Annotated in this window: 50 protein-coding genes and 2 pseudogenes (1 of these 52 running past the window's edge); 17 read left to right on the top strand and 35 right to left on the bottom strand. The window is 63.0% G+C overall.

Going from position 1 to position 57671, the window contains the following annotated elements:
• Positions 1 to 246 carry the 5' portion of an ornithine cyclodeaminase family protein gene (locus AC0L28_RS23175; protein ID WP_473480409.1) on the bottom strand. 732 nt of this gene lie to the left of the window's left edge, so the window shows 246 of its 978 coding nt (coding positions 1-246); it begins with the start codon at positions 244 to 246; the stop codon falls past the left edge of the window.
• Positions 247 to 471: 225 nt separating this feature from the next.
• On the opposite strand from AC0L28_RS23175, the pseudogene AC0L28_RS23170 reads away from it, so the two are divergent.
• Positions 472 to 1496: pseudogene (locus AC0L28_RS23170) on the top strand (threo-3-hydroxy-L-aspartate ammonia-lyase).
• Between the two features lie 107 nt (positions 1497 to 1603).
• Here AC0L28_RS23170 and AC0L28_RS23165 read toward each other — a convergent pair.
• The 10 genes from AC0L28_RS23165 to AC0L28_RS23120 form a co-directional block, all read right to left on the bottom strand.
• The gene (locus tag AC0L28_RS23165; RefSeq protein WP_473480407.1) at positions 1604 to 2227 is read right to left on the bottom strand and encodes a hypothetical protein; all 624 of its coding nucleotides are present in this window, start codon (positions 2225 to 2227) and stop codon (positions 1604 to 1606) included.
• A complete protein-coding gene (locus AC0L28_RS23160) occupies positions 2214 to 3377 on the bottom strand; it encodes a hypothetical protein (RefSeq protein ID WP_473480405.1) in 1164 nt (387 codons plus the stop codon). The genes AC0L28_RS23165 and AC0L28_RS23160 overlap by 14 nt, the downstream gene beginning before the upstream one ends.
• 110 nt (positions 3378 to 3487) lie before the next feature.
• Complete coding sequence (locus AC0L28_RS23155) at positions 3488 to 5497, bottom strand: glycoside hydrolase family 127 protein (protein WP_473480403.1); 2010 nt, start codon at positions 5495 to 5497, stop codon at positions 3488 to 3490.
• A 27-nt stretch (positions 5498 to 5524) separates the two neighbouring features.
• Entirely contained in the window at positions 5525 to 6382 is an 858-nt protein-coding gene (locus tag AC0L28_RS23150; RefSeq protein WP_023802294.1) for a carbohydrate ABC transporter permease, read from the bottom strand.
• The gene (locus AC0L28_RS23145) at positions 6382 to 7308 is read right to left on the bottom strand and encodes a carbohydrate ABC transporter permease (protein WP_287055496.1); all 927 of its coding nucleotides are present in this window, start codon (positions 7306 to 7308) and stop codon (positions 6382 to 6384) included. Before AC0L28_RS23145 ends, AC0L28_RS23150 begins: the two co-directional genes overlap by 1 nt.
• Before the next feature lie 177 nt (positions 7309 to 7485).
• Complete coding sequence (locus AC0L28_RS23140; RefSeq protein ID WP_473480400.1) at positions 7486 to 8742, bottom strand: ABC transporter substrate-binding protein; 1257 nt, start codon at positions 8740 to 8742, stop codon at positions 7486 to 7488.
• Between the two features lie 124 nt (positions 8743 to 8866).
• Positions 8867 to 9928: a LacI family DNA-binding transcriptional regulator gene (locus AC0L28_RS23135; RefSeq protein WP_473480398.1), complete on the bottom strand. Its 1062-nt coding sequence runs from the start codon at positions 9926 to 9928 to the stop codon at positions 8867 to 8869.
• A 334-nt stretch (positions 9929 to 10262) separates the two neighbouring features.
• Positions 10263 to 11639 carry a dGTP triphosphohydrolase gene (gene dgt / locus AC0L28_RS23130; protein ID WP_473480396.1) on the bottom strand — a complete coding sequence of 459 codons (1377 nt, stop codon included), beginning with the start codon at positions 11637 to 11639 and terminating at the stop codon, positions 10263 to 10265.
• 4 nt (positions 11640 to 11643) lie between these two features.
• The gene (locus tag AC0L28_RS23125) at positions 11644 to 11871 is read right to left on the bottom strand and encodes a hypothetical protein (RefSeq protein WP_473480394.1); all 228 of its coding nucleotides are present in this window, start codon (positions 11869 to 11871) and stop codon (positions 11644 to 11646) included.
• Positions 11872 to 11896: 25 nt separating this feature from the next.
• The gene (locus AC0L28_RS23120; RefSeq protein WP_473480491.1) at positions 11897 to 13306 is read right to left on the bottom strand and encodes a hypothetical protein; all 1410 of its coding nucleotides are present in this window, start codon (positions 13304 to 13306) and stop codon (positions 11897 to 11899) included.
• 590 nt (positions 13307 to 13896) lie between these two features.
• On the opposite strand from AC0L28_RS23120, the gene AC0L28_RS23115 reads away from it, so the two are divergent.
• Positions 13897 to 14439, top strand: a complete 543-nt coding sequence (locus tag AC0L28_RS23115) for a dihydrofolate reductase family protein (protein WP_473480392.1) — start codon at positions 13897 to 13899, stop codon at positions 14437 to 14439.
• Positions 14440 to 14682: 243 nt separating this feature from the next.
• Positions 14683 to 14788 (top strand): annotated as a pseudogene (locus tag AC0L28_RS23110) (GntR family transcriptional regulator); the annotation flags it as partial.
• Between the two features lie 130 nt (positions 14789 to 14918).
• On the opposite strand, the gene AC0L28_RS23105 reads toward AC0L28_RS23110, so the two are convergent.
• From AC0L28_RS23105 to AC0L28_RS23075, 7 genes are all read right to left on the bottom strand, one after another.
• On the bottom strand, positions 14919 to 15632 hold the full coding sequence (locus AC0L28_RS23105; protein WP_027156099.1) for an ABC transporter ATP-binding protein: 714 nt from the start codon (positions 15630 to 15632) through the stop codon (positions 14919 to 14921).
• Entirely contained in the window at positions 15629 to 16369 is a 741-nt protein-coding gene (locus AC0L28_RS23100; protein WP_473480489.1) for an ABC transporter ATP-binding protein, read from the bottom strand. The genes AC0L28_RS23105 and AC0L28_RS23100 overlap by 4 nt, the downstream gene beginning before the upstream one ends.
• Positions 16370 to 16371: 2 nt before the next feature.
• Positions 16372 to 17346, bottom strand: coding sequence for a branched-chain amino acid ABC transporter permease (locus AC0L28_RS23095; RefSeq protein WP_473480390.1), 975 nt, complete (start codon positions 17344 to 17346; stop codon positions 16372 to 16374).
• A 13-nt stretch (positions 17347 to 17359) separates the two neighbouring features.
• Entirely contained in the window at positions 17360 to 18232 is an 873-nt protein-coding gene (locus tag AC0L28_RS23090) for a branched-chain amino acid ABC transporter permease (protein ID WP_128176818.1), read from the bottom strand.
• Between the two features lie 181 nt (positions 18233 to 18413).
• A complete protein-coding gene (locus tag AC0L28_RS23085; protein ID WP_128176816.1) occupies positions 18414 to 19685 on the bottom strand; it encodes an amino acid ABC transporter substrate-binding protein in 1272 nt (423 codons plus the stop codon).
• 457 nt (positions 19686 to 20142) lie between these two features.
• Positions 20143 to 21501 (bottom strand): phosphatase PAP2 family protein, encoded by a 1359-nt coding sequence (locus AC0L28_RS23080; RefSeq protein WP_245277790.1) that lies wholly within the window; start codon positions 21499 to 21501, stop codon positions 20143 to 20145.
• A 431-nt stretch (positions 21502 to 21932) separates the two neighbouring features.
• A complete protein-coding gene (locus AC0L28_RS23075; RefSeq protein ID WP_473480387.1) occupies positions 21933 to 22844 on the bottom strand; it encodes a LysR family transcriptional regulator in 912 nt (303 codons plus the stop codon).
• A gap of 165 nt (positions 22845 to 23009) precedes the next feature.
• Between AC0L28_RS23075 and AC0L28_RS23070 the strand changes: the two genes are divergently transcribed.
• Positions 23010 to 23906, top strand: coding sequence for an MBL fold metallo-hydrolase (locus AC0L28_RS23070; RefSeq protein ID WP_473480385.1), 897 nt, complete (start codon positions 23010 to 23012; stop codon positions 23904 to 23906).
• 301 nt (positions 23907 to 24207) lie between these two features.
• Positions 24208 to 25341, top strand: a complete 1134-nt coding sequence (locus tag AC0L28_RS23065; RefSeq protein WP_473480383.1) for a CapA family protein — start codon at positions 24208 to 24210, stop codon at positions 25339 to 25341.
• 32 nt (positions 25342 to 25373) lie between these two features.
• Here the strand turns inward: AC0L28_RS23065 and AC0L28_RS23060 are convergent, their stop codons facing one another.
• Both AC0L28_RS23060 and AC0L28_RS23055 read right to left on the bottom strand, forming a co-directional pair.
• Positions 25374 to 25799: a c-type cytochrome gene (locus AC0L28_RS23060; RefSeq protein ID WP_023802275.1), complete on the bottom strand. Its 426-nt coding sequence runs from the start codon at positions 25797 to 25799 to the stop codon at positions 25374 to 25376.
• Positions 25800 to 25864: 65 nt separating this feature from the next.
• On the bottom strand, positions 25865 to 26224 hold the full coding sequence (locus tag AC0L28_RS23055; protein ID WP_023802274.1) for a hypothetical protein: 360 nt from the start codon (positions 26222 to 26224) through the stop codon (positions 25865 to 25867).
• A gap of 358 nt (positions 26225 to 26582) precedes the next feature.
• On the opposite strand from AC0L28_RS23055, the gene AC0L28_RS23050 reads away from it, so the two are divergent.
• Positions 26583 to 27734 (top strand): helix-turn-helix transcriptional regulator, encoded by a 1152-nt coding sequence (locus tag AC0L28_RS23050; protein ID WP_473480381.1) that lies wholly within the window; start codon positions 26583 to 26585, stop codon positions 27732 to 27734.
• 128 nt (positions 27735 to 27862) lie between these two features.
• On the opposite strand, the gene AC0L28_RS23045 is transcribed toward AC0L28_RS23050, so the two are convergent.
• From AC0L28_RS23045 to AC0L28_RS23025, 5 genes are all read right to left on the bottom strand, one after another.
• Positions 27863 to 28747 carry a patatin-like phospholipase family protein gene (locus tag AC0L28_RS23045; protein ID WP_023802272.1) on the bottom strand — a complete coding sequence of 295 codons (885 nt, stop codon included), beginning with the start codon at positions 28745 to 28747 and terminating at the stop codon, positions 27863 to 27865.
• A 20-nt stretch (positions 28748 to 28767) separates the two neighbouring features.
• Positions 28768 to 30108, bottom strand: a complete 1341-nt coding sequence (locus AC0L28_RS23040; protein ID WP_245277792.1) for a M16 family metallopeptidase — start codon at positions 30106 to 30108, stop codon at positions 28768 to 28770.
• A 262-nt stretch (positions 30109 to 30370) separates the two neighbouring features.
• Positions 30371 to 31735 (bottom strand): M16 family metallopeptidase, encoded by a 1365-nt coding sequence (locus AC0L28_RS23035; RefSeq protein ID WP_473480379.1) that lies wholly within the window; start codon positions 31733 to 31735, stop codon positions 30371 to 30373.
• Between the two features lie 93 nt (positions 31736 to 31828).
• Positions 31829 to 32383 (bottom strand): 16S rRNA (guanine(966)-N(2))-methyltransferase RsmD, encoded by a 555-nt coding sequence (rsmD, locus tag AC0L28_RS23030; protein WP_023802269.1) that lies wholly within the window; start codon positions 32381 to 32383, stop codon positions 31829 to 31831.
• Entirely contained in the window at positions 32364 to 34463 is a 2100-nt protein-coding gene (locus AC0L28_RS23025) for a pseudouridine synthase (protein WP_473480377.1), read from the bottom strand. The genes rsmD and AC0L28_RS23025 overlap by 20 nt, the downstream gene beginning before the upstream one ends.
• 176 nt (positions 34464 to 34639) lie before the next feature.
• On the opposite strand from AC0L28_RS23025, the gene AC0L28_RS23020 reads away from it, so the two are divergent.
• Complete coding sequence (locus AC0L28_RS23020) at positions 34640 to 35092, top strand: nucleoside deaminase (RefSeq protein ID WP_023802268.1); 453 nt, start codon at positions 34640 to 34642, stop codon at positions 35090 to 35092.
• 28 nt (positions 35093 to 35120) lie between these two features.
• On the opposite strand, the gene AC0L28_RS23015 is transcribed toward AC0L28_RS23020, so the two are convergent.
• Positions 35121 to 35795 carry a hypothetical protein gene (locus tag AC0L28_RS23015; RefSeq protein ID WP_023802267.1) on the bottom strand — a complete coding sequence of 225 codons (675 nt, stop codon included), beginning with the start codon at positions 35793 to 35795 and terminating at the stop codon, positions 35121 to 35123.
• 272 nt (positions 35796 to 36067) lie between these two features.
• Entirely contained in the window at positions 36068 to 39052 is a 2985-nt protein-coding gene (gene ileS, locus AC0L28_RS23010; RefSeq protein WP_473480375.1) for an isoleucine--tRNA ligase, read from the bottom strand.
• A gap of 54 nt (positions 39053 to 39106) precedes the next feature.
• On the opposite strand from ileS, the gene AC0L28_RS23005 reads away from it, so the two are divergent.
• Together AC0L28_RS23005 and AC0L28_RS23000 are read left to right on the top strand one after the other, a co-directional pair.
• Positions 39107 to 39292, top strand: a complete 186-nt coding sequence (locus AC0L28_RS23005) for a hypothetical protein (RefSeq protein ID WP_023802265.1) — start codon at positions 39107 to 39109, stop codon at positions 39290 to 39292.
• Positions 39273 to 39623 carry an antitoxin Xre/MbcA/ParS toxin-binding domain-containing protein gene (locus AC0L28_RS23000; RefSeq protein ID WP_051407930.1) on the top strand — a complete coding sequence of 117 codons (351 nt, stop codon included), beginning with the start codon at positions 39273 to 39275 and terminating at the stop codon, positions 39621 to 39623. The genes AC0L28_RS23005 and AC0L28_RS23000 overlap by 20 nt, the downstream gene beginning before the upstream one ends.
• A 35-nt stretch (positions 39624 to 39658) precedes the next feature.
• Here AC0L28_RS23000 and AC0L28_RS22995 read toward each other — a convergent pair whose 3' ends face one another.
• The 3 genes from AC0L28_RS22995 to AC0L28_RS22985 form a co-directional block, all read right to left on the bottom strand.
• Entirely contained in the window at positions 39659 to 40471 is an 813-nt protein-coding gene (locus tag AC0L28_RS22995; protein ID WP_473480372.1) for a MipA/OmpV family protein, read from the bottom strand.
• Between the two features lie 230 nt (positions 40472 to 40701).
• Positions 40702 to 41685 carry a bifunctional riboflavin kinase/FAD synthetase gene (locus AC0L28_RS22990; protein WP_128176964.1) on the bottom strand — a complete coding sequence of 328 codons (984 nt, stop codon included), beginning with the start codon at positions 41683 to 41685 and terminating at the stop codon, positions 40702 to 40704.
• Between the two features lie 43 nt (positions 41686 to 41728).
• A complete protein-coding gene (locus AC0L28_RS22985; protein WP_023802261.1) occupies positions 41729 to 42589 on the bottom strand; it encodes a TIGR01459 family HAD-type hydrolase in 861 nt (286 codons plus the stop codon).
• A 370-nt stretch (positions 42590 to 42959) separates the two neighbouring features.
• Here AC0L28_RS22985 and AC0L28_RS22980 point away from each other — a divergent pair, with 370 nt between their 5' ends.
• A complete protein-coding gene (locus AC0L28_RS22980) occupies positions 42960 to 43976 on the top strand; it encodes a TadE/TadG family type IV pilus assembly protein (RefSeq protein ID WP_287181076.1) in 1017 nt (338 codons plus the stop codon).
• On the top strand, positions 43951 to 44922 hold the full coding sequence (locus AC0L28_RS22975) for a hypothetical protein (protein ID WP_473480370.1): 972 nt from the start codon (positions 43951 to 43953) through the stop codon (positions 44920 to 44922). The genes AC0L28_RS22980 and AC0L28_RS22975 overlap by 26 nt, the downstream gene beginning before the upstream one ends.
• Before the next feature lie 294 nt (positions 44923 to 45216).
• On the opposite strand, the gene AC0L28_RS22970 is transcribed toward AC0L28_RS22975, so the two are convergent.
• Positions 45217 to 46044 (bottom strand): DUF2189 domain-containing protein, encoded by an 828-nt coding sequence (locus AC0L28_RS22970; RefSeq protein WP_419696669.1) that lies wholly within the window; start codon positions 46042 to 46044, stop codon positions 45217 to 45219.
• A 170-nt stretch (positions 46045 to 46214) separates the two neighbouring features.
• Positions 46215 to 46919: a glutathione S-transferase family protein gene (locus AC0L28_RS22965; RefSeq protein WP_023802258.1), complete on the bottom strand. Its 705-nt coding sequence runs from the start codon at positions 46917 to 46919 to the stop codon at positions 46215 to 46217.
• 106 nt (positions 46920 to 47025) lie between these two features.
• On the opposite strand from AC0L28_RS22965, the gene AC0L28_RS22960 reads away from it, so the two are divergent.
• The 4 genes from AC0L28_RS22960 (at position 47026) to AC0L28_RS22945 (ending at position 51119) form a co-directional block, all read left to right on the top strand.
• Positions 47026 to 47382: a winged helix-turn-helix transcriptional regulator gene (locus AC0L28_RS22960; protein WP_473480368.1), complete on the top strand. Its 357-nt coding sequence runs from the start codon at positions 47026 to 47028 to the stop codon at positions 47380 to 47382.
• 234 nt (positions 47383 to 47616) lie between these two features.
• Positions 47617 to 48738: a PspA/IM30 family protein gene (locus tag AC0L28_RS22955; protein WP_473480366.1), complete on the top strand. Its 1122-nt coding sequence runs from the start codon at positions 47617 to 47619 to the stop codon at positions 48736 to 48738.
• Between the two features lie 5 nt (positions 48739 to 48743).
• Complete coding sequence (locus tag AC0L28_RS22950; RefSeq protein ID WP_473480364.1) at positions 48744 to 49364, top strand: OB-fold-containig protein; 621 nt, start codon at positions 48744 to 48746, stop codon at positions 49362 to 49364.
• A gap of 54 nt (positions 49365 to 49418) precedes the next feature.
• A complete protein-coding gene (locus AC0L28_RS22945) occupies positions 49419 to 51119 on the top strand; it encodes a flotillin family protein (protein ID WP_473480362.1) in 1701 nt (566 codons plus the stop codon).
• A 175-nt stretch (positions 51120 to 51294) separates the two neighbouring features.
• Here the strand turns inward: AC0L28_RS22945 and AC0L28_RS22940 are convergent, their stop codons facing one another.
• On the bottom strand, positions 51295 to 52389 hold the full coding sequence (locus AC0L28_RS22940; protein ID WP_023802253.1) for an alkene reductase: 1095 nt from the start codon (positions 52387 to 52389) through the stop codon (positions 51295 to 51297).
• Positions 52390 to 52449: 60 nt separating this feature from the next.
• Complete coding sequence (locus AC0L28_RS22935) at positions 52450 to 53235, bottom strand: SDR family NAD(P)-dependent oxidoreductase (protein ID WP_023802252.1); 786 nt, start codon at positions 53233 to 53235, stop codon at positions 52450 to 52452.
• Positions 53236 to 53345: 110 nt separating this feature from the next.
• On the opposite strand from AC0L28_RS22935, the gene AC0L28_RS22930 reads away from it, so the two are divergent.
• A complete protein-coding gene (locus AC0L28_RS22930) occupies positions 53346 to 53909 on the top strand; it encodes a TetR/AcrR family transcriptional regulator (RefSeq protein ID WP_287298297.1) in 564 nt (187 codons plus the stop codon).
• Between the two features lie 227 nt (positions 53910 to 54136).
• Complete coding sequence (locus tag AC0L28_RS22925; RefSeq protein WP_473480487.1) at positions 54137 to 54622, top strand: CAP domain-containing protein; 486 nt, start codon at positions 54137 to 54139, stop codon at positions 54620 to 54622.
• Between the two features lie 69 nt (positions 54623 to 54691).
• Here AC0L28_RS22925 and AC0L28_RS22920 read toward each other — a convergent pair whose 3' ends face one another.
• Positions 54692 to 57379: an EAL domain-containing protein gene (locus AC0L28_RS22920; RefSeq protein WP_023802249.1), complete on the bottom strand. Its 2688-nt coding sequence runs from the start codon at positions 57377 to 57379 to the stop codon at positions 54692 to 54694.
• Between the last annotated feature and the right edge of the window lie 292 nt (positions 57380 to 57671).

Genomic DNA, 57671 nt, shown 5'->3' with positions numbered 1-57671 from the left:
GGCTGGCCAGAAGCCCGCTGCCTTGAAGCCCAGAAGATCGGCTTTCGGCACGTCGCCCGACTTGATACCGAAAATGCCGCCGGTATGCAGCTTCTCGCGCACAAGCGGAAAGACCCTGCCTTCGCGCGCACTGTGAAGCTCGAAGGACCGCCGCACGGCATCGAGGACGGCATCCGGCTCCAACAGCGGCGCGACCTGATCGCCTGCAAGCAGCAGCAGCTGCGACTCGTCTGCGGTGACGGACATGACATCTCCCCGGCTTTCCCTCATTCTAGCGAGCGGTTCTCAGGGGAAGACAGCGGTGTTGGCTAACCAGCGGCATTTCCTACGGTTTGTCGCCCGCCATTCGGGCGAATGTTGCGCCAACCTTCCCATCGAATGCGATCGCCGGTTCGCGCAAACACGTATCGTCGCAAACAAGCCAGCCCATCGGCCGGCCCACCATCGGCAAAGTGAAGAAGGCGACCCGCAATGCCCCTCAATATCCCGACATTCGATGATGTTCTGACCGCCGCGGCGCGCCTCGCCGGATTGGCCCACCGGACGCCGGTGCTGACCTCGCGCACCTTCAACGAGCTCACCGGCGCCGAGGTGTTCTTCAAGTGCGAGAACTTCCAGCGTAGCGGCGCGTTCAAGTTCCGCGGCGCCATGAACGCGCTTCTGGCCTTGGATATTTCGGCGCGGGCGCGCGGAGTGGTGGCCTATTCTTCGGGCAATCATGCGCAGGCGCTGGCCCATGCGGCCGCGATCAAGGGCGTGAAGGCAGTCATCATCATGCCCAGGGATGCGCCCGAGCTGAAGGTGCGTGCCACCCGCGGCTATGGCGCCGAAGTGATATTCTACGACCGCTACACGGAGAATCGCGAAGAGATTGGCGGCAGGATCGCCGCCGAGCGGGGAGCCGCCCTCATTCCACCCTATGACCACCTCGATGTGATTGCCGGGCAAGGCACGGCGACACTTGAACTTATCCAGGAGGCCGGCTCACTCGATGCCCTTTATGTCTGCCTTGGCGGTGGCGGCCTGCTCGCCGGCGCCGCACTGGCGGCGGCGGAATGCGCGCCCGCCTGCCGGGTCGTCGGGGTTGAACCGGAGGCCGGCAATGATGGTCAGCAATCCCTCGCCCGGGGTGAGGTCGTCACCATCGAAGTGCCGAAATCCATCGCCGATGGCGCGGTCGTCACCCATCTGGGCGCGCATAATTTTCCTGTCATCCGCGACAAGGTTGCCGCTATCACCACGGTCAGCGACGACGCGCTCATCGAAATGATGCATTTTTCGCCGAGCGCATGAAAATCGTGGTCGAACCCACCGGTTGCCTTGCAGCGGCGGCGGTTCGCAGTGAATCGCAAAGCCTGCGAGGCCAGCGCATCGGTGTCATCGTCAGTGGCGGCAATGTGGATCTCACGCGCTTCGCCAGCTTGATCATGGCGGCCGCAGACAAAACACCTCGAGAGCAGGCCATGGCGCGCCCCGGGCCGGAGACCTTTCGCTAAGGCGCGCTCGGGCGCAGCTGGTACCGTGCGGCCCTGTATCGGTCGCCAGCGCACGGCAATGCTCGCGCGTCATGAGACGCATGGACTGCAGGCCGTTGAGCGTGATCTCAAATCGCATCCAGCCGCAACGACACCAGCTTGATGGAACGCTTGTAGATGTTGCTGGCGGCCGGAGTCGGCGGAATGCCGTCGAGATAGTCGAAGGCGATTTCGAGTGTATCGGCCTTGCCGAGAGCCGCCGGTGGAACGACGAACGAGACCGTTCGTGGTTCTTTGCCAGACAGCGTCTCCGCATGCACCCGAACACCGTTTACCGAGATCACCACCCTTTGCGTGATCTGCGGTGGACGAATGACGGCGGCCATTTGCAGCGTGGCCATCAGGCTGTCGCGGAGCGGCGGTATCTTCACGCGAAGCCGCGAGGTCTCGCCTAGCGAATGGGTGCCGTCGCCTGCCGACCCCGACCAGCCGCAGACCTTTATGCTGGCTGCCCGTTTGGCGCCGTCGCTCCGGAACGACACCGTCTGGCCAAGTGTGTAGCTGCCGGTCGCATCGCGATTGAGGCAGGTCGTCGTCTGATCGATGTAAAAGGCGCGGTAATCGGCGTTGACGTTCGGATTGAGAGCAAGCGCTAGGATGACGATCTCGGACCCGGCCAGAACTGCCGCAAGCGGGTAGCCGCCAAGCGAGGCGGCGCGCCGATACGGGGCCGGAATGTCAGACCAGGGCAAGATAGCCTCCGATCCACGCCACAGTCATCAAATAACAGGCGCCAAGGAAGAGAACCAAAGCCGCGAGCCAAATGAGCCTCGACGCCGACAACAGGACGACGAGCAACATTGTCAGAGGCGCAAGCCCAATCACATATCTGACCATCGAGGCCAGGTTGGTGATCAGCGGCAGGATGATGCAGAGCGCGCAGAAGAGTGCCGCGCCATATTGCCTGCGAGCCGCCAGACCGGCCGACAGCGCCAGCCCGGCGATCGCGGAGAGCGCGCTCCATTGCGGCGCCGTGGGCAGCCATCCGGTGGTCGGAACAGCTGACAGCCCGTCCCACAGGAAGACCAGCGGATTACCGGCCACCCGTCCGAACGCGCGCTGGATGTGCAGGAATGCAAAGCCGTCTCCGACGGTGAGGTACAGGAACAGGATGTAAGCGAACAAACCGGCAGGCGAGATGAGGACAGCGACCAGCAGATCCGGTCGGCCAAGTACCCAGCGCGGGAAAGACGGCGCCGATCCGCCCTGCTCGCGGTGCTCCCTGAACATCTGAATGACGGTCGCAAATACGACGAAGACCCCGACCAGCCTGGTCGCCGACAGCAGCGCGGATGAAACGCCCGCGGCGAGATAGCTGGAGCGCTTGAGCGCCAGAAAAACGCACGAGGTCAGCAGCACGAAAAGAGGTTCGCTGAGGAAGGTTGTGAAGTGAAAGGAGAACGGGCCGCTGAGCAGAAACGCGCAATACAGCACATAGGCCCGCATGTTGTTCTCGAGCAGCGGCCACGCCACCAGACAGGCGGCGTAGCTGCACGCAATCGAGGTGATCGTCGCGATCAGTATCGTAGGGTATGGGAAAACAAACCGGATCGCCGCCACCAGCATCGGATAGAGCGGGAAGAAGCCCCAGCGACCGACATTGCTGTGGTTTGGAATGGGAAAACGCTCATAGCCCTGTTCGCTGATGCCAACGTACCAGGCGCAATCCCACCGGCACAGCGCACGGGCATAAGCCGCAAAACCTGTTTCCTCCGACACCGAAGCAAAAGCCGCATAGCGGATGGCCAGTCCACCGATCACGAACAGCAACGGCACCGCCGCGACGGTCATGACCATGGCGCGAGCACCAGCGCTCGGACGCGCGACGTCTTCGAGCGCCAACTCTGCCTCCACCCATTCGAGTGGCTAGCGCCACTCTCCCCTCTAAATTAGCGCCGCCGGGCCAAATTCAAGATATCCCTGTCGTCGGCGGCATCATCTTCGTCCACGGATCACGAGTCTCTCAGCCAGACCAGCATCTCGCCTGGTTCGCGGTTGTCCCAGGCAAAATACGGCACGGCGGTGATTTTTGCTTCCTCAACCGCCGGCGGTTCGGTGCGATAGAGGCCGTTGTCCCAGTCTTCAAACGCCTCTTTCCTGGCAACAGCCGAAAGCGTCACGACGCCGCCCAAAAGGTTCGGCTGCTGATGCGCCTCGATCTCGGCTGCCGGCGGCAAGGCGATGCGGTGCAGCTGGCCGGCATTGTCGGTCTCCTCGACGCAATAGATCAGCGGGCCGCGGGCAAGCGCGACGCGGCCGATATCCTGCCGCACCTGCGGGTGGGCATAGAGCCGGTCGATGGCCATTTCGAGGTCGAGCTCGACCTGGTCGCCCTTGCGCCATTCGCGCCGGATCGCGGCATAGCCGTCGCTGGTGACCGCCTGCAGATCGACCGCCTCCCCGTTCACCTTGAGCGCCGCCTTGCGGCACCAGGCCGGCAGGCGCAGGTGCAAGGTAAATGTCGTCGGCGCCTCGGCCTCGATCGTGATCGAGACCGCGCCGTCCCATGGATAGTTGCTGGTCTGGCGCAGCTCCATTTGCGTTCCTGCGATATCGAAACGAGCCGTGCTGTTTCCATAGAGATGGACGGCAAGGGCATCGCCGGACAGGCCGTAGAAATAACTGCCGATCGAGGCGACCATGCGGCCGATATTGGGTGGGCAGCACGGGCAGCGATGCCATTTCCAGCGGTTGTGCTTGCCCCGGCTTTCCAGCGGATTTTCATAGAAGAACAGCGAGCCGTCGAGCGACAGGCCCGAAATCGAGCCGTTGTAGAGCGCCCGCTCCATCATGTCGGCGTAACGCGCATTGGGGCCCATGCCGAGCATGCGGCTCGCCCAGAACACCAATCCGACCGAAGCGCAGGTCTCGGCATAGGCGGTTTCGTTGGGCAGGTCGTAGTCTGATGTAAAGCCCTCATTTTGCGACGACGGTCCAAGGCCGCCAGTGATGTAGAGGTTCTTGGTGGTGAGGTCGTCCCACAGCCGGTCGAGCGCCAGCCGCAGCGTGTCGTCGCCATATTCGGTCGCGATATCGGCCATCCCGGAATAGAGATACATCGCCCTCACCGCATGGCCGACGACCTTGTCCTGCTCGCGCACCGGCTTGTGCGACTGGCTGTATTCGTAGGTCTTGAAATGATAGGCTTTTGGGTCGGCGCCGCGGGCACGCGCCTCCTCGTCGAAATAATGCGGCTCAAGGCCGCGCTGGTCGATGAAGTATTTGGCCAGGTCCATGTACTTCTGCTCGCCGGTGACCCGCGCGAGCTTGACCAGCGCCAGCTCGATCTCCTCATGGCCGCAATAGCCTTTCTTCTTGCCGGGCTCGGGGCCGAAGGTCTCGGCGATATGGTCGGCATAGCGGCACATGATGTCGAGCAGTTTGCGTTTTCCCGTCGCCTGGTAGTACGCGACCGCGCCCTCGATCAGATGGCCGGCGCAATAGAGCTCGTGGCAATCGCGCAGATTGGTCCAGCGCAGGCCGGGCTGGATGCGCTGGTACCAGCTCGACAGATAACCGTCCGGCTGCTGCAGTCTGCCGTACATGTCGATGACGGCGTCGATCTTCTTCTCCAGCGCTTCGTTGCGGCGGCGGTACAGCGAGTAGGCGGCGGTCTCGATGGTCTTGCCCCAGTCGGAGTCCCAGAACATCTGGGTCGTCACCGTCGATCCTGTGAATTCGTTGCCGGCGGTGGCTGCTTCGTCCGGCGAAGGTGAGTGGAACGGAATGACGACGCCCGGCGATGGCCGATCCGGATCGATCTGCTCGAGCATGCGCGCCTCGACACAGCGGTCATAGAGGATGCCGGCGGTCGTGGTGGCGACGGCATCGGCACGGTCGCCCCAGAAGCCGCGCACATCGACCTGCGGCACCGGCAGCGGGCGGAAGGCGCGTTTTGGCCTGCCCGACTTGCCGGTTTGGTCCAGCTCGGCAGCCGGCTTGGCGGATTGCGATGCGGTCATCAATTTACTCCGATTCGGTTCGATTGGTCACTTCACGGCCCCTGCCATGAGGCCGCGGATGTAGAAGCGCTGCAGCAGCAGGAACAGCACCAGGCATGGCACCATCATCACGGTGACCCCGGCCTGCACCGCGCCCCAGTCGATGGCGCCGAAGCGGCCCGACTGCAGTGCCGTCATCATGATCGGCAGCGTGAATTTGGACTGGTCGGTCATCAGCACCAGCGCCGCCAGAAACTCGTTCCAGGCGCCGAGGAACGCGAACAGCGCGATGGTGACGATGCCCGGCCAGACCAGCGGCAGCATCACTCGCAGCAGCATGGTGACATTGTTGGCGCCGTCCATGCGCGCCGCCTCCTCGATCTCGCGCGGCACCGCATCGAAAGCGTTGCGCATCATGAAGATCGAGAACGGCAGCTGCAGCGTGACATAGACGCAAACCAGCCCGGTCAGCGTGTTGTGCAGGCCGATCTTGGTCAGCACCAGGAAGATCGGCGTCAGGATCGACTGGAACGGGATCATGATCGTCGACAGGATAAGGACGAAGAGCAGGTTCTTCAGCGGAAAGCGGAAGCGCGAAAAACCGTAGCCGGCCAGCACGCTGACGATCACCGACAAAACCACGGTCATGACCGAGACATAGATGCTGTTTTGCGCCGGCAGCCAGAGGCCGTCGCCGAAGGTGTTGAGCGTGGCGTAGTTCTCGACCGAAAAACCCGTCGTCGGCCAGGGCGGCAGCGGCGGCTGGCGCGATTCCTGTGCCGGCTTGAAGGCCGAAAGCACGGTCCAGACGATCGGCGCCAGAAACAGCAGCGAGGCGATGATGCCCGTCGCGTGCTCGGCGATCTGCATGCCGATGCGGCGTTTGCGGCTTCGTGCCTGCGCCATCAGTCAACGCCCTCCGGTTGGCGCAGCAACCGCAGCTGGATCAGGCTGAGCGCGACCAGGATGACCAGCAGGACCATCGACAGGGCGGCGCCGTAGCCGAGCTTGAACGACACGAACGACTGGTTGAAAATCCAGTAGACGGCGGTCAGCGTCTGGTTGCGCGGTCCGCCGCGCAGGATGATGTAGAACTGGTCGAAGGCGAGCACCGAGCCGGCAACCGACAGGATCAGCGCCAGCGCCAGCGTGCGGCGCATCAGCGGCAGGGTGATGGCGCGAAACCGCGCCAGCGGCCCTGCCCCGTCGATCATCGCCGCCTCCTGCAGATCCGGCGGGATCGATTGCAGGCCGGTCATCAGGATGATCATGGTAAAACCCGCCACCTTCCAGACGACCATGGCGATGATCGACCAGAACGCCGGCTGGAACGTCGCCAGCAGGTTGACCTTCTTCTCGGTCAGGCCGAGCTCGAAGGCGGCCGGGCTGAACAGGCCGGAATCGACATTGAGCAGCCACGACCACAGCAGGCTGGCCGAGGCGAAACCGATGACGGCCGGCATGAAGAACGACGTCCGGTAGAAGCCGGTCAGCGGCCGTGGCCTTTCGATGAACAGTGCCAGCGGAAAGGCGACGACGAAGATCGCGATGGTGACGATCACCGTATAGTAGCCGGTGAATTTGAGCGCGTTCCAGAACCTGGTGTCGCGCAGGATCGCCCAGTAATTGTCGAGGCCAATGAACGAGTGCGCGCCCATCAGCGGCCAGTTGTGCAGCGACATCCACGCCGTCATGCCAAGCGGAATGATGAAGAAGACGACGACCAGCGCGACGGCCGGCGCGACATAGAGCAGGCCGACCCACTGCCGGCGGCCGGCGCCGACCAGTTTTCTGGGGCGGGCTGGGGTGGAGATGGCTGCGATGGAGGTCATGCCTGCTCTCTCGTTAGCGCTACGTCCCCCTCCCCCTTGAGGGGAGGGTCCGGCCGAAGGCCGGGGGTGGGGTCGCCTGTGCACCGCGCCGACGCAAAGAGAACGTCGAGCACTGCCGCGACGACCCCACCCGGACCTGCGGTCCGACCTCCCCTCATGGGGGAGGTAAGCCGACGCTTACTGCTGCGGCGCCGAATCGATGATCGACTGCATGGTTTCTTGCGCATTGGCGATGGCGCCATTGACGTCCTCGCCGAAGAAGACCTCGTTGACCATCTGGTTCCACGGACCGTTGGCGGAGTTGATCAGGTCGTTGAACACCACCGAATAGGGCGTGCGGCCCTTGGCCATGGCCTCGGCGGCGATCTTGTAGCGCGGGTCAAGGTCTTTCAGCGCCTCGTTGGCGATGTCGCCGCGCACCGGCAGGCTGCCGTATTTCGCCAGGATGGTCTGGCCCTCGAGCGAATAGGCGAAGTCGAGGAACTCCTTGACCACCGCGATTTTCGTGGTGCCCTTGGTGACGACGAAATTGTCGCCGCCGGCAAAGGACGACCAGCCGCCATCCTTGCCCGGCAGGAAGGTGACGCCGTAGTCGATGTCCGGGTATTGCGTGTTCAGCGCGCCGATGGCGAAGGCGCCGGACGGCGAGATGCCGATATTGCCGGCGGCAAACGCCGCAAAGAAGTTGGAGCCGGTATCGGTCTGCGCGCCTGCCGGCACCAGGTCCTTCTTGACCATCGACCGATAAAGATCGATGGCGCCGCGCAGCTGCGGGCTGTCGAGCGTCGCCTTCGAGCCGTCCTCGGTGAGGATGTCGCCGCCCGAGGCCCAGATCAGCGGCGTGAAGGTGAAGATGTTGCAGCCGCCGCAATTGCCGGAGAAATAGAAGCCTTTGATATCGCCGCCGAGCGCGTTGACCTTTTCGGCATAGGCTTCGATCTCGGCCCAGTTGGTCGGGCCCTTTTCGGGGTCGAGGCCGGCCTGCTTGAACAGTTTTTTGTTCCAGATCAGCACCGAGCTATCGGCGGAGAACGGCAGCCCGTAGATGCGGTCCTTATAGGTACCGGTTTTGACGTGCGCCGGCGACAGGCTGTTGAAATAGGGCAGCGATTTCGCCCAGTCGGTGATGTCCTCCAACTGGCCGGCGGCGGCGAAGGACGGCGTGTAGATCAGGTCGAGCGACAGCGCATCGGGCGCCGTGCCGCCGGCGGCGGCAGCGCCGTATTTCGGGATGATCTCGGCATTGGGGATGATGTCCAGCTTGATCTGGTTCTCATGTCCCTTGTTGAAGGCATCGACGATGCGCGGCATGAAGTTCGAGCCGTCGGCGCGAACCCAGATGTTCGCGGTCTCGGCGGCGGCGGACGGCCCGACCGCTGCCAGCGTGGAAAAAATGCTCGCGGCAAAAGCGAGCCTGGCAATCGTAGTTTTCATGGTTCTCCTCCTCATTTTTTTCTCCTCATTCGGCAGCGCTGCCCTGCAGGCGCGCGCGACCTTTTGCCTTGATGCATGTCGTGATCCCAAAACCGCTGCGCACTTTTGGGCGACATGCATAGTCTCAGCCGCCCAGTGGACGGCCGCATGACTGACGCACCACCAGCCGGCACGGCAGTTTTCTTATGCCCGGCTCGGCGGGTTCGCCGCCGACGAGCGAAAGCAAGGTAAGACCGGCCTCGCGCCCGAGTGCCGCCAGGTTCATGTCGACGGAGGTCAGCGGCGGGCGGGTTGCCTCGGCGACGATCTGCCAATTGTCGAAACCGATGACGCCGACATCGTCCGGCACATCCAGCCCGCGCTCGCGCAGCGCGTCGATGACGCCGCGCGCGATCTGGTCGTTGCCGCAAAACACGGCATCGGGCTTTTCGCCCCCGCGCTTCGACAGCTTACCGTCGAAAAGCGTCTTCACCGCCTCGTGACCCCACGCTTCCGACCACGATCCGAGCAATGGTTCCATGACCGGCAAGCCTTTCTCGGTCAGCACGTCACGATAGGCCTGTGCCCGCGCGTGCACCACCGCAAAACTCGCCGGCCCGCTGACATGGGCGATGCGGCGCCGCCCGAGCCGGCAAAAATGCTCGACCGCTAGCCGCGCACCGCCGGCGTCGTCAGAGACAAAGGCGATGGCGCCCGGATCGGGCTGGGTGAAGGCGTAAATCACGGGAACGCCGAGATTGGAGAGGTCAACCGGCAGATGACGGTCGATGCGCTTGCCGGTGGCGATGATGCCGTCGACGCGCTTGTCGAGCATGGCATCGACATGCAGCTGGCTGAGGCGCTGATCATCCTCGACATTGCACAAAAACACCGAGACGCCCTTGTCGACCAGCGCATCCGAAATGCCCGACATGACCGGCAGCGAAAAGCGGCCATAAGTATCGTTGGTCAACAGGCCGACGGTAAAGGAACGCCGGCGCAACAGGCTCTGCGCCAGGCTGTTCGGGCGAAAGCCCAGCCGCTGCGCCGTCGCGCGAATGCGCTCGCGCGTCTCGGCGGTCATCCGCCCCTGCCCGTTGAGCGCTTTTGAGGCGGTGGCGACGCTGACGCCGGCAAGTGCGGCCACCTCACGCAGGGTGACGGGGGTCTTGGCGGAGACAGGCGTTGGCTGGGTGTCGGATGGCATGTTGAGTGGTGAATTCCTTAGTTGGGAAAAGGTTTTCTCTTTTCGCCCTGCGAGGCGCCGGCTGGTGAGGTCAGCGAGCGCGGGGGCGATTTGGGAAAAGGTTTTCTCAGAGAAGATTAGGGGAAGGATGGGGGAATGGCAAGAGGGATAGATTGGTTTTGGGCGTGTCTGCTAGGTGCCGTGATCTACAACCGCGTTGCGCCCATAATAAACGTTCCGGTTGTTACGGCGAATTCACAAAAGCCGACATCTGGAGCAATGGCCAAACGACGCCTTTGTCGAGCTAGCGCCGACATTTCCGCGCTGCTAGCCCGGCGTGCCCCCACTGCGCGCCTCAGATCGGCTTAAACATGCTTTCAGCCGCATCTGACTTCAGCCTGGCCCAGAACTCCATGGCATACCGATCGGTCATGCCGGCGACATAGTCGCACACCGTGCGCGCCCGGCGCGGATCGTCAATGTCGAACTGTGAGAATTGATGGCGCACATCTTCCGGCATCAACAGCTCACCTCGGTCACCCATCAGAGCCTGGAAGATGTCGTCGACCAACTGAAAGCCGCGGTACTCGCCAAGCTTCACCCTGGCGCTGAAGATCGTCGAAAGAAAAGTGTACTGTTTGAGAACCTCGACCTTTACGGCCAGATCTCCTTCGATCCATGCACGTGACAGTGCCGGCTGCTGCTCGTTGTATTCGAAATTTACCCCCGCGATCATCTCATGGACAAGCTGGCTTGAAAGCTTTGTACGGCGGCGGCTATCCTCAGCTATCGCCTTAGAGGTAGCATATGTGCGGGCGAAAGCGGTGACAGGATCACTCTTTTCCTCTTCGCCGCCGCCCTCCAAGTCTTCAAAGACTTTCGCGAAGACGCCGTAGATATCTACAGCTGTTACCTCGCACCCGAGTTCCTCCGTGACCTTCTCCGCGACTTTTTCCAGCAGCGCTTCGTTCGACGCCAAAATGCCTGCCGGCGTAAGGAAGCCTGCCTTTAAGCTGTCTTCCAAGTCGTATACGGAATACGCGAAGTCATCCGCCAGATCCATGATCTGGCATTCGATCGTCTTGAACTTCTCTTCAGCCCCCAACACACCGCCGCGCAGCACCGCGCACTTCACCGCGTCTACGATCGGCCTTTCTGAACCGTAATACCCCTTCTTGACCTTGGTACCTTCATCGCGTTCCAGAGGGATTTCGTTGTCGTATTTCAGGATCGCTGCCAGAGTGCGGTTGCATAGGTTCATACCCGCCCGCACATCGCCCCCGACCGGCCCCGCATACAATGTCTTCTTTTCCAAGCGAGCCAGAATTCGGAGGGTTTGGGCATTCCCTTCAAATCCCCCCCATCGGAGCATGGCGGCATCCAGCGCCCTCTCGCCGTTGTGGCCGAATGGAGGATGCCCAATGTCGTGGACCAACCCTGCGATCATGCATATTCGGCTGTTGATCTCTCGATCTTTGTCGAGATTCCAATCCACGTTGATACGGTCAGCAATGCCTTCCGCGATTTGCGCAACCTCTAGCGAATGCGTAAGGCGATTTCTGAAGAAATCAGACTCGTGACCAGGAAAGACTTGGGTCTTACCCTGTTGCCGCCTAAAGCTCGCACTATGAATAACCCGCCCGTAGTCCCGCATGACTTCCGGTCGGTATTTGGTCGCCTGACTATCGATCCCCGGCACCTGCCGATCATAGTCAGCATCGACATACATCATAGCACTATCTCCCCTGGTGCTGGCCAGTGGCTTTCTGTTTCTCTTCTTCTTTTCTCTTTTCTGCTTCTTGGCGGTCTTTTTCTCGTTTGATCTTGAGAGCCTGCTCCAACGCTTGGAATCGGCCTTCCGCTTCGCGCCTTGCTTCGACTACTGCTGCATATGCCATTTTATGACCTTCCTCAGAAAAGCTTGCTTGGCCCACTTGAGAACCGAGATCCTCAAGATAACACACTTCGTTCTCGTTTCGTTCGAGAATCTCACGTTTGGTCCGGAGTTTGCCTGGATCGTATGCGCGTCGGAATCGCGGCCTTGCGGACGACATCCGCAATATGACTCGTCAGTCCCACGTCACCATCAAGGATGATCCCGCAATTTCCACGCATGTTTGAGACCAGTTCGCGCAACAATTCCAATCCATTCGAAACGCGGAAGGTGACCCATTCCTCCGGGTCGCCGGGCACAATGACCACACCACTGCTGGTGCTGGCTCCGCGGTGAAGTTGGAGCACCCATAGTTTCGCACCGTCATAGGCCCACTCGAAGCGGACCGCTCCCAATGCCGAGTGAAGCCGAGCGTGCGCCGTGGAAACGGCTTGAGTCACGCTTAACGGCAATTTCTGCGGAGACACTGAACCCGACATGAAAACGTCACCGAACCCTGCGATCCCTTCAGTGACCAACTCGCCGTCGACGCGTTCTATCGAAGCCCCGGACCATAGGGCTGGGACTGACTGCTGGCTCAATACAGATGCAAGAGCAGAATGGTCGGGATCTTCTTGGCGCAACAGCCGGAAGGGGTCGATCCAACCGTACGCCGTTGTGAATTTTCCCGGCACCTGTTCTGATGGACTAGTCCTTATCCAGCGCTCTCCCGAGCCGGTGTCAATTCCGAAAGTGAAGGGTGCTACACGGCGCGCAATTACGGTAGTCGCCGGCACCGGCAAACCGATGGTGTGCGCGACCAGCAGACCATACACCTTGTCCCCAACCATCCTGCTGAAGTTGTTGGGCCAAGTAGGTCCAGATGGCGGGGAAATATCCGAAAGCTCGCCATACTCCCAATGGACAACATGCTGTTGCCGCCAACCGCGCCTTTTTGGATGCAGACTGAACTCGAGGCGCCCATGCAGACCTGCATCAATCATAGGGTCAAATCCATAGACGGTCTGCAGAATCGACTTGGCCCAAGCATGCGGTAGCGAGGCGAAACCGGCTTTCTCGACGCCGCGAGGCGTGACATCCGGACCGAACTCGACCAAATCTCCCATGGCGACGCCGGACACCCCACCATCCGAGACATCGATAGTCTCATTCAGGATGGTGAATTCTCCCTCAGCCGACAACCGACGCAGAGCGGCCGAGACCTCATCCCGGGAGCGTAGTCCATACAGGAACTGGCGGCTTTGAGACTGAGATTCGTTGTAGCTGCGGATGTTCAGTGAGCCTTCACCTGAGTGAAGGAACATGGCATCGACAGCCTCGCCCAGAGTGGCGAATTCGGTATTGGGACCATAGCCTATCACGCGGCTGTACTGCTGCTTAGGCGCACCCGCTGAAGGGGCAAAACTCACGAACTGCGCTACATTGAAACTCTGCGCCAAGCGGTCAAGCGTCGCGTCCTTGCGGAAGTCAGAGGCGTAGCCAGTATTCTTCTCTTTTGATCTCATCAGCAACCGGTTGGACCTCCTAGAATCGGAGGGCGGTAGGAGGCAGGATAAGCGTTGACCCTATATAGTTCGTTGAAATCAACAAAGGAAGGAAACGCGATTTACGTGTGAACAAGCCTGCGAAGCAGCAAGCGGGACGCCGGAGCCACACCGGCCTTGTACTTCAGCTGGCAAATGGCTGAATTCCGACGACGGTAGGAAGCGCATGTGCGACTCGGAAGCATGGTAGGCGATTTCCTGCCAGCACTAGCATATTGAGGCACGCTGCTCCGTTCGAAAGTGATGATGGTTTTCGATTCCATCTGACATTGTTGTGGCAGAGGAGACCGGAGACGACAGCTTCTCACGACTTGAGCCGAAAGCTACCAGTCCGCTTCCGGGTCAAAGCGGCCATCGCGGACAAACAAGCACCGACCGCCCACCACCTCTTCGCGCTTCTCCTGCCGGTTGGGTTCGCACCGGGCACCAGGTCGACTGAGATTGACGCTCGTGTCTGACATCGACCAAAAAACAACAAAGCTCCGCGCTATTTTTACCAAGCTGTCGCAAAAGGCCCGTGCGGTCCGTCCTCGAACAGAAGGGAGAGCGCCATGCGAAAACTCATCGTCACCGAATTCATCAGCGTCGATGGCATCGCCGAGGTCGAGAGGCTGCCTGGCGTGACCTGGAACGATGAAATGCAAAGGTTCAAGGAGGATGAGCTTGCCGACAGCGGCGCCATGCTTTTGGGGCGCACGACCTATGAGATTTTTGCCGGCTCATGGCCCAAGGAAACCGGAGATTTCGCCGACCGGTTCAACGCGCTGCCGAAATATGTCGCGTCGACGAGCTTGAAGGCGCTCGACTGGAAACCGGCCGAGCTGCTGAAGGGCGCATTGCCGCAAGCGGTCAGGCAACTGAAGCAAGGCAGCGGCGGCAACATCTATGTGCATGGCAGCCTCAGCGTCGCGCAGGAATTGCTGCGCCATAACCTGGTCGACCGCGTCAGGTTGCTCAGCTACCCCAGCGCCGTCGGCCAGGGCAAGCCGCTGTTCCCGTCCGGCGAGCAGGTGCCGCTCGAGCTGATCTCGGCCACGCAATTCAGCAACGGCGTGGTGGCGCTCGAGTATGCGGCTGTGGTTGCGAAGTCGTGATGAGCGAGCGCCGATGTCGGCCAATCTCCCCACTCGTGGGGAACTCGTGGGGGAGATGCCCGGCAGGGCAGAGGGGGCGCGAAAGAACGCAAGCATTTGAGTTTTAGCTGCCGTAACGGCGCAGTTGCGATTTAGGTTGGCGGGACAGAGCCCCCTCTGGCCTGCCGGCCATCTCCCCCACAAGGGGGAGATCGGCAGCTTCAGCCTACGACGCGCTACTGGACGGCTCGCTGAAGCCCGGCGGAGCGCGAGCTTTCGCTGCGGCTAGGCGTGTCGCGACCGCTACTGCGAGAGGCGCTGCGCTCGCTTGCCATGCTCGGCTTTCCTGGACATCCGCCACGGCAGGGGCCGCCGCCGTCGCGCTCGCGCGCGCCATCAGGGCCTGCCACAGCCTCGGTAGGCTACCGCGAGACTGTGACAGCGGCTCGGTTGGACAATTCACGACACAGTTTGCAGTACCTATAAAGTGCCAAGCGGCATCAGGCGCCGCCCATATAGATGTCCATGATCTGTCGGTCGTTGCGGACATCTCCGGGCGTGCCTTCGAAGCGCTTTTCTCCGGCGGCCAGGATATAGAGCCGGTCGGCGATCGGCATGGCCTCGCGAATATTCTGCTCGACCATGAGAATGCCGATGCCACGCGCGGTCAGCACCTTGATGCGCTCCAGCGTCTCGCTCACCATGGCCGGCGAAAGGCCGGCGGACGGTTCGTCGAGCAGAATGAAACGCGGTTCCGACACCAGCGCGCGCGCCAGCGCCAGCATCGCCTGTTCGCCGCCTGAAAGGGCTCCGGCCGTGGTCTTGCGCCGCCGCGCCAGCGATGGATATTGGTCGACCAGAGCCTCAATGCGCCTGTCCACCAGCTTCCGGTCGGCAATGGCGTAGCCGCCCATGCGCAGATTTTCCATCACCGTCAGCCGTGGAAACACGCCGCCGCCCTGCGGCATCAGCACCAGGCCCTGGCGCACGACTTCATGAACCGGCAAATTGCCGATCGTTTCGCCGCCAAGCCCGATTGTGCCGCCCCATACCGGCAGCGCGCCGGCGATCGCTTTCAGCAAGGTCGACTTCCCGCAGCCATTGGGGCCGAAGATGCAGGTGATCTTGCCGGCTTCCGCGACAAGGGAGACGCCATGGACGATCTCCTGCTTGCCGTAGCCCGCAACGACGCTGTCTGCGACCAACGTGCTCATTGCGGACGCCCTAGATAGGTCTGCATGACTTCGGAATTTTGCACGATGTCCTCGAACGCGCCGCTGGTCACCACCCGCCCTGAATCCATGACGATGATGCGGTCGCAGACATTGCGCACCATTTCCATGTCATGCTCGATGACGAAGAAGCTGGTTCCCTGCTCGCGCAGCCTGGCGATCGCTTCCAGGATGATCTTGCGGATGTTGGGGTGGACGCCGGCCGTCACCTCGTCGAGCAGGATGAGGGACGCCTGGCGCATGATCACGCGGCCGAATTCGAGCAGTTTCTGCTGGCCGCCGGACAAGTCGGACGCGCGGTTGTTGGCGACCGGTTCGAGATGCAACAGCGCCAGCGTCTCGTCCGCCCGCTGGTGCGCGCCATGCCAATTACCCTCAGCAGCCGCGGCCAGAAGGTTCCCACTGACTGTCATGTTCTCGAACAACGCCGGGATCTGAAAGGTGCGCGCGAGGCCGAGGCGGGCTATCGTATAGGCCTTTTTGCCACCGATCTCATGGCCGTCGAACAGGATCTGCCCGCGATCGGGCGTCTCCATGCCAGCCACGAGGTTGAACAGGGTCGATTTGCCCGAGCCGTTGGGGCCGATGAGGCCGGCGATCTCGCCGCGTCCGACCTCCAGGTCGACGCCGGCGGCTGCCTGGATGCCGCCGAAATGCTTGTGCACGTCGCGAACGAAGAGGATGGGCTGGTCGCCTGGCGCGGGCGCTTGCGCCGTCATGCTCACGAGCGTCCTCCCTGGCGGGAGCCGAGCACCGTGTCGAGCACGCTGCCTGATTTCCCGCTTCGCCGCGCAAACAGGCCGACGATGCCGTTGGGCAGGAACAGCACCACCAGGATGATGGCGGCGCCGAGAATGGCGATATAGAAGGCGGTATCGCCATAGTACATCCAGATAAGCCGGTTGACGAAGAACAGCGCGACGCCGCCGATGGCCGGCCCCCACAGGCTGCCGAGCCCGCCGAGCAGGACCATGACGACCATCTGGTCGGTGATGTCGCCGCCGAACACGCTCTTTGGATTGATGAAGGTCACCCAGTAGGCGAAAATACTGCCGAACACGGAGGCGACGACGGCGCTGAGCATGAAGGTCTGCAACTTGACCAGCGAGGTGTTGATGCCCATGGCTTCGGCCGCCGGTTCGTGATCCCGTAAGGCCTTGACCTTCAAGCCGAAGCGGGAGCGCTCGAACAGCGACCAGGTGAGGAAATAGGTCAGGACGGCGGCCGCGAACATGGCGAAGTAGAAGAAGCGCTCGTTGAGGAAGGGAGGCAGGCCGATACCGCCGGTTCCGCCGGTGAAATCGACGACGGTGGCGAACTGCATGAGCACTTCGGCGAAGGCCCAGGTGGCGATGGCGAAATAAGCGCCGCGCAGCCGCAATGTCGGCGCGCCGATGACGACCGCAAACAGGGCTGTGACGATCATGCCGATGGGAATGGTTGCGAGGAACGGCACAGCGAAATCCGCGCCCATCAGGATGGCGGTGGCGTAGGCGCCGATGCCGAAGAAGGCCGAATGGCCGAAATTGATGTAGCCGGCATAGCCGCCTAGCATGTTCCAGGAACAGGCGAGCCCCGCCCACATCAGCGCGCCGGTGGCGATGCGCAGCCAGTAATTGTTGACCAGCACCGGCAGCAACGCCAGCACGACGAGGATGACGACGAGGAGAAGCGGGCCGGCCCAACGATTTTTCATGATCTGGGCCATCTCACAGTCCGCGCCGCAGGATGCCGCGCGGGGAAATCAACAGGACAAGGAAGAGCGTTGCGAAGATCGCGAGATGCGAGTAGCTGGCTCCGCCATAAGTCGCGACAAAGGCTTCGATGACGCCCAGAAGCAGGGCCGCCACAAGCGCGCCGCCCAGCGAGCCCAGCCCTGCCAGCACGGCGACGAAGAAGGCGAACAGCGTATAGCGCAGGCCGATCTCCGGATTGACCGAATAGATGCCTCCCATCAGAACGCCCGACATCGCCGTGATCCCCGCGTAGAGCCCGTAAACATTGGCGCTGAGACGCCGGATGTTGACCCCCATCAAGGCGGCGTTCTGGCGATTTTCGGCCGTCGCCCGGATCGCCAGCCCGTAGCGCGTGCGAAAGAGAAAGAAAAACAGCCCGCCGGCGATGAGTACCGCGAACGCCGCCGCCGCCACCCGGATCAGGGGCACCGTGACCGGGCCGATCATGATGCTGTGACCGCTAAGCGCCGTCGGCACGCTATGCGTATTGAAACCCCAGACGGTCAGCATTCCGCCGCGCAGCAAGGTGAAGATGCCGAAGGTCAGCGCAAGCGCCATCAGTTCGGGTCGCGCCGTGCGGCTGTTTCGAACATTGTAGATCATCGGCCCCATGAGATAGCCGATCGCGCCGAACAGGACGAAGGCCATCGGCATGGCGAGGAACCCGTCTATGCCGAGAAAGGCCGCCATGTAGTAGGCGAAGTAGCCGCCGAGCACGACCCACGCGCCGACCGCAAAGTCGATGACATGGAGCACGCCGAAGGTCAGTTGGAAGGCGATCGAAAACGTGGCGATGACACCGCCTATCAGTAGGCCGTTGAGCAGGGTTTGAAGAAAAAGATCCAATGGCAAACCTGTCCGTCAGTCCAAAAAGTCCGCAACATGCTTTTGGCGCGAGTGTGAATAGACGCCCGCAGTATAAAGCCCAACCTACATCCTGGCCTTTGGAAGAGCCGGCCGTCATCATGCTGCCCGCTGGCGTAGCAGGCGACGGCGAATAGCGACTCCGCCCGGCCTCAAATCGCGATTATTTCCAGGCCGGCAACGGGTAGATGAACTCGGCCGCGGCCGCTTCCTTCGGGCCGACAGCGACGGTCTTTCCATCCTGGATCTGGATCATGACTGGCACCGGCTGGATGTTGTCGTGATAGTGGTCGCCTTCCTTCTCGAACTTGATCGGTCCGTAGAAAGTCGTGATGTCGGTGTCGGCGATGGCGTCCTTGAGGGCGACGCGGTCCTCGGGGGTGAGCGAAGGCTTCTTGCCCAGTCGCTTGGCGGCGTCGGCGAAGACGAGGCCGCTGGCCGAGCAGGCGGCTTCCGTGTAGTCGGGCTCATGGCCGAACTTTGCCTGGGCCCGCGCGACATAGTCCTGTGCGGTGCCGAACAGGTCGTCCTTGTAGGGTACCGTAGGCAGCCATACGGCGACGCCGGAGGTGCCGTTCGCATCGGCGCCGAGCGCTTCGGCGAAGGCCGGATTGGTCACGCCGTAATGCATGATCAAGGCCTTCGGCCGATAATTCAGCGATTTCGACGTCTTGATCACATTTATCAGCGGCTCTTCATGCCCGCCCACCGCGACGATGTCAGGGTTGAGGGCGGCGATTTTGGACATTACGGGGGTGAGATCGCCGGAAGCTGGAACGAGCTCGTAGGCGACGACTTCGAGCCCCGCTTCCTTGGCGCCCCGCTGGAAGCCTTCGCCGGTCTCCTTCGAAAAGGGTTCGTTGACGCCGATCACCGCGATCGTCTTCGCCTTCGGGTTTGACAGCGCCACCAGCACGCCCAGCGACTGGCCGGATGTCGTGTCGACGGAAGGGATGATGCCGAAATTGAATTCGGGCTTGGCCAACCAGACATTGGGCGACTCGGCCGAGCCCGAAATCATCGGCACCTGGTATTTCTGGCAGATCGGCTGAACGGCGATTGTCGAGCCACTGGTGTAGGGGCCGAGCAGGAAATCAACCTCGTTCTGCACGATCAGCCGTTCGGCGGCGTCGGCGCCGGTGGCCGGATTGCTCTGGTCGTCGCCATAGAACATCTCGACCATGAAACGCTCGCCGCCGACCTCGACGCCGCCCTTCTCGTTGGCCGCTTCGGCCCAGAGATCGTAACCGTTCTTGGTCAAATTGCCGCCCGAAATATTCTCGCCCGACAGAGACGTGATGACGCCGGCCTTGAAAGTCGCCGCCTGGGCGCGCGCGGTCCGCACGAACGGCATCGATATCGTGCCGCTGGCAAGCGCCAGGGCGCTGCCGCCGAGAAACGTGCGTCGAGAAAAGCTTACGTCCTTCTTTGGCATGATGGTCCTCCCGCATTCGTTCCTAAAGTTGCAGGATATGTCCGCACACCGCACAAATCTACTGCAAACGCTCGCTGCAGCTCTCTGAAAATCCATAGTTGCAGCGCACCACAGCACTTCGTGCTGGTCGTCCATGTGGCGACCCGCGCGACAGAAGCCATGTTCGGCCCTCCCTTTCCAATGCCGCTGAGCTTTTCGCCCGTCCGGTCATGGATTTCCGTGACCTCCGGCGTCAGAGTGTCATTGCAAATCAGCCATCTCGTACAGCGGCCGGATTTCGATCTTGCTCGGTCCCGGCATGGGATTGGGGCAGCGCTTCACCCAGGCGACCGCCCCGTCCATGTCCTTAAAATCCCAGAGTCAGAAGCCGGCGACAACTCGCGGGTCTCGGCCAACTGCCGTCTCAACCATTTGCGAATAGCACCCATGGCATCAAAAGAGGGCCTCCTTCCTTCCCCTAGTCCGCCCCGTCGGTTTTTGCCCGCTCGATAAATTTCCCCGCGACCGCTTTACCGAGCGCGGCGCCGGCCCGGTTGTCCATTTCATAGTGGATGCCTGCCCAGACGCGGGAATCACCCGCCTCTTTGCCAACCGCGCGGATGAACTCTGCATGGCCGGGAAACAGGTACGCCAGGACCTCGCATCGGGCAGTCGAGAGCGCGGAGTGGTTCGACGGATAACTGGGATGAGCTGGCACCGCGAACAGGGGGGTGATGCTCGCGTCAAGCATGTTGGGCCGCAGATACCAATAGGCGTACTTCCCGTCGTTGCTTGCAATGAAGGCGTCGTAATAGACCGTTGCGAGCATAGCGTAAGCCCGCGCGGCACGCGGCGGGTTCGTATCCGTCTTGTCCTCGAACATCCACTTGCTAGCATAGTCATACCAGTCGGTGAACAGGCCGGATGGGCTTTGCCAGTAGAACGCTTTGTAGCTGTTAGGGAATTTTCGTTCAGACTGTCGGATTGCATCCATCTCGGCCTTTACGGCCGGGGACTGGCAGTCGGGCGGCGCCGGCGGCCTGAATTCATCGGGTGCAGCCAGCACGATCGGCTTCCAGTTTGGCATGTTTGCATTGGCGGGTTTGGTCCCGACCCACATGCACGGCCCGGTCGGAACAGTGCCGCTCCACGCTGCATCGGAGCCATCGGCCTTTGCCCGCGCAATCACCTGCTCTGCGACCCTGCGCCCCAACTCCAGGCCGGCGGAAGAATCGCTTGGGAACTGGACACCGGCAAGGACACGCGACTGTGCCGCTTCTTCGGCCATTGCCTTGAACGACGATGTCTCTTCGGGAAAGAAATAAGCAAGAACGGTCGCGGCAGCTCCGGCGGCTGCGGCATGCTCGGATGGATAGGAGGGACTCCGCGGCGGCGGCAGCGCAGTCGCCAGTGTCGCGTCCGCCTCGCTCGGGCGCGGCCGATTGTAGAAGTACTTCGCGTCCCAGGCAGCAATGGTGGCGTCGTACATCGCCATCGTCAAATAGGAGTAGACGCGGTGCGCATTTGGAATCTGCTGGTTTTCGAGAAGGCGATTGTTGACCAGATCGATCCATCGGTACCCAGGCGAGCCGGCGTCCCAGAAGGTGATTTTGTCGGCGGCAGCCGGATCCTTTTGCGCCAAGAGATCCCGCATCTGTGCCAATTCGGCTGCTGCGGCGGAGGCGTCAGGCGGCGGCGGGACTCGGAAGTCCTCGCCAGACGTGATTACCCACGTCTTCCACGTTCCAGCCTCTGGTTCTATCAAATCTGATTGGGCGAAAGCGCAGTTCCCTGAAAAAAGGATTACCGCACAGGCCTTGCCAAAACCGCTAAGCATGCGAGCCTCCCATAGGTTGCCCCGCCAAAGACGGAGGGTTTTCCGTTTTCACGGCTCTTCCTTTATTTTAGCGAAAACTAATTATACCGCGAGGCGCTGCCGGGTAAAAGGATAAAAGTTAGAGAGCACGTCCGAAGTACACTGTCTTCCTGATTTGCACCCACTTCCTATCCTACCGATCACATTGACTGGCACTTTGACCAAGGCGCAAGTCAGCACCGGGATCGTCTTCGCGAAGTCAGCGTTCAAGCTGCAGTAGGGCAAACTGTGATGGGCTGGGAACTTGCGCGGTTGCGCTATGCAATTCGCTGATAGGTTGGCGGGACAGCGCCCCCCTCTGGCCTGCCGGCCATCTCCCCCTCAAGGGGGGAGATCGGAAGCTTCAGCCTCGGCGCTTCAAGCGTTTCGGTCATCAGCGCCTCGCTCCGACCTTACGGCGCCCGCCCCTCCCCGCTTGCCCCCATCTCCTGCTCAGCCGCAATCAGCATCTCGACAAACCTGGTCACCTTGGGCGGCCGGAACCTCGCGGCGGGGTAGACTGTGTAGATGCCTCCGGAGGGCAGCCGCCATTCGGGCAGGATCTGGACGAGCCGCCCTGCGGCCAACTCATCCCGCACCAAAAAATCCGGCAGCACCGACAGGCCGGCGCCGGCGCGGACGGCCGCCAGCACTGCCGGCGTCGCGTCGATGGCGATCGTTGCCTGCATGCGCACAGCCTCATGCTCATCGTCGCCGCGCGAAAATTGCCATAGCAGCGGTTCGCGCAGCGCCATGTTGGCGACGAAGGGCAGCCCGGCCAAGTCTTGCGGTTCGCCGGCCCTGAAGCGCCCGGCGAACTCGGCGCCGCACACCATGAATTGCCCAAATGTGCCGATCCGCCGCGCCTGCAGGTTGGAATCGGCCAGCCAGCCGACGCGGATCGCCACGTCCATTCCACCGGACGCCAGGTCGATGGTCTCGTCGCCCAGCGTCAGCTCCACCCGGCAGGCGGGGTAGCGCGCGCTGAAGGCGGCGACCACCGGCACCACCGCCGAGGTGCCGTAATCGTTGGACGCGGCGATGCGCAGCGTGCCGGTCGGCTCGGCGGCCGCCTGCGCGAGCTCGTCGAAGGCATCCTCGGCCTGCTGCAGAACCTGCAGGCAGCGGGCATGGAATGTCCGGCCGGCCTCGGTCGGATGGACGCGCCGCGTCGTGCGGATCAGCAGCGTCGTTCCGACATCACGCTCCAGCCGCGCCACCTGCTGGCTGACGACCGCCTTGGTTATGCCCAGCCGCTCGGCGGCCCGCGTGAACGAGCCGGCGTCGACCACCGCAGCGAAATAGGCCAGCCGGTTCAGGTTCATGCGCGGCTCATGGCTAATGCGACCTCATTGTCAGGCAATAGCATACATTACGTCTATTTTGTTGGCCTTCAATACGCATTCCGCCTCTGCCATCTTCCCGGCATCGAGGCTGCGCCGGAAGATGCGCCCGCCCGAATTCCGCATTCTCAAGCCCAGGAGAGATCCATGTTCACACGGAGAGCCATCATGAAAACCACTTTCGCCGCCGGCGCCGCTGCCATCTTCGCTCCCGCCGGACTTGGCCGTGCAGCCGCAGGGCTTTCCTGGAAACATTTTCCGGCTGGCGAAGACGGCTTCTTTCGCGCCCCGGTGCTGATCACCGGCGCCTCCGAGGCGCTGCTGATCGACGGCGGTTTCACCTATTCCGACGGCCAGGCCGTGGCCGAGGCGATCAAGGCGACCGGCAAGACGCTCACCACCATCTATGTCAGCCAGTCCGACCCGGACTATTATTTCGGCCTCAAGCCGATCAAGCAGGTTTTTCCGCAGGCACGGGTGATCGCCGCTGCCGAGACGGTGGCCGCCATCAATGGCAGCGTCGACAAGAAAATCGCCGTCTGGGGGCCGCAGCTCAAGGAGAATAGCCCGCAGGCGCTCGCCGATGTTGTCATCCCCGAAGTCTTCGACGGCAAGACGCTCACCGTCGATGGCGAGACCATCGAGATCGTCGACGCCGAAGGCCTTGCCAACCGGCGCTATCTCTCGGTGCCGTCGCTGAATGCCGTGTTCGGCGGGGTGATGATTTCTTCGGGCGTGCATGTCTGGACCGCCGACACGTCGAGCAAGGAACAGCGCGCCGCCTGGCTCGCCAATCTCGGAAAGATCGCGGCCAGCAAGCCTGAAATCGTCGTGCCCGGCCACATGACGCCGCAGGCCGCCACCGACCTTTCGGGCGTCGAGCACACCAAGACCTATCTCATCGCCTTCGAGGAAGAACTGGCCAAGGCCAAGGACGCGGCCGCGCTCAAGACCGCCATGGAAGCCCGCTTCCCCGGCCTAGGCATGGGCGTGGCGCTCGACATCGGCTCCAAGGTCGCCACCGGCGAGATGAAGTGGGGCTGAGAGCGCCTCGATCTGATCCGGGCGAGCGGCCTCAGCGCCTCATCCTGCAACGCTGGTGATTGGCGAAAGCGCCGATGACGGCCAATCTCCCCCCTTGAGGGGGAGATGCCCGGCAGGGTAGAGGGGGTCGGTTCGACCGGGCGCGCCCCCCTCTCTTGCGACAGTGGAGGTTGGCGCATTACGTGAGACGACCCCCTCTGGCCTGCCGGCCATCTCCCCCTCAAGGGGGGAGATTGGCAGCTTCGGCCCTCGGCGCTCATCTGCCTCACTGGAGGTTGGCGAGGAAGGAGATCCAGGTCCAATGCCGCAGATCGCCAACAATGCCGCCGTCCGAAGCCGCGCAAAGCTGTTCCTGTGCGGCGACGTGATGCTCGGGCGCGGCATCGACCAGGTCCTCGCCAGTCCGGGCGATCCGCACCTTGGCGAGCGCTTTGTCAAATCGGCGACGACCTATGTCGAGCTTGCCGAACGCGTCAATGGCCCGATCCCGAGAAAGGTCGACGAGGCGTATGTCTGGGGCGATGCGCTTAACGAATTGGGTCGTGAAGCGCCCGATGCGCGGATCATCAATCTCGAGACCAGCATCACCACCAGCCTGTCCTTGGCGCCCAAGGGGATCAATTACAAGATGAACCCGGCAAACATCGGCTGCCTGGCGGCGGCACGGATAAACTGCTGCGTGCTCGCCAACAACCATGTGCTCGACTGGGATGAGCCTGGCCTCGTCGAGACCCTCGATACGCTGCGGCTTGCCGGCCTCGCCTATGCCGGGGCAGGGCTTGACGCCGACGAGGCGGCGGCGCCTGCCGTCATTGAACCGGCCGGCGGGGGCCGCGTGCTGGTCTTCGGCTTCGCGCTCGAGTCGAGCGGCGTTCCAACTTCATGGGCAGCCGGAGCTTACAAGCCAGGCATCAATTTGCTGGCGGATCTCTCGGCCCGGTCGCTCGAGCAGATCGCCCGATCCGTGCAAGCCATAAAACAGCCTGGCGACCTCGCGGTGGCCTCGATCCACTGGGGCGGCAACTGGGGCTACCAGGTCCCGGCGGAAGACCGCGCACTTGCCCATGCTCTCATCGATGTTGCAGGTTTCGATGTCGTGCATGGGCACTCCTCCCACCATCCCAAGCCGATCGAAATCCATCACGGCCGGTTGATCCTCTACGGATGCGGCGACTTCCTCACCGACTATGAGGGAATCACCGGCAATGAAACGTTTCGTGGTGAGCTTGCGCTGATGTACCTGCCGCGGCTCGCCATACCGGACGGTACGCTTGTTTCGCTCGAGCTGGTGCCGTTCCAGCTCGCCAGGTTCCGGCTAAACCGCGCCCTGCGCGAAGATGCCGCCTGGCTCGCAGCCATGCTTGAGCGCGAGTGCTCATCTTTCGGCACGCATGTGGCGCTCGCGGACGACAATCGTCTCACCGTCGTCTGGTGAAGCCGGCAACCTGCGATCAGCAGCCAGCCGCTCTAGCGTTCAAGCCGCTCAGGCCGTCCTCGGCCAAGCGCACCGTCGGCGCGGGCCTGCAGGTAGGCGTAGATGTCGTCGATGTAAGGAGCGACGTTGGGGTCGTCGGCGAAGCCCTTCATCACCGAAGGGCCGCTGCGCACACCGTCGCGAACGTTGCGCCGAAAGACCTCGAGATCGGGCAGCCGGTCGACAAGGGCCGAGGCGAAGGTCGAGCCCATGCCGTCGGGACCATGGCAGTGATTGCAACTGCCATGATAGCGACGGAAGCCGTTATAGGTCCGCGCATCGACCTTGCCGCCGACAATTTCGTAGAACTTGCCCGGGGCCAGCTCAGCCTGGGCGCCGAAGCCGGCGCCGACGGTAAAGACGACAACACACAGGACGAGCCATGCAGACGTCGTCTGTCGCCGACGTTGCAGGCTCATCCAGCGCCGCCGCAAGGCACCCGCCTCTGAATCACCAACCTTGGATCGCCTCACTCGACCTTGGATCAGTCAACGGCGAGCTTCGGGGAAGATACCACGATTCCGTCTATAGCCTGCGGACTGACGACGAGCTTGCCGCCGACACGCGATATCTCGATGATCTGGTCCGACTCTCCCAGCTTGCCCGGCACGGAGACCGCGACTATCTGGTTCTCGGTCAGTGTCGCCACGAAACGCACGGGCAAGCCAGCCTCGCCCTGCGCGATCGTGGTGACCACCCGATAGCCGTCCTCCTGCGGCGTGTAATAGACGACACCAAGGAAACCGGCGAGATCGATGCTTTCGGCCTTCATGGCTCCAAGCTCGCCGGCATGCGCGGGCATCGCCGCGATGCAAAGTGCTGCAAAAGCAATGTACTTGTACATAATGCTGCTCCATTCCGAATTGTCCGGGTCGAGCCCGGCTCAAGGTTTCAGCAATAGACGGTCGCGCCGTGATAATCGGCGCACGCAGGCAGAATTCTGGATTAGTCCCCCCGGCTGCATCACAGTGGCGAAGGTCCGCGAGCCGAGAACGCGCTGAACCCACTGGTTGTCACAGTTAAGTGTGACCTTATCTTCTGGGGCGAGAGTATTTCACCGCCCGGGTGCTTGCGCATCCCCTGTTTGGGGGAGATAATCGGAATTTAAGCGATCGCTAAAGTTGGAGAAGCGAGAGCACCTGTGAGAGGGCGCGGCTTTCCGCCCGCATCGGACGCGCTGTCGACATGCGAGGGGGCCGTCGATGGCCAAGGCATTGTCGCATCATGAGCTGTCGAAGCTGATCGGCTCGATCTACGATTGCGCACTCGACCCGGAGCGATGGGAGCACGCGCTTGCCGGAATCAGGGATGCGCTCGACGCCCAGACTGCGGTCCTGCAGCTTGACGACCTCGCCAACGACCGGCTGCTGATCTACAGGACCGTGGGCATAGAGCCGTACTGGCTGGAGCAACAGGCGAAATATATCCCCGAGATCCACGCCCGGCTGCTCGAGGATCTCTCGACATGGCCTTCGCTCGATATGCCGCATGTGGTCTCACGCCATATCCCTCAAACCTACCTGGAGACCTCCCGGTATTTTCAGGAGTGCCTGAAGCCGCAAGGCCTGGTCGACGTCATGTCGTTCTTCCTGATCCACACCCCTACCCGCCTTGCCGGCTTCGCCGTTGCTCGGCATAAGCGGCAAGGCATTATCACCGAGCGCGAAATCAAGCTTGGCAGACTGTTGCAGCCGCATGTGCGCCGTTCGGTGATAATCAGCAACATGCTGGACATCGGCACTGTCGAGCGCGCAGGAATGGCCGAGGCACTCGATGCGCTCACATGCGCCGTGGTCCTCACCAATGAACGTGGCGCCGTCCTGCACGCCAACCGCTCGGCCAAGCACATGCTGCGGAGCGGCGGCCCGATCCAGGATGTCCGGGGCATTCTGCAAGCGAAGATCCCGTCGGCTTCCAGGGAACTTCACAGCGCCATCATGCTTGCGGCTCAGGATGAGGTCAGCATCGGCAAGACAGGGCTTGCCGTCCTCCTCAGCGAATCCGGCCTGCCGCCCGTCTTCGCCCGCGTGCTGCCGATGGCCGGCGGCGACCTGCGCGCCGACATGGAACCCGCGGCGGTAGCCGCGGTGTTCATCGGCAATGCACCGGACGAGCATGACGCCGCCGGAATGCTGGCGAGAGCCTTTGGGCTTACGCTGGCCGAAACCCGCGTGCTCGCCAGCCTTGTCGCCGGGCACACCTTGGCCGAGACCGCCGCCAGCCTTCACATTGCCAACGCGACCGCCAAGACGCATCTCGACAATATCTTCCAGAAGACCGGCGCCTCCCGCCAGGCCGATCTGATGCGCCTCGTCATGCAGATCGTTCCGCCCGCCGGGCAGCCTGGTCCCTGAACCACACTCGTTCACCGCTTTGGATACAGGTATCCAACGCCGCGGATGGTCTTGATCAGTTCCGGCTTGGCAGTCAGTGCGTTTCAAATGTTCAGCGCTTGCGCTTGTTTCGATGAGGCAACCGAGCATCAGGCTTTCCGCGCCACGCCCCCCACCTGCTTGGTGCGCCTGCTCGTGTCGACCTTGGCCCGCATCTCCACCGCCTTCTCGATCTCCCGCTTCAGCTCGTCTTTGATATCAGCCGTTTCGGCCATCAAGGCGTCGATTTTCATGAAATCGAGCACGCGGTATTTCGACACCGCCGGCCTGACCAGTATGTCCGGCTGGCATTGCCTCAGCTTGGCGGCGATGATCGACTGCATCATCAATTGCGTGGCACCGAACATCAGGTCGACGGAGGTCGGGTATTTGCGCCCGCCTTTGGCCGGCGCGCCAACGACGTCGACGGCGATGATGATGTCGGCGTCGTCCTCGATCAGGTCGAACGGCACCGGATTGTAGATGCCGCCGTCGATCAGCAGCCTGCCGTCGCGCATCACCGGGCGAAATACCGCGGGAATAGCCGCCGAGGCGGCAAGCGCTGAATGCAGGTCGCCGTCGCTCAGCACGGCGAGCTTATGGCCGAAGAAATCCGTGGCCGTCACCTTCAGCGGTATTTTCAGATCGGCGAAGCTTTCGGGTATGGCGTCGGGCATGAATGCCTTGAGGATGCGCTCGACATTGAACTGGGTGACACCCAGCCCGCCCTGCAGCGCCTCGGCAAAGGTGCCTGGCCGCGCCCGCCACATGCGCGCCGCCACCTCGGCGCGGCGGCCGAGGATCGAGCGCATGTAGTGGTGAATGTCACTGCCGGCCATGCCCGAAGCCATGCCGGCGCCCATGATGGCGCCGATCGATGAGCCTGATATGGCGACCGGCCTTATACCCAGCTCGTCCAGCACCTCGATGACATGGATATGCGCCAGCCCGCGCGCGCCGCCGCCGCCGAAGGCGATGCCGAAGCTCGGGCTCATCCCCTGCCCCCCATTTGGGCTCATTCCTCCTTGGCCTCGCCGTGCTTCGGCCCGACGACCATGATGGCCGGCTCGGCGGAAAGCAGCTTTTTCGCCGCCGCCTTGACCTGATCCAGCGTCACCGCGTCGATGAGGGCGGCGCGGCGCTGCATATAGTCGCTGCCGAGCTTGTCGAGCTGCAGCTCGAGCAGCGTCGCGGCGATGGCGCCGGAGGAGTTCAGATTGTTGATGGCGTAGGCGCCGATCAAGTATTTCTTGGTCGCCGCCAGTTCCGCTTCGGTCGGCCCTTCCTGGGCCATGCGCTTCACCACCTCGCGCACCACAGCCAAAGTCTCGGCCGCCCGGTCCGCGCGGGTCGCCGTGGTGATGGCCAGGGCGTCGGCGTGCTGGTGGTCGACCAGGTCGGAACTGACGCTGTAGGCCAGGCCGCGTTTTTCACGTACCTCTTCGAACAGCCGCGAGGTGAAGGCGCTGCCGCCGAGGATCTCGTTCATCAGAACCGCGGCGAAGAAATCCGGCGCACTCCGCTCGACGCCGGGATAGGCGAGTTGCAGCGACGTCTGGGGCTGGTCGTAATTGACCTCGAGCTGCTGGTTGAGTTTCGGATCGACATCGGCGACGGGCGCGAGCGCCTGATGCTGCGGCAGGCCGCCGAAGACCATATCGAGCTTTTTCTTCAACGTCTCGGCATCGATGGCACCGACCACCGCCACATGCAGGCCATCACGAGCGAAATTCGCCTTGTGAAAGGCGATGAGATTGTCCGGCGTGATGGTGGCGATGCTTTGCCTGGTGCCCTCTTCGGGCCGCGCATAGGGATGGGTGCCGTATAGTGCCTCCAGCCATTTGCGCTGGGCGAGTGTGTCCGGGTCAAGCTCGTTGGCGATGATGCCGGACAGCACTTGCGCGCGAATGCGGTCGATTGGCGCCTGGTCGAAACGCGGCTCGGTGACCGCCAGCCGCAACAGGTCGAACGCCGCGTCGCGCTGCTCGGCAAGCATGCGCATCGAGCCATAGATGCCGTCGCGCGCCGCTTCGAAGCTCATCTCGGCGCCGACGTCGTCGAGCTTGATCTGGAAGGACTCGCTGTCGAGATTGCCGGCGCCCTCGTCGAACAGGCCGCTCATCAGATTGGCAAGGCCCACCTTTCCAGCGGGATCCTGCGTCGTGCCGCCGTCGAAGGCGAAGCGGATGGCGACGAGCGGCACGGAATAGTCCTCCACCAGCCAGGCGGTGATGCCCTTTGACGACGTCACCTCCTGGATGCTCATGGCCGCACGAGCGGAAAGCGCCGGCAGGACGAGGAAGACGAGGGAGAGGAGCAGGGTGACTAAAGGGATGGCAATACGCTTCGGCGCAATCGCTTCGGATAAATGGTAGCTTCCGACTGATTTTCGAGACGAATAGCTGTCGGAGTCAGCGCCGCCCCTCATCGCCCTGCCGGGCACTTCTCCCCGTATAGTGACGGGGAGAAGGGGCTGGCCGCAATGCCCGCGCCCTTCTTCCGAACGCTGGTGATTGGCGAAACCGTCGATGACAGCGCCCCTCTCCCCGTCACTATACGGGGAGAGGATGCCGGCAGGCAGGTGAGGGGCAGCGCAAACGCTCAAGCTCGTCATCACATCAATTCCCTGCCTGTGTCTGCGGCAAGAGATAGCCTGATGTCGAATGGTTGAGATTGAGATAGCGCGCCGCAACCTGCCTGACTTCGTCGGCGGTGACCTTGCGGATGCGGCCCGGCCATTCCTCTACATCCCTGACGTTGCCGCCGGTGGCGAGCGTCGCGCCGTAGATGTTGGCCATCGAATCCTGCTTGTCGCGGGCAAAGATCATCGAGCGGACGAAACGATCCTTGGCCTTCTCCAGCTCGCCCGATGTGACGCCCTCGCTGGCGATGCGGGCGACCTCGGCCTCGACCGCCGCCTGGACATCGGCCAGCTTGGCGTCGCCGCGCGGCGCGCCATAGACGGTGAAGGTGGTAGCATCGAGCATGGTGCCCTGGAAAAAGGCGCCGGCCTCGGCGGCAATGCCTTGCTTGACGACAAGCTGCTGGTACAGCCGGCTGCGGCTGCCGCCGCCGAGGATCTCCGCCAGCAGGTCCAGCGCTTCCGCTTCGCCCGGCTTCGCAGTGTGATAGGAGGGAACCACCCATTGCGTCGAAAAATTCGGCACGCTGACACGCGCGTCAGCGAGCGTCACCGTGCGCCTGGTGTTCTGTTCGGGTTCGACCGGACGGATGCGCGGCGGCAGGTCTGGACCACGCGCGACCTTGCCATAGGTCTTTTCGGCCAGCGCCTTGACCGCCTGCGGCTCGACGTCGCCGGCCACCACCAGCACGGCGTTGTTGGGCGTATAATATTTGTCGTAGAAAGCCTTGGCGTCGGCGCGGTTCAGCTTTTCCATCTCCTGCATCCAGCCGATCACCGGAATGCGATAGGGCTGGTTCTGCCAGAGCGTGGCGTCGACCTCCTCGCCGAGCACTGCCTGCGGATTGCTGTCGATGCGCGAGCGGCGTTCCTCGAGGATGACGTCGCGCTCGGTGGCGATGACGTCGTCGTTGAGGATGAGGTTGCGCATGCGATCGGCCTCGAAATCCATCATCTGCTCGAGCGCCTGCGGCACCACCGTCTCGTAAAAGGCGGTGTAGTCATAGGAGGTGAAAGCGTTGTTCGAACCGCCGATGGCGGAGACGGCGCGGTCGAACGCGCCGGCCGCATGGTTGGTCGTCGCCTTGAACATCAGATGCTCGAAGAAATGGGCGATGCCGGACTTGCCCGGCGGCTCATCGGCGCTGCCGAACTTGTACCACACCATATGAGTGACGATCGGCGCGCGGCGATCGGCGATGACAACGACCTCCATGCCGTTGTCGAGCAGGAAATTCGTCACCTTACCGTCGTCCGGCTTGTTGTCGGCCAGAACCGGCCCGGTCATCACAAGAGCCAGCGCAAAAAGCGTACCGCGCAGCCAATCAGCCTGAGATGTCATCAATGACTCCGGTGTCATGGGGTGGGACGATAGGCGGGGGTGTTGCCACAGGCAAATTGATTTGTTCGTCATTTTGAAGGCGCTGCGCTCCCTTCATCCAACCTCGATAAAGCGGATAACCGTCTCGCCATAGCTGCGCTCGTCGACAACCGAAAAGCCCGGCCCTGCCTCGAACGGCGCCGCTGCCGCCTCCTCGACGACGCAGAGCGCGCCGGGGGCGAGCCAGCCGCCGGCCTTGGCCGAGCGCAAGGCACGCTCGCCCAGGCCCTTGCCATAGGGCGGGTCGGCGAACACCAGGCCGAACGCGGCCATCGTGCCCGCCTCGCCCAGAGCCGTAGCGTCGCGACGGAATATCTTGGTACGCCCGGTGAGGCTGAAGGCCTCGACATTGGTGCGGATCAGGCCGCGCCCTTCCGCCGATTCTTCGATGAAGACGCCATAAGATGCGCCGCGCGACAGCGCCTCGAGGCCGAACGCGCCGGTGCCGGCGAACAGGTCGAGCACCCGCGCGCCGACCAGCCTATCGGGGAAACGATGCGCCAGCACGTTGAAGACAGCCTCGCGGGTGCGGTCGGTGGTCGGGCGGATGGCGCTTGAGCGGGGCGTGGCCAGCGGACGCCCGCGAAACTCACCGCCGACGATCCGCATTGCCTCCCCTGGATCCCTTGGGGCCGCTGCGCGGCCGGTCGCCGCCTTTGCCGCCATCATTTGGGCGTTCGCCACGCGGCTTGCCGAACGGCTTTGCGCCTCCGGGCTTGGCGGGCTTGCCATAAGACGGCTTGAACGAGGCCTTGCGTTCCTTGGCTTCGGCCGCCCTGGCGGCATCGGCGTCCGCCCTGCCCTTGCCGATCGGCCGCGCGCCGGGCGCCATCCAGACATTGGCCTTGCGCTGGCCCGGCGGCTCGATCGGGCGCTGCTCGCGTTCGGACTTTTTCCCGCCGCCCGGTTTGCCGCCGAAGCCGCCCGGCCCGCTACGTTCAGATTTGGGGCCGCGATCGGCAAAGCCGCCGCGTTCGGGTCCGCTGCGTTCAGATTTGGGGCCACGCTCAGCAAAGCTCTTTTCCGGCCCGAAGCTTCTGCCGGGACTTGTCGACAGCTTGCCCAACGCCTCGTCGCGGCTGCCTTCGCGGCGCTTGCGGTTCTTGATCAATCCGCCTTCGCCGATCGGACGGCGTTCGCCATCGCGGGTGAATTTCGGCCGCTCAGGTTCCTCTTCCCGCACCGCTTCGCGCCGCACCGGCCTGTTGGAAAACGGCTTGGTGATGTCAGCGTCGAAATTGGCGCCGGACTCCTCGACCAGGCGTTCGCCGAGCTGGTCGCGCAGCACCCGGCCCTTGATCTCCAGCACATGGCCCTCGGGCAGGTCGTCGAGCTGGAACGGTCCGTAGGAAATGCGGATCAGTCGCGTTACGTCGAGACCAAGCGAGCCCAGTATGTTCCTGACCTCGCGGTTCTTGCCTTCGCGCAGCCCAAGCGTCAGCCAGGCGTTAGTGCCTTGCTCACGGTCGAGCGTCGCCTCGATGGCGCCATAGAAGACGCCGTCGACGGCGATGCCTTCGCGCAAGCCGGCGAGCGCACTTTCCTCGACCTTGCCGTGGACGCGCACGCGGTAGCGCCTGAGCCAGCCGGTCGCCGGCAGTTCGAGCACGCGCGCCAGCCCGCCGTCATTGGTGAGCAGCAGCAGGCCTTCGGTGTTGATATCGAGCCGGCCGATGGTCATCAGCCGCGGCAGGTCGGCCGGCAGCACGTCGAAGACGGTCTTGCGGCCCTCGGGATCACGATTGGTGGTGACGACGCCGGCCGGCTTGTGGAACAGGAACAGCCGGGTGCGCTCGATCGGCGGGATCTCCATGCCGTCGAGATGGATGATGTCGCCAGGCATCACATTGAAGGCCGGCGAGGACAGCACCCTTCCATTGACCTTGACGCGGCCGGCCGCGATCAGCTCCTCGGCATCGCGACGCGAGGCAAGACCGGCGCGGGCCAGCCGCTTGGCAATGCGCTCACCAGCCTCTTCCGTCGCTTCGGCGGGACGCGGGCGCGGTTTGAAGCCGCCCGATGCCCCTTTGGGCCGATCACCGGCAAAATCGCGCTTGGGCCGATCGCCGAAGTCGCGTTTTGGGCGATCGCTGAAGTCTCCCTTGGGAGGGTCGAAGCGCCTTTCGCTGCGCTCGCCTTCGGCAGCCGCCGGCCGGTCGCCGCGCGGCGCGTATGGCTTGCGCGGCCCCTCGCGCTTTTCATAAGGCTTGCCTTCCGGACGCGGCCCCTTGCTGAACGGCCGGTCGCCGCTTTTGAAGTCGCGCTTCGGCCGGTCGCCGCGCGGCGCGTACGGTTTTCGCGGCCCTTCGCGCTTCTCGTAAGGCTTGCCTTCCGGACGCGGCCCCTTGCTGAACGGCCGGTCGCCAGCCTTGAAATCGCGCTTCGGCCGCTCGCTGTCAGCCGCCAGCGGGCGGTCGCCACGCGGGGCGTATGGCTTGCGCGGCCCCTCGCGCTTCTCGTAAGGCTTGCCATCAGGGCGCGGCCCCTTGCTGAACGGCCGGTCGCCGCTTTTGAAGTCGCGCTTCGGCCGCTCGCCGTCAGCTGCCGGCGGGCGGTCGCCGCGCGGCGCGTAAGGTTTTTTCACGCCGAAGGACGGCTTGCCGCCCTTGCCGGCAGCGACATCGCGACCACGCGGGCCCGACGGTTTCGAGCCGTTCTTGCGCGGGAATTTCTTGTTTTTGTCGTCCATGTAGCTTTGCTCGTTTGCACTACAGCGCCGCGCGTCCGTACGGACGCGCAAAGGACGCTGTAGGACTTTGATTTGGTGCATGATCCCTTCCGAAAACCGATTCCGGTTTTCGGGATCATGCGCTAGATAACAGGATCACGCCGGAGTAGCGAGGAGATAATCGGAATGGAAACCGCTTGAAGCGGCCGGATTTCATGGCGCTGGCACTGAAGGAGGCCGAAGCCGCCGTCCTGCGCGGCGAAGTGCCGGTCGGCGCGGTCATCGCCAGCGGCGATACGGTCGTTGCCAGTGCCGGCAACCGCACCCGCGAGCTTGCCGACCCTACCGCCCATGCCGAGATGCTGGCGATCCGCGAAGCCTGCCGCAAGCTGTCAAGCGAGCGGCTCACCGGCCACGATCTCTATGTGACGCTGGAGCCCTGCGCCATGTGCGCCGGCGCCATTTCCTTCGCCAGGCTGCGCCGGCTTTATTTCGGCGCCGCCGACGAGAAGGGCGGCGCTGTGGTCAACGGCGTGCGCTTCTTCGCCTCACCGACCTGCCACCATGCACCGGACATCTATCCAGGCATGGCCGAGAGCGACGCAGCCCTGCTGCTGAAGGATTTTTTCAGGGAGCGACGCGAACCCTAACGTCGCAGGATTTCTTAGCGCCGGCAGCTTACCACGGCAGCCAGTCGAACATGCCGCCGCTCTTGTTCTTGGCGGCCGCTTCCCGCTTGAGGCGGCGTGCTTTCTTGTACTCGTCCTCGCCGAGGTCATCGACCGGCGCGGTGGCGGAAGCGGCGCGATACTGCACCGGCGGCTCGCTCAGATATCGGCGGGTGTTCGGGTCGCCCTGCTTTTGTTCGGCAAGGCGGCGCTTGACTTCGGCGGCGCGGCCCTTGTCCGAATCCGCCGGCTTCCAGGCCGGCGGATGACTGGAACCCGAGTCCTTCATCGCAGCCTTGATCGCGGTTGGATCCGTCTGGACGTCATCGACGATCTGCGCCTGGTAGGACGGATCGTCCTGGTTGAGCGTGGCCTCGGCGCGCAGGCGAGCGCGGCGCTGCTCGGGCGATTCCGGCCAATCGGCGCTTGCCGTGGCGCTGTCCTGCGGCGGCGGCAGTTGCTTCTGGCCCGGCGCCGGCTTCACCAATTCGGGGCGCGGCTTGTAGTCGATCTTTTCCTTGTTCTTCGGCATGACTGAAAAAGCGCTGGTGAGATCGCCGGCAAGCTGGGCGGAGGCGGTCTTGTCGGTCCCGTAGGTCGGCGAGCCCATGCAGCCGGACAGGGCCAGGCCGGACACGACAAGCGGCGCCAGCAGCGCAACGCGCGCGCAAGTTCTTTCGGTCATGCCAAAAAGTCCCACTCTAGACAGCCTCTCGATCGCCACCGGCCAAAGGTCCGGTCCCCATCGCCCATGCTCTTCCGACGGAAATCCGGCGACAATTTGTCGTCCGGAGTTTCGCGTGTTTATCTCAACCACTCGTTAAGGGCAACGAGTGGGGGCCGATCAATCGCCTGCCGTGGCATTTGTGCACCGATATGGTCTTGTGCCTGTAGTTATCCCAAAACCGCTACACACCCCCGGGTCAGGCCCGGGGGCATGCATTTGGGCGACATGCATTAAAGTCGACCAAGCGCCTTCAATTCATGCAGCACCGCTGCGTCCCGCGCCGAAACGTCGGGGAATTCCTTGTCCTGCCCGACATCGGCCGTGTAGCGCCATGAGCGCGCGCATTTGAGAAGGCCCCGGTCCTCGGCCTTCTCGACCACCACGGCGACGCCCTTGACGTCGTCCAGCGTGAAGGCGCCAGAAGGCGCGTTGCCATGCGCAATGACCAGATCGCTGGTGATCGCCATTTCGGCCATGTCGACATCTGATATCGCCGCTTCGAGCGCCGCATCATCGAGCGTGACGACCGGCACCGCTTCCAGCGACGAGCCGATGACCTTCTGGGCGCGCGCAATCTCCAGCGCGCCGGTGACGACACGGCGAACCTGCCGCACCTTGCGCCATTTTTCCGCCAGCGCCTCGTTCTTCCAGTCGGCCGGGATTGGCGGAAACTGGTCGAGATGCACCGAGACGGCGTCCGGATGACGGTCGAGCCAGGCCTCCTCCATGGTGAAGGGCAGCATCGGCGCCAGCCATTTCACCAGGCAGTCGAACAGATGGCGCACCACCTGCACGGACGCCTTGCGCTTCACGCTGGACGGCGCCTCGCAGTAGAGCGCGTCCTTGCGGATGTCGAAATAGAAGGCCGACAGCTCGACCACCATGAAGTCGAGCAGCGTGCGGGTGATGCGCTTGAACTCGAAGGCGTCGTAGCCCGCCCGCACGACTTCATCGAGTTCGGCGAGCCGGTGCAGCATCAGCCGCTCCAGCTCCGGCATCTTGTCCAGCGGCACGTCCTCGCCATCGTCATGGGCAAGCGTGCCCAGCATCCAGCGGATGGTGTTGCGCAGCTTGCGGTAGGCGTCGATGTTGGTCTGCAGCACGTTCTTGCCGAGCCGCTGGTCTTCCCAGTAGTCGGTGGTCACCACCCATAGCCGCAGGATATCGGCGCCCGACTGTTTGATGACGTCTTGCGGCACGACGGTATTGCCGAGCGACTTCGACATTTTCCGCCCCTCCTCGTCCATGGTGAAACCATGGGTGACGACGGTGTCGTAAGGCGCCCTGCCCCTGGTGCCGCAGCTTTCGAGCAGCGAGGAGTGGAACCAGCCGCGATGCTGGTCGGAACCTTCGAGATAGACGTCGGCCGGCCATTTCAGATCCGGACGATCCTCCAGGGTGAAGACATGGGTCGAGCCGGAATCGAACCAGACGTCGAGGATGTCCATCACCTGCTGCCATTTCGAGGCATCGTGATTGCCGAGGAAACGCTCCTTGGCGCCGGCCGCAAACCAGGCGTCCGCGCCTTCCTTCTCGAAGGCGACGATGATGCGCTGGTTGACCGCCTCGTCGCGCAGGACGTTGCCGTCGGCATCGGCGAAGACGGCGATCGGCACGCCCCAGGCGCGCTGGCGCGACAGCACCCAATCGGGGCGCTCCTCGATCATGGCGCGGATGCGGTTCTGGCCGGCGGCCGGCACGAAGCGGGTGTCGTCGATCGCCTTCAGGGCACGGCTGCGCAGTGTCGTGCCGTCGCCGAGCTCCTTGTCCATAAAGACGAACCATTGCGGCGTGTTGCGGAAGATGATCGGCTTCTTCGACCGCCACGAATGCGGATAGGAATGCTTCAGCCGCCCGCGCGCGAACAGCGCATTGCGCTTGATCAGCTCGTCGATGACCGCCTGGTTGGCATTGCCCTTCTTGCCGTTGTCGTCGATGACGCGCGTCGCACCGCCCTCGCGGTCCGCGCCGAAGCCTGGCGCATCCTTGGTGAAGAAGCCGGCATCGTCGACGGTGAACGGGATCGCTGTGTCGATGCCGCGCTGGCGAAGATCCGAAGCTGCATCCATCCAGGCGTCAAAATCCTCGCGGCCATGGCCCGGCGCCGTGTGGACGAAACCGGTACCGGCTTCGTCGGTGACATGCTCGCCGGCGAGCATTGGGACGTCGAATTCATAGCCGCCATTCAAACCTTTGAAGGGATGAGAAAGCGTAAGGCTTCCAAGCTCTTCGGCCGAAATGCTACGGAGGCGGTCTATCGTCACCTTGGCTTTGGTCGCAGCCTCTTCCGCCAGCGCTTCGGCAAAGATCAGCCTTTCGCCAGGCTGCGGGCCGAAAGCATTCTCGGCCGCAGTGACCTCGTAGAGGCCATAATTGATGCGTGGCGAATAGTTGACGGCACGGTTGCCGGGGATGGTCCATGGCGTGGTCGTCCAGATAACGACATCGGCCTCCAGCAAGTCCAGTGACGTCTGCGTCAGCCTCGGATCCAAGGCTGGCTGCCCATCTTCGACGTTGGTGACCTGACGAGCGAGGCTGACGACCGGAAACTTCGCCCAGATCGTATCGCTCTCGTAGTCCTGGTACTCGACCTCGGCCTCGGCCAGCGCGGTGCGCTCGACAACGCTCCACATCACCGGCTTGGAGCCGCGATACAGTTGGCCCGACATGGCGAATTTCAACAGCTCGCCGGCGATGCGCGCCTCGGCATGGAACGCCATCGTCGTATAGGGATTGTCGAAGTCGCCGACGACGCCGAGCCTCTGGAACTCGCCGCCCTGCACCTTGATCCAGTGTGCGGCGAACTCGCGGCATTCCTTGCGGAACTCGTTGACCGGCACCTCGTCCTTGTTCTTGCCCTTGGCGCGGTATTGCTCCTCGATCTTCCATTCGATCGGCAGGCCGTGGCAATCCCAGCCGGGCACGTAGTTCGAGTCGTAGCCGCGCATCTGGAACGAGCGGGTGATGACGTCCTTGAGGATCTTGTTCAGCGCATGTCCGATATGGATGCTGCCGTTGGCGTAGGGCGGGCCGTCGTGCAGCACGTATTTTTCGCGGCCGGCGGCGTTTTCGCGCAGCTTGCGGTAAAGCTCCATGTCCTGCCAGCGCTTGACCAGCAGCGGCTCCTTCTCGGGCAAGCCGGCGCGCATCGGAAAATCCGTCTGCGGCAGATAAAGCGTCTTGGAATAGTCGATCGTTTCAACAGTGTCGGTCATCGGCGTATCGGTCATTGGTCTGCCATATGCATTGCCCGGCAAAGAGCCCGGGCGTTGAACTATCATGATCTGGAAAAAGCGCGAGAGGCCGCGCGCAAAATTCCCGGCGGCTCCGGCGGCGCTCAGGCCGCCCGGAACACCGGGCTTGTAATTCGTATCGCAATCGCGAGCGCGCGAGGAAACTGCGTCATGACCGGGCTTTTAGACGAGGCCGGCCCCATTGAAAAGCCCGAACTCTGATGCTTACCCTAGGAGCGTTTACCAATTGCGCCTATGTTTGTCGGCAGATGGTATTGGAAGACCAACATCTACGGTTGTATTTCACAGTTTAGCGCACCGGAAGGAACGAAATGTGACCCTGACGATTGCCGAGTCCGGCCGCGCTCTGCGACTTGAACGCATTTCAGCGATGGCGGATCGCGTTTTCGGCAACCATGAAAAGGCGCAGCGGTGGCTGCGCAAGCCAAGTCGGGTGCTCAACCAAGTGCCCATCGATCTCCTGCAATCGGAAGCAGGTGCCACGCTTGTGGAAGACGAACTCAACCGCATCGCCTACGGCATAGTCGCCTGAGCCATGCGGCTGCGCGCAATACACAACCTGCGACATCACATCGAGAAATCGAAGCGATAGGTCGTCGACACGCCGATCGTGAACTGATCCCTTGAGCCGCGCTCCTTGACCAGGCTGGAATCGGCCGCCGGGCCCATCAGCCGCGAATATTCGGCGAACAGGCTGGCCGTCATCGGCTCGGTCACTTTCCACGTCACCGCGCCGCCGAGGCCCGCCGACTTCACGCCACCGTCCGGTCGGTACCGGCTGAGGCCCGACGCCACGGCTTCCTCGGCGTCGACGCCGTAATAGGCGTCGAAATAATCCGACGAGGCGAACGAAACGCGCGGCCCGCCCGAGATCCTGACCTCCGGCGTCACATCGTGGAATGCGTCGGCGGCGATGTCGGCGACGAAGCCGTTATGGGCGCGAATGCCGTGCCGCAATTCGGCGCGGGCGCGCAACCAGTCCAAAGGATAGAATTCGAAGAAGCCGCCGGCCTCGCCGCCCCAGCGCACCGGGTCGAGGCCTCTCAGTTCGTCGGCGTCGTCGCCATCGCGCGAAAACAGGATTTTTCCGGCCAGGCCGGCGCGGAAGCCGCCTTCGTCGATCAACCCCAGCGAGATGTTGTCGTTGCGCGAAGTGAAGCGGGCCGCAGGACCGGCCTTGCCGAGCGAGATGATCGGCTGGGCGCTGAGTATATAGTTCTTGCTGCCTTCGAAATCGGGGGCGACCAGGCCGGTGGCGCCGACTGTCAGATACCAGTCGCCGGACAGCCAGCCCAAGGCGCCATCGGCGGCTTCGGCGGCACCGGGCGCGCCCAGCAGGAAGGTGGCCAAGACCACCTGATATACCTTGATAGAACGCATCGTCACTCTATACGCGCGAAACACCGGCGGGAACAACCTGCCTGCAAAGAGCCATGGCGCCGGTTCAGTAAACTTTGATTTAAACTCGACACGCTAACTCACTTTTTGGCGTGCATCCAGCGCAAGCTGCTCGCTGGACGGGCATGACCCTCGGCGATACCCGCCAAATTGGCAAGATGCCAAGTGACGACAAATGTCAGGCGACGCTGCGATCGGCCTGGCGAATTCGCTCAAAAAGCAATGGCCGTGTCGAGCTCGGACAGCGGGCTGACGCCGGCAAGCAGCGCCCTCGCCTCGGCCTCGTCGCGTTTCATCTGCGCGACTAGCGCGTCGAGCCCGTCGAACTTCACCTCGGCGCGCAGGAAACCGAAGAAGGACACCGCGCATAGCTCGCCGTAGAGATCGCCGGAAAAGTCGAAGACGTAGGTTTCCAGAAGCGGCGCGCCGTTGTCGTCGACGGTCGGGCGGCGGCCGAAGCTGGCAACACCATCATGAAGCGTGCCGTCGGCGCGGCGGAAGCGGACGGCGTAAATCCCTTCCTTCAGAGTGGCTTCCGGCGAAAGCCTCATATTGGCGGTTGGAAAGCCGAGCGTCCGGCCAAGCTGCTGGCCGCCGATCACCTCGCTCTCGACCGTGAAGCGGTAGCCGAGCAGGCCGGCGGCCTCGGCCACCGCCCCTTCGCACAGCAGCGCCCGGATTCGGCTCGACGACACCACCTCGGCGCCTTCGTCGCGAAAGGCGTCAACCAGGGTGACGCCGAAGCCGTGGCGTTCGCCGGCCGCCATCAGATAGGCCGGTCCGCCTTGCCTGTCCTTGCCGAAGTGGAAGTCGAAGCCGGTCACGGCGTGGATGATGCCGAGATTGCTGTCGAGCACATCGGTCACGAACGCTTCCGCCGACAGTGCGGCGAAGGCGCGCGTGAACGGCTGCTCGACGAGTGCGGCAAAGCCCAGATGCGACAGCAGCATTGCCTTCATCGGCGGCGGTGTCAGCACGAACAGCGGTATCTCGGGCCGGAACACCTTTCTCGGATGCGGCTCGAAGGTCAGCACCAGCGCCGGCGCGCCGCGCCGGCGAGCCTCGGCCAGCGCGCGTTCGAGCACGGCCTGGTGGCCGCGGTGGACGCCGTCGAAATTGCCGATCGCCACCACGCCACCCCGCAAATGGGCCGGCAGCGGCGAGATGGCAGAAACGCGTTCGAAGGCTTCCGTCATTTCGGGGCTTGCGTCATTTCGAGGCTTCCATCATCGAGCGAGCCTACTGCAGTCTCGGAATGACCGCGACCGGCCGGTAGCCGTGCCTTTCCAGAAAGGCGATCAGCCTGGCCGGATCCGGTTGTAGCGGATCGCCGTAGTCGCGGGCATGGATGCCGCCCGACACGTAGAGCACGTCGAAGCCATTGTCGGCAGCACCCTTGATGTCGGTCATCATGCCGTCGCCGATAGCCAGTACGTCCGAGCGCTCGACCGGGCGGCCGAGCAGGTCGGCGATCTCCTTCATCGCGACGTCATAGACCGGGGCATAAGGTTTTCCGGCGATCAGCGTGCGCCCGCCGAGTTGGGCATAGTCGCGGGCCAGGGCCCCGGCGCACCAGATCATCCGCTCGCCGCGCTCGACCACGATATCGGGATTGGCGCAGATGAAGGGCAGGTTCCTGGCGCGCAGCCGCCGCAGAAGATCGGCGTAGTCCTCCGGCTTCTCGACCTCGTCGTCGAACAGCCCGGTGCAGACCACGCCGGACGCCTCGAACTCCTCGACCAGCTCGACATCAAGCCCGTCATAGAGCGTGAAATCGCGATCGGCGCCAATGTGGAAGATCTTTCGCGGCCCCTCCATGATCAGGTCGCGGGTCACGTCACCGGAGGTGACGACGCGGTCATAGGCCGCAGAGGGAACGCCGATCGCATTCATCTGCGCCACCACATCGGCGCTGCGCCGCGGCGAATTGGTGATCAGCACGACAGGTATCTTCGCCTCGCGCGCGGTGCCCAGCGCCAGAGCCGCGGCCGGAAAATGCCGTTCGCCATTGTGGACCACACCCCAGACGTCGCACAGGATGGCACAATAGGCTCCCGACAAATCCGCGAGCGAGCCGATGATATCGGGCGAGTCCGCCATATCGTTTCCCAAATCATGATGGTTGCGAGCGTCGCCGCCGACGTCCGCCGCGGCAGGGGTCCACCGCGGCAGGTTCGCATTAACCGAAGCACTTGACCCTGTCACCAGCTTTCACATTTTTCAGGATTGCCCTGGTTTCAGGATTGCCTTGGCACTGACGAAGGCAAGCGCGCAAGCCGCTCTTGCCGAGACTTCCCCATTCTGAAGGCTTCGGCGGCCGGTCCAGCCGCGCGCAGCAATGCCGGCATCGGCGGCGTGGTTAACGAGCCTTGAAAAAGCAAGCCGATCTTGGGTGTTTTTCAGCAATCTGAAATTTAAGGATTGATGGCATCTCTCGCCGACTAGGGGTTTTGGCGAGGGGCTGAAGACAATGATCCGAAAATTCGGTAGGGACCGGCGTGGTAACTATACGCTGATGACGGTCATCACGATGGTGCCACTGATGGGCGGAGTGGCGCTCAGCGTCGATTACTCGGAACTGCTGCGCCAGAAGCACGCCACGTTGAACGCTTTGGACGCCGCCGGCCTCGCCACGGCTCAGCAAGTCGTCTCCGGCGCAACCGACGACGCCGCCAGGGCCTACGCCAAGACTTTCTTCGAAACCAATCTCGGCCCCGTCGATCCGGCCAACACGTCGCTTACCGTCACCCTGCCCAACAGCAATGCGGGTGGCGGCACGTTGAAGCTCTGCAGCGCCCTTACCTATCACCCCTATTTTCTGCCGGCCGCCGCCATGCTGCTGGGCGGCGGGACCACCAGCGGCGCTACAACTTTCACGGATTGCTCGGAAATCCGTCTCAAGAACACGCTGGAAGTCGCTCTGGTGCTCGACAATTCCGGCTCGATGAACGAGCTCGGTTCCGGCACCGGCGCGAGGCGAATAGACCTGCTGAAGACTGCCGCCAAACAGCTTGTCGATACGCTGGCGCTGCAGGCACAGCAGATGAAGCAGGTCAGCAAACCGGTGCAGTTCTCCCTGGTGCCGTTCGCTGCTTCGGTCAATGTCGGTCCCACCCATGACCAGGACAGCTGGATGGACCAGGATGGCATCTCCCCGATCCAGCATGAGGATTTCGACTGGACGAAGATGACCGCCGCCAACGATCCGGACAGATACGCCGAGAAGCTCAACGGCGTCTGGTACAAACGCGGCACCGGCTGGGGCGACACCGAGGATCAGCCACTGACCCGCTTCAGCCTCTACGCCGACATCACCGTCGAGTCCGGCCGCGAAGAAGTGCCTAACACGAAACAGTATATCTGCGACACCTATAACAAGAAAGGTAACTGCAGCAGCGGGCCACTGGACCACCCCGGAATATATCTACACCACCAGCCGCTATGCGAGTTGGCAGGGTTGCGTGGAGGCGAGGCCGCACCCGTATAACAACGACGACACGACGCCTGATACCGCCACACCTGCCACGCTGTTCGTGCCGATGTTTGCGCCCGACGAGGCCGGCACGCTCTGGCTCGATTTCAACCGCGACGGCGCTAACGACGTGATCTATCTGAACTATGGTTACGGCAACAACTGGTGGGCCGACTGGCCTTTCACCGACAGCCCAACCGCTTCGCAGCGGCAGTCGGACATGCGCAAATATTTCCTGGTCAAGCCTTACGGCTCGAAGTCGGCGACCTCGGGCGACGGCCCGAATTCGTCCTGCACGACCAACCCGATCACACCGCTCAAAGACGTGACCCAGCTTGCCCAGAAAGAGGAGATCGACAACGCCATCGACGCCATGGCGCCGAACGGCAACACCAACGTGCCGGAAGGCCTTGCCTGGGGCTGGCGGACGGTGTCGAGCAACGAACCTTTCACCGAGGGCCGGCCGAACACTGAAAGAGGCAACGACAAAGTGGTCATCGTGCTGACCGACGGCGCCAATACCTACAGCGCCGTCAGCGACAGCGGCTACGCCAATAACAGGTCGACCTATGCCGCTTACGGTTACACCGGCCTGACATATCCGGGGTCTGGAAGCGTGACGCGGCTGTTCATGAACACAAGCACCGACATCGGTAAGACGACCTACACGGGCGCCAACTACACCGCCGCGCTGGACGAGCAGATGCAGACCCTTTGCGGCAACGCGAAGAAATCGAACGTTCTCGTCATGACCGTTGCGCTCGACCTGTCGACCACCGATGCCGGTGACAAGAAAGCACTCGACGCGCTGAAGGCCTGCTCCTCGGACTCGCGCTTCCGCAAGGATCCCACCGATCCGACCAAGCCGGCCAAGCTGTTCTGGAACGCGACCGGGGCGACGCTGTCGGACAATTTCAGGGAAATCGCCAACGAATTGTCGAACCTGCGCATCGTCGGCTGAAGGGGGTGGGGTCGGCTGAAGGGGGCGCAAGCGCCCGGAAATGACAGGCTGGCGGAACAGCGCCCCCTCTGTCCTGCCGGACATCTCCCCCACAAGGGGGGAGATCGGATGTCGGCACGGCTTTCGCCAATCTCCAACGCCGCAGAAGAGGCGAGGCGCAGAAGCTGCCGATCTCCCCCTCGTGGGGAGATGCCAAGTTGTGGCAAGGGGCAGGCCAGAGGGGGGCGCGGAAGGATCGCGGCCGAACAGGTTGTTTGGGCCGCTGCATTCTTCGGCTGTTAATGCCGCTTCCGCCTACATCGGCCGCCGGTCCGGCTGCGCCCGCTCCGGTTCGACCAGCCTGCGATAGAGATGCCACGTCGCATGGCCAAGCACAGGCATGACGACGGCGAGCCCGGCAAACAGCGGGATCGAGCCGATGACCAGCAGCACGGCGACCATCAGGCCCCACAGCGCCATCTGCAGCGGGTTTGTCATCACCGCCCGTGCCGAGGTCTCGATCGCCGAGACCGCGCCGACATCACGGTCGAGCAGCAGCGGGAAAGCGACGACGGTCGTCGCCAGCACGATCGCGGCGAAGACGAAGCCGGCCGCATTGCCGAGCAGGATCAGCGTCCAGCCTTTGGGCGTTGTCAGCACCTCGCGCACAAAGCCACCGATCGAGGCCGGCGGCTGAGCGCCGAACAGGCTGGAGTAGATCGATTGCGCGGTGAACAGCCAGAGCAGGAACAGTGCCACCAGCATGATGCCGATGACCGCGATCGCCGGCAGCGCCGGCGAGTGGCGCACCTCGAGGGCGTGCCACCAGGACGTGTCCATGCCGAGCTCGCGGCGGCGGCTGATCTCGTAGAGGCCGATCGCGGCGAACGGTCCAAGCAGGGCGAAGCCGGAAATCAGCGGGTAAAGGAGCTGGATGGCGTAGGCGCCGGATGTCGTCCACTGCGCCAGGATCAATCCGACCACCGGATAGATCAGGCACAGGAAGACGTAATGCGATGGCTTTGCCCAAAAATCCTCGACGCCGAGCCGCAGCACATCGATCAGGTCCGCCGTGGTGATGCGGCGCACCCTGGGCTGCACGTGCATCCCACGCGCGTCCGACATGACATGAAAGCTGGCCATACCCATTCTCCCGTATTCAGGGGGCGGCCACCGCCAGGATGGCCGCCCGTAGCTGCCACTTCAAGAGCGATGGCATGATAGCCGAATTCGATGTGCTTGTCGCGAATCGGGTGGGATTGAGCATGCGCGGCGCGGCACAGGCCGTGTTCGTGCCGCGCCGCTGGCGTGTGCTAGACACCAAATCGTTCAATCACCTCGGCCAGCGGAACGTGGCCAAGGCAGGCACCCGAACCCGCCGGCGTTTCGCCGTCCTCAATGGCCTGCGCGTACCGCACGTCCGGATTGCTTTCGATCCGACGGCGCAGCGCTGCCAGCCTGGGATAGGCGGCGCCGTCGACCGCCTGGTGGAACTCCGCCCAACGTGCCACGCCGATCAACGTGGTATCGGCCAACGTCAGGCGGTCGCCGACCAGAAAGTCGGTGTCGCCGATCATCGCCTCAAGCCGGTCGTGGCGTTCGGCAACGGCCTGGCGGCCGAAGTCACGCAAGGTCGCCAGCAGGGCCGGTTCGGCCGATTCCATTTCATAGGCAGCCCAGAGCGGGGTGAAAGCGGCGGTGAAACCGGTGTTCACGAAAGCCATCAGCTGATGCATCCGGTCGGCTTCCGGCGAGCGCGGGTCGAAGCTGATGCGACGTTGCGTGTCGCGGGCTTCGAGCCAAGCGGCAATCGCCATGGTCTCGGTGAGCACTCTGCCTTCGTCGGTGATCATCACCGGCGTTTCCTGACGGCCGTTGATGCGGGCATAGGCGTCGTTCTTCATTTCGGTGAGCATGTCGACGCGGCACAGGCGGTAGGGCTGTCCGAGGCGTTCAAAAGCAGCGACGAGCCCCATCGAACTTCCCGCCGGGACGCCGTAAAGGAGGATAGGTTCCATTTCTTTGTCTCTTCCATGTTCAGGGATCACGCTGCGCAGCGAAGCTTGACCCTAAACGCTGGTCGCCCCATGTAAATTACGCACTATTTTGTAACCAGGATCCGCCATGAAAGATGTCGTCTCAAGCTGCCCGATCGAAGAGGCCATGCGTGTGCTCAGCGGTCGCTGGCCGACCTTGCTGCTCTACTATCTGAAGGACGGGACCAAGCGCTTCAGCGACCTGAGGCGTGACAACCCGACCGTGTCGCACCGCATTCTGGCGCTGGAACTGCGCAAGCTGGAGGAAGCCGGGATCGTGCGGCGAACGGCGCATGCCGGCTATCCGCTACGCGTCGACTATGATCTCACGGCAGCGGGTCTCAAGCTTGTGCCGCTCATCGACGCCCTGGGCGACTGGTGGGAAGCTACCGACGATCGGGCCGGCCGGGTCTCATCGGCGCCAAGGCTCGTGGCGGCTGAGTAAGCAGTGGGGAAAATCTGACGATTGCAACTATACGTTGTGCAACTGCTTGGGTGGAATCAGCCGACCGGGCCGAATACCTCAGGGAGCGCGCAGCGCCAAACGTTGTCTACTGGCCAACACCTGCGGTTAACCAAACAACACACGTGGTAACCCTCCTATCACTAAATCACGTTTTTGGTGATTGTCACTTGAAATCCCCTCAATCACGTGTTAGGTGATTGAGGGGAGAATCATATGAAGACCGCGCAATACAAGCTGATCCTGAGCCGCGCTGGCAAACGCGCCATCGACATGACTTTCGCGGCTTATGCCGTCATGCACGACATCCTGGATCGCACCGCCTCTAACCAACGCACCAACACGTTTGAACTCCAGAAGCTCGCCTATGAAGCGATCCGCGCCGAGACGGGCCTGCCGGCGCGACTGGTGACCAATGGCATTCGCGAATACGCCTCCGGCGCCTGGTCGCCCGACCGGCTGCCGCTTGACGACAAGCTCATGTCCTTCAAGGGCGTCGACAAGGTTTCGATTTCTACCGTTGAGGGGCGTGTGATCGCGGGATTCCTGGCCACCGGCTACTCCGATAGCCAGGAGAAGGCGCAACTTTCCCATCTCGTACGGGATAACGGGGCCTATCTGCTCACCGTTCCGCTGTCGGCGGACATGCAACACAGGGAGATCGAAGCCATGCAGACCGAATCCATTTCCGGGCGCGTTTCGCGCCTCGCCGCCGGCCTGGTCGCAACCGTGATCGACGGCCTTGAGAAGAAGGCTCCCGAGGCGGTGGCCGAACAAGCGATCCGCGAGATCGACAAGGCCGCCGACGAGTTGAAATCCAACCTCGCAGCGCTTATCGCCGAGCGCAAGCGCTACACCCTGCAGAAGGACGACCTGACCGAGGAACGCGAGGGGCTGGACCAGAATATCCGTGTCGCCCTGCAAGAGGGCCGCGAAGACCTCGCACGGGCCGGTATTGGCCGTCAGGACGACATCGACGCGCAGGCCGCCTCTATCGACAAGCTGATCCAAGATGTTGATGTGCGCATTGACGAAGCGCGAGGCGCGCTGAGCGCCGCAAGTGCGGCCCGCCGCGATTCCGAGGAGCGGGTGAAGATAGCGCGTCGCGCCCGCGAGGCGCAGAACCCGGGCACGGCAGGCAACGCTGGCGGCGGGTTCCGCAAACCCGCACCGGAGGATCGCATTGCGGCCGCGCTTTCCAGCGTGGCGCGGCTGACCGACCTGCCCGCTGGCAAGCCGCGCGACAACGATCTTGTCGAACTCGAAGAATTTGGGCGCCAGCGCCGCATTGACGACCGGCTGGCGGCTCTGCGCAGCGAACTCAAGGGTAAGAAGTAGCGCCGATGGCAGAAATTCTCCACGCGCCGGCGCTCTATCTCTATCCATTGCTGGCAGGGATGTTGCTGGGTGTCCTGCAGATCGTCCTGTTCTTTGTTGGAGCCGGGCATTTTGACCATGGTAGCGGCGAAGACGGCGCGGTCGACCACCTCCTCGACGCCACACATCTGGGCGACGTATTCGATTGGTTGAATTTCGGTCGGGTACCCTTCGCCATCCTGATACTGCTTCTGCTGGTCACGTTCGGCATGGTCGGCATCATGCTGTGGCAGATCTTCCCGGCCTTGCCGGCGTGGAGCTACGCTTTTGGCGCGGCGCCGGCGGCGGTGATGGTCACGAAGATCACCGGCGGCTGGATCGCTCATCTCCTGCCGCAGGACGAGAGCTACGCCGTCAACCACGATCATCTGGTCGGGCGTCGCGGCACGGTCACGCTCGGGCCGCTGGACGACGGTCGGCCCGGCTCGATCCGAGTGCGCGATGAGCATGGCGAATTGCATACGCTGCGGGCGCGGCCCGCAGACGCGGGAATGAAAATCGAGAAAGGCGCCTTAGTCGTGGTGGTGAAAGCCGCCGAGGGACCTAGTCGTGTCTGGCTGGTAGTGCCGTTCGAGGAGCACATCTAGCCAGAGCTTTGGGCAAAGCTGAACATCAAACACTTTCAAATCTGGGGGCAAGTTATGGACAATATGGTTCAATTTCTGATCTGGGTCGGCATCGTTCTCTTCGTGATCGCGGTGATCGGCTTTGTGCTCGGGCGGCTCTACCAGCGCGCCGAACGTGACGAGGCCTTCGTGCGTACCGGCGTCGGCGGCCGCAGAGTGGTCAAAGACGGCGGCGCGCTGATCCTGCCCATCTTGCATGCGCTGGCGAAGGTCAAGCTCAACACCGTCAAGCTGGTGGTCGACCGCCGCCGCGAGGACGCCTTCATCACCTCTGACCGCATGCGCGTCGACATCCGTGCCGAGTTTTACGTACGCGTCGACGGCACGGATGACGGCATCGGCCTCGCTGCGCAGACACTGGGCGACCGTGTCAACGACCCGAAGGCAATCCAGGATCTGGTGGAAGCCAAGCTGGTCGACGCGCTGCGCTCCGTCGCCGCGCGCAACACCCTCGATCAGCTGCATGAGAATCGCTCGGACTTCGTTAAGGCGGTGCAGGACGCAGTCGAGACCGATCTGCGCTCGAACGGGCTGGAGCTGGAATCGGTGTCGTTGACGGGCCTCGACCAGACGCCGCGTGAGTTCTTCAACGAAACCAACGCCTTCGACGCCGTCGGTTTGGCCAAGCTGACAACCATCACCGAACAGCGCCGCAAGGAGCGCAACGAGGTGACGCGGAAGACCGAAGTGGCGATTGCCGAGCAGGACCTGAACGCCTCGCGCGAAAAGTACGCGTTGAAGCGGCAAGAGGAAGAGGCGCGGCTGGAGCAGGAGCGCGACGTAGTCTCCAAGCAGGCCTCCACCCGCTCCGAAATGGCCAAGGCCGAGGAAGCGGCGAAGCTCGCCGAACAGGCCGCCCAGATCGCGCGCGAACGCGAGATCGCCGAGCATGCGGCGGAAGCGCAGCGCGCCAAGGAAGAGGCGCGCATCAACTCTGAGCGCGAGGTTGAATTGTCGCGCCAGAATATGGCGGTGGCCATCGCCAAGAAGAGCCAGGAAACCAGCCAGGCTGAAGCCAAGGCCCGCGAGGCCGAGGCGCTGACGGTTGCGGCTGAAGAAAAGGTGCAGACGGCGCGCGAACGCGAAATCGCCGACCGTGCCAGGCAGATCGCCGTTCTGCAAGCACAGGAAGCGGCGGAATCTGAGGCTGTGTCGGTGACAGTTGGCGCGAGCGCCGAAAAGGCAGCGGCGGAAGACCGCGCCGAGGCGGCGCTGGTAGAAGCCCGCGCGGCGGCGGAAGCGATGAAGGTCCGCGCCGAAGGCGTGATCGCGGAAGGCGAGGCGGAGGCCGCGACCATCCGCGCGACGAACGAAGCGCGCAACCTGCTCTCCGACCGGCTGATCCAGCTTGAACTGACGCAGGCGCGGATCACCATGCTGCCGGAAGCATTAAAGGCGCTGATGGAGCCGGCGAGCCGTATCGATAGCATCCGCGTGTTCGACACGGCGGGATTTTCGGGCGGTCGCTCGGGCGGCGAAGGCGGGCGTTCGGGCCTGGGCGATCTGGCCGATCAGTTGCTGAAGTTCACCGGCAACAAGTCTCTGATCGACGCGCTCCTGAAGGAAGCCGGCATCGCCGGCGCCGGTGGCTCTCTGAAGGATCTGGTCTCGACGCGGCCGCGGGAAACGGATGCTGACGGGGCCGGTCTGTTCGAGGAGGCAGACGGGGCGGACGACGAGCTGGTCGCCCCCCTGCCGGGGATACCGAGGGCCTGAACTGCCCGAGCGCTGATTTGATCGGGCCTGGAACAATCCACGCCCGATCTATTTGCCAGCCAGGATCGCGTTTATGTCAGGCAGGCCGCCTTGCCGCCACCGTGCTGCCCACCGGCGAAGGCGCCGGCGCTGCTGTCGACGTGGGATGGCCGCGCGGGCGCGGCACCCTGATGGCTCATGGCTGGCTTGAAGCGGCGATCACGGGATAGTCGGTATAGCCGGCGGAGCCGCCACCATAGAGCGTCGCCTGATCGAACACGGCCAGCGGCGCGCGCGTCTGCAGCCGTTCCACAAGATCGGGATTGGCGATGAACGGTCGCCCGAAGGCGAACAGGTCCGCCTTGCCGTCGGCAAGCCGCGACCCCGCGAGCTCAAGGTCATAGCCGTTATTGGCGATATAGGTGTTGTTGAAGCGCCGGCGGAGTGATCCGAAGTCGAACGGCGCGACATCGCGCGATCCGCCCGTGGCGCCCTCGACGACATGGATGTAGACGATGCCCAAAGCATCGAGTTGATCGACGATATAGTCAAACTGCGCCTGGGGAGCGCTGCTCGAGACGCCGTTGGCGGGCGAGATGGGCGAAATCCGGATGCCGGTGCGCTCAGCGCCGATCTCCTCGACCACCGCAGTCGCAACCTCCAGCATCAGCCGGGCGCGGTTCTCGACCGATCCGCCATAAGCATCCGTGCGGAGGTTCGCGCCGTCCTTGGCGAATTGGTCCAGCAGATAGCCGTTGGCGCCGTGAATCTCGACGCCATCGAAGCCGGCCTCGATGGCGTTCGCAGCTGCTTTGCGGAAATCCTCCACGATGCCCGGCAATTCATCCAGTTCGAGTGCGCGGGGCTCCGAAACGTCGACAAAGCCGTTGCCGACGAAGGTCTTGGTCGCGGCCCGGATCGCCGAGGGCGCGACGGGGGCGGCGCCGTTCTCCTGCAGATCGACGTGCGAGACGCGACCGACATGCCAGAGCTGCAGGAAAATCCGCCCGCTCTTGGCGTGCACGGCGTCGGTGACCTTGCGCCAGCCGCCGATCTGCGCCTGGGTGTAGATGCCGGGCGTGTCCTGGTAGCCCTGTCCCTGCTGCGAGATCTGCGTGGCCTCGGAAATCAGCAGGCCGGCCGACGCGCGCTGGCCGTAATACTGCGCGGCGAGATCGCCTGGAACGAAGCCCGGGCCAGCGCGATTGCGCGTCAGCGGCGCCATGACGATACGATTGGAGAGGGTCAGCGAGCCGAGAGTATAGGGCTCAAACAGCGTTGTGCTTGTCATAGGTCACCTTTGTTTGTCCCCGCCGCGGCGGGTCGTCTATCGAAACGGGATCGTTGGTGCTCAGGCGACCGTGCGGTACCGCTCGGCGGGATGTTCGTTCCGATAGTTCGGAAGCATGGCCTGGCGTGCGGCCTGAAGCGCGTCCCACTGCCCGGCATCGGGTAGCGGCGGGATGGTCACCAGCTCGCGGCGGTCGAAGCCGACCAGCGCCGCATCCACCAGATCGTCGACCTCCATCACGTTGGAAAGCGTGTTGACGTCGGCGCCGACATGTCCCCAGATCTCCGTTCGCGTCGTGGCGGGAAGCACAGCCTGGACGTAGACACCCTTCGGCGCGAGCTCGAGGCTGAGTCCCTGCGACAAAAACAGCACGAAGGCTTTGGTTGCGCCGTAGACCGTCATGCCGAACTCCGGCGCCAGGCCGACCACGGAGCCGATGTTGACGATCGCACCTTCGCCGGCCGCCGCAAGACGCGGGGCAATGGCGCTGGCAAGCCGCAGAAGCGCGGTCGTATTGAGCGCAACCAGCCGCGCTACGTCATCGGTGCTCTGCTCGATAAAACTTCCGCCGATGGCCGTTCCGGCATTGTTGAGGAGAATTCCGATGCTGGCGTCCTCGCGCAGCCTCGTCTCCACCGCTGCAAGCTCGGCAGGCTGCGTAAGATCCGCCTGGATGATATCGATCGCCACGCCGTTTTCCTGACTTAGACGGGCCGCCAAGGCCTCCATTCGTGCCTTGTCACGGGCAACCAGCACGAGGTCGTGCCCGCGGCGCGCGAAGCGCTCGGCATAGGCGGCTCCGATGCCGGTGGAGGCGCCGGTTATGAGGACTGACGGAATGGTCATGGCATTGCTCTTTTCGCTGATGGACTCTATATTCATGACGATCATCATGAATGCAGGTAAATATGATACCCATCATGTAAATGTCAACGGCGCCGGCGGAGGATTTTGAAATGAAGGTCAGTCGGGAACAGATGGCGGAGAACCGCCGCCGAATTCTGGATGTTGCCAGCCGGCTGTTTCGCGACAAGGGGTTCGACGCGGTCAGCGTGGCGGAGGTGATGAAAGCCGCTGGGCTCACCCATGGCGGCTTCTATGGCCATTTCAGCTCGAAGGACGACCTGATCGCCCAAACCCTTGCCCATGTCATCGCCGCAGACTCAAGCGGAGGGGGCGACCTTCGCGCCTATGCAGATGCCTATCTTTCGCCCCGGCATCGCGACAATGCCGCCGGTGGTTGCCCGACAGCGGGCCTTGTTGCGGACATCCGCCATCAGACCCCGGCTGCACGCTCGGCCATGACCGAAGGCCTTCGCTCGCAGATCGACCGTATCGGCAAGACGCTGCCGGAGTTGGATCCGGTAGACAGACGCCGCACAGCGATCGGATGCTGGGCAGCGATGGTGGGGGCAGTGATCCTCGCCCGGGCTATCGACGATCCCGCGCTTTCGGATGAAGTTCTGGAACAGACGCGTGCCTGGATCGATACCGGGATCAGCCAGGTGTCTGCCAGATAGCCGCCAGGAGCGCCCTTGAGCAATGCGGCTACCGGGGTGGTTGGGCGGCAAGCTTGGAGAATATCGCGCCGCAGCGCGCATCAGCGGGGTTCGCGGACGGCTAAGGGGGCAGCGAGCGAGATTTCTGAACGCCTGCCCGGCAAAAGCCACTATTGCCGCTATGTCAGGCAGGCATGACGCTCACCGACACCGCCAATCAACCATCCCTAGAACCCCGCTCTGACGAAATGCGCCCGACGCCAAACAGGCGAATGCTGCTTAGAGCTGCCGGCCTTGCCGCACTGGCCGGGCTTGCCGCTTGCGCCACTGTGCTGCCCACCGGCGAAGGCGCCGGGGTCTCCGCCTCCGCCGTCGGCACGCTGGCGGGCATCCGCGCCTCAGCCGGCCTCGAACCGCTTGTTCCCGACCGTCAGCTCGAACAGGCAGCCCTGCAGCAGTCCGGCTATATGGCGCGCGGCGGCCGCATGACCCGCTCGACCGGCTGGGGCAAGGGATTTGCTTTGCGCGTCAAGGGCAACGGCATTGCCGGTGCTGCCGCCGAAAACATCGCCGATGGCCGTTTCGATCAGCAGAAGCTGTTCGACATCTGGATGCATTCGGCCGGCCACCGCCGCAACATGCTCGACCCGCGCTTCACCCGCTTCGGCCTGGCCTATGTGCGGGACGGCCGCGACAGCTCGCGGCGTTACTGGAGCCTTGTCCTGGGCAAATAGCAACGCGGGCACAGGGCAATCCGCGCTGGCGGCAATGCCGCCTTGGCTGAGGAGATCATGGTCGACCCGTCAATCCATGGGTTCGCCACTGAGCATTTTCTCGATGTCAGGGGCCGAAACCGGCTCGCTGAAATGATAGCCCTGCATTTCATCGCAGTTGTTCTTGCGCAAGAAGGCCACCTGATCGTCCGTCTCGACGCCCTCGGCAATGACCCTCAGATTCAAATTTTGACCCAATGATATTACGGCGCTGGCGACAGCCTGGTCGTTTTCGTCAGCAGCGATATCGTTGATGAACGACTTGTCGATTTTCAGCCGCGCCACTGGAAAGGTCTTGAGCGCACTGAGGCTGGAGTAGCCTGTTCCGAAATCGTCGATCGAGATCTGAACGCCCAGGTTTTGCAGCTGGTTCATCGTTGCGACCGCCAGGTCGATATCCTGCATGATCAGGCTTTCGGTCACCTCCAGCTCGAGATATCTGGCCTCCAGACCGCTGACTTTCAGGGCATCGGCGACGCGGCCGATCAGGTTCTTTTCCCTGAATTGCCGCGTCGACACATTCACGCAGACGGTCATCGGCGGCAGGCCGGCATCCTGCCATGCCTTGTTCTGCCGACAGGCCTCGTGCAGGACCCAATCGCCGATCGGCACGATCAGACTTGTCTCCTCGGCCGTCGGAATGAAGGCGTTCGGTGCCATCATGCCCCGCGTCGGATGATTCCAGCGAAGCAACGCTTCGACGGCAAAGACGAGGCCCGACCGAAGGTCGACCTGCGGCTGATAAAACAGCGTGAATTCCGAACGGGCCAGGGCGTTACGCAAGTCCTCCTGAAGCACGAATTTCTCATGCGCTCTGGTGTTGAATTCGGGAGCGTAGAACTGGAAATTGTCGCGGCCGAATTCCTTGGCGCGATACATGGCCGCATCGGCATTGGCCAGCAGCGTGTCGGGGTTGGTCCCATCCTTGGGGTAGCTGGCGATGCCGATACTGGCCGTCGCCCTCAGCCGATGTGCTCCGAGCTGAACCGGCTCTGCAATCGCCGCCCGAATTGCTTGCAGGGTCTCGGAGATGAGATCGACATTCGTCGGTTGATCGAACAGAACGACGACGAATTCGTCGCCACCAAGCCGCACGACCGTATCGGTCGCCCTTACGCGCTCGACGATACGGCCGGCTACGGTCTTCAACAGCTCGTCCCCGGCATTGTGGCCAAGCGTGTCATTGACGAGTTTGAAATTGTCCAGATCGATGAACACCACCGTTACCCAGCGATCGTATCGCTGCGCGTAGAGGATCGCCTGCGAAAGCCGGTCCTCGAGCAGAGCGCGATTGGGCAGTCCGGTCAGCACATCATGGTTGGCCATGAAGTGGATCCGATCTTCGGCCAGCTTGCGCTCGATGGCGATCCCGGCAATACGCGTCGTGAAATCGATGAGCCGGGTCTCGGCCGCGGTCGGCTCGCGCACGGTCGTCGAGTACATGGCAAAGGCGCCCAGCACAGCGCCCTGGTGCGACAGGATCGGGGTCGACCAGCACGAACGGTAGCCATAGGCCGCCGCCAATTCGCAGTGATCGTGCCAAAGCGGGTCGTGCATGATGTCCGCGACAATGACTGGCTCGCGCCGGTAGGCAGCGGTTCCGCAGGATCCCATTTTGGGGCCGACGGCGATCCCGTCGATGGCGCTCGTATAGGCCTTTGCCAAGCTCGGCGCGGCGCCGTGCCGCAAGTGGCTGCCATCCTTGTCGAGCAACAGGACGGAACCGAATATCCCCGTCAACTGAGACTCGGCGAGGCGCATGAGGCAGTCGAGCACATCTTCGAGCGGGGCGCTCGTCGCGATCATTTCCAGTATCTGCGCCTGCCCGTCTCGAAGGGTGTCCGCTTGCTTGCGGGCGGTGATGTCGTGGGCGATGCCGACCAGACCGAAGATATCGTTTTGAACATTGCGCAACGGCACCTTCGTCGACGAAAACCATTTGCCGGCGCCTGACGCATCGACAACGAACTCTTCCTCATCGATCATCGGCTGTCCGCTGCGCAGCACGCCTTGCTCGATGGCGCGAAACTTCTGCGCAAGGTCGGGGGCATGAAGATCGGAATCGGTCAAACCGATCATGTCACTGGTTTTGGCCTTGCCGCTGTCGGAAGCAATGGCCCTGTTGGCGACGACGAAGCGGCTTTCGGTGTCCTTCACCCACAGGTAGTCGGGCACCCAGTCGATCAGCGTTTGCAGCGAGATGCGCTCGTCGACGATCAGGCGATTGGCGGTGAGTTCCGTTATGTCCTCATGCGTGGCCACCCATCCGCCGTCAGGCATCGGCTGATGGCAGATCTGAATTGTCCGGCCGTCGGTGAGATTGGCGGTCCAGTTTCTCAAGGTCGTGCCCGAATTGACCGCTCGGGCGAATGCGAGATAAGCGTCGCTGGCCATCGCGGATGTCCCGGCAGCGATGCGGCGTTCGACGATTTCGCCCAGCGTCCGGCCGGGGCGCAAGTGTTCGGGCGCGATGCGGTAAATTTCCGCATAGCGGCGGTTGCACAGGATCAGCCGTTCAGCGGCGTCGAAAAAGCAGATGCCTTGCGAGATGTTGTCGATCGCCGTCTCGAATCGCAGCGCCTGTTGCTCGAGTGTTGCGATCGTAGCCCTGAGTTCGCGCTCGAGCGTCTCGTACGAGGAGCCCGCCAGTTTCGCCAGCGTGGCAAGCTCGGTCGATTCGGGCGCCTGGGCGGCTTGCCTCGATGATTTCGTGACCAAACACAGTTCCTCCGGTTCGGCGCCTGGCGCAAAGCAAGGAAAGCTCGCTGCAAGCTAAGCGACCGCATAGTGGTCCAGATATACTAATGGCATGTGAACCGGGTCGATGCCGACCGGGGCATGGCGCAGTTCTTGCCTTCTCCCCTTGTGGGAGAAGGTGGATCGGCGCGCAGCGCCGAGACGGTTGAGCAACCGTGCTTCAAACGGAAGCCGGGTTCCAGGGTTTGTTGGTGCGCACCATAGCGTTGAGGGTTGTGATGAGCTTGCGCATGACGGCGACGATGGCGACCTT

Source organism: Mesorhizobium sp. WSM4847, assembly GCF_055811335.1.
The sequence above is the reverse complement of the archived record's forward strand: the minus strand, read 5'-3'. Positions and strand labels throughout refer to the sequence as shown.

Coding starts and splice junctions, on each gene's coding strand:
- dgt (WP_473480396.1), bottom strand. CDS start 11,639: ATGATGTATGTCGATGCTGACTATGATCGGCAGGTGCCGGGGATCGAT.
- AC0L28_RS22945 (WP_473480362.1), top strand. CDS start 49,419: ATGGACAATATGGTTCAATTTCTGATCTGGGTCGGCATCGTTCTCTTC.
- AC0L28_RS23070 (WP_473480385.1), top strand. CDS start 23,010: ATGTTCACACGGAGAGCCATCATGAAAACCACTTTCGCCGCCGGCGCC.
- AC0L28_RS22940 (WP_023802253.1), bottom strand. CDS start 52,389: ATGACAAGCACAACGCTGTTTGAGCCCTATACTCTCGGCTCGCTGACC.
- AC0L28_RS23115 (WP_473480392.1), top strand. CDS start 13,897: ATGCGAAAACTCATCGTCACCGAATTCATCAGCGTCGATGGCATCGCC.
- ileS (WP_473480375.1), bottom strand. CDS start 39,052: ATGACCGACACTGTTGAAACGATCGACTATTCCAAGACGCTTTATCTG.
- AC0L28_RS23155 (WP_473480403.1), bottom strand. CDS start 5,497: ATGACCGCATCGCAATCCGCCAAGCCGGCTGCCGAGCTGGACCAAACC.
- AC0L28_RS22980 (WP_287181076.1), top strand. CDS start 42,960: ATGATCCGAAAATTCGGTAGGGACCGGCGTGGTAACTATACGCTGATG.
- AC0L28_RS23025 (WP_473480377.1), bottom strand. CDS start 34,463: ATGGACGACAAAAACAAGAAATTCCCGCGCAAGAACGGCTCGAAACCG.
- AC0L28_RS22935 (WP_023802252.1), bottom strand. CDS start 53,235: ATGACCATTCCGTCAGTCCTCATAACCGGCGCCTCCACCGGCATCGGA.
- AC0L28_RS23085 (WP_128176816.1), bottom strand. CDS start 19,685: ATGCCAAAGAAGGACGTAAGCTTTTCTCGACGCACGTTTCTCGGCGGC.
- AC0L28_RS23015 (WP_023802267.1), bottom strand. CDS start 35,795: ATGACCGAAAGAACTTGCGCGCGCGTTGCGCTGCTGGCGCCGCTTGTC.
- AC0L28_RS23075 (WP_473480387.1), bottom strand. CDS start 22,844: ATGAACCTGAACCGGCTGGCCTATTTCGCTGCGGTGGTCGACGCCGGC.
- AC0L28_RS22925 (WP_473480487.1), top strand. CDS start 54,137: ATGCGCCCGACGCCAAACAGGCGAATGCTGCTTAGAGCTGCCGGCCTT.
- AC0L28_RS23145 (WP_287055496.1), bottom strand. CDS start 7,308: ATGACCTCCATCGCAGCCATCTCCACCCCAGCCCGCCCCAGAAAACTG.
- AC0L28_RS23135 (WP_473480398.1), bottom strand. CDS start 9,928: ATGCCATCCGACACCCAGCCAACGCCTGTCTCCGCCAAGACCCCCGTC.
- AC0L28_RS22960 (WP_473480368.1), top strand. CDS start 47,026: ATGAAAGATGTCGTCTCAAGCTGCCCGATCGAAGAGGCCATGCGTGTG.
- AC0L28_RS22950 (WP_473480364.1), top strand. CDS start 48,744: ATGGCAGAAATTCTCCACGCGCCGGCGCTCTATCTCTATCCATTGCTG.
- AC0L28_RS23065 (WP_473480383.1), top strand. CDS start 24,208: ATGCCGCAGATCGCCAACAATGCCGCCGTCCGAAGCCGCGCAAAGCTG.
- AC0L28_RS23080 (WP_245277790.1), bottom strand. CDS start 21,501: ATGCTTAGCGGTTTTGGCAAGGCCTGTGCGGTAATCCTTTTTTCAGGG.
- AC0L28_RS22995 (WP_473480372.1), bottom strand. CDS start 40,471: ATGCGTTCTATCAAGGTATATCAGGTGGTCTTGGCCACCTTCCTGCTG.
- AC0L28_RS23120 (WP_473480491.1), bottom strand. CDS start 13,306: ATGAGATCAAAAGAGAAGAATACTGGCTACGCCTCTGACTTCCGCAAG.
- AC0L28_RS23035 (WP_473480379.1), bottom strand. CDS start 31,735: ATGACATCTCAGGCTGATTGGCTGCGCGGTACGCTTTTTGCGCTGGCT.
- AC0L28_RS22955 (WP_473480366.1), top strand. CDS start 47,617: ATGAAGACCGCGCAATACAAGCTGATCCTGAGCCGCGCTGGCAAACGC.
- AC0L28_RS22930 (WP_287298297.1), top strand. CDS start 53,346: ATGAAGGTCAGTCGGGAACAGATGGCGGAGAACCGCCGCCGAATTCTG.
- AC0L28_RS22985 (WP_023802261.1), bottom strand. CDS start 42,589: ATGGCGGACTCGCCCGATATCATCGGCTCGCTCGCGGATTTGTCGGGA.
- AC0L28_RS23105 (WP_027156099.1), bottom strand. CDS start 15,632: ATGAGCACGTTGGTCGCAGACAGCGTCGTTGCGGGCTACGGCAAGCAG.
- AC0L28_RS23045 (WP_023802272.1), bottom strand. CDS start 28,747: ATGAGCCCGAGCTTCGGCATCGCCTTCGGCGGCGGCGGCGCGCGCGGG.
- AC0L28_RS23140 (WP_473480400.1), bottom strand. CDS start 8,742: ATGAAAACTACGATTGCCAGGCTCGCTTTTGCCGCGAGCATTTTTTCC.
- AC0L28_RS23050 (WP_473480381.1), top strand. CDS start 26,583: ATGGCCAAGGCATTGTCGCATCATGAGCTGTCGAAGCTGATCGGCTCG.
- AC0L28_RS23100 (WP_473480489.1), bottom strand. CDS start 16,369: ATGACGGCGCAAGCGCCCGCGCCAGGCGACCAGCCCATCCTCTTCGTT.
- AC0L28_RS23055 (WP_023802274.1), bottom strand. CDS start 26,224: ATGTACAAGTACATTGCTTTTGCAGCACTTTGCATCGCGGCGATGCCC.
- AC0L28_RS22970 (WP_419696669.1), bottom strand. CDS start 46,044: ATGGCCAGCTTTCATGTCATGTCGGACGCGCGTGGGATGCACGTGCAG.
- AC0L28_RS22965 (WP_023802258.1), bottom strand. CDS start 46,919: ATGGAACCTATCCTCCTTTACGGCGTCCCGGCGGGAAGTTCGATGGGG.
- AC0L28_RS22990 (WP_128176964.1), bottom strand. CDS start 41,685: ATGACGGAAGCCTTCGAACGCGTTTCTGCCATCTCGCCGCTGCCGGCC.
- AC0L28_RS23150 (WP_023802294.1), bottom strand. CDS start 6,382: ATGGCGCAGGCACGAAGCCGCAAACGCCGCATCGGCATGCAGATCGCC.
- AC0L28_RS23060 (WP_023802275.1), bottom strand. CDS start 25,799: ATGAGCCTGCAACGTCGGCGACAGACGACGTCTGCATGGCTCGTCCTG.
- rsmD (WP_023802269.1), bottom strand. CDS start 32,383: ATGCGGATCGTCGGCGGTGAGTTTCGCGGGCGTCCGCTGGCCACGCCC.
- AC0L28_RS23095 (WP_473480390.1), bottom strand. CDS start 17,346: ATGAAAAATCGTTGGGCCGGCCCGCTTCTCCTCGTCGTCATCCTCGTC.